This window comes from Streptomyces sp. NBC_00285, from assembly GCF_036174265.1.
GTDB lineage: Bacteria > Actinomycetota > Actinomycetes > Streptomycetales > Streptomycetaceae > Streptomyces.
In genome coordinates this window covers 7,633,907-7,690,966 of record NZ_CP108055.1, presented here as the reverse complement: position 1 = coordinate 7,690,966, position 57,060 = coordinate 7,633,907, and the positions used below count along the sequence as shown (strand labels likewise).

Here is a 57,060-nt window from a genome sequence, read left to right as displayed (position 1 = left end):
CGAGATCTGCGACAAGTACGACGTGCTGCTCGTCTCGGACGAGGTCATCTGCGCGTTCGGCCGCCTCGGCACCATGTTCGCCTGCGACAAGTTCGACTACGTCCCGGACATGATCACCTGCGCCAAGGGCATGACCTCGGGCTACTCCCCGATCGGCGCCTGCATCATCTCGGACCGCCTGGCCGAGCCGTTCTACAAGGGCGACAACACCTTCCTGCACGGCTACACCTTCGGCGGCCACCCGGTGTCCGCGGCCGTCGGCCTCGCCAACCTCGACCTGTTCGAGCGGGAGAACCTCAACCAGCACGTCCTCGACAACGAGGGCGCCTTCCGGGCCACCCTGGAGAAGCTGAACGACCTGCCGATCGTCGGTGACGTCCGCGGCAACGGCTTCTTCTACGGCATCGAGCTGGTCAAGGACAAGGCGACCAAGGAGTCCTTCGACGACGAGGAGACCGAGCGCGTCCTGTACGGCTTCCTCTCCAAGGCCCTCTTCGACAACGGCCTGTACTGCCGTGCCGACGACCGCGGAGACCCGGTCGTCCAGCTCGCCCCGCCGCTGATCTCCGACCAGGGGACCTTCGACGAGATCGAGCAGATCCTGCGCGCGACACTGACCGAGGCCTGGACGAAGCTCTAGCCTCAGGCGGTTCAGCCGATAGTACGGCCCGGGGTGCACCCGTCCGAGTGAGATGGGCACACCCCGGGCCGCGTGCTGTCCGGGGTCACCACCCCGTCTCCTTAGCGTGCCTGGTAACCGATCGGCCCTGCTTTCGTTCCCCCGCACGGGGGATTGCAAGGCACAACGGACCAGAACGAGGTGTACGCCCATGGAGGCCCCGCCGGACAACGATGTGCTCTGGGCACGGTCCCTGCACTTCACCCACCGCGACGGCTCACCCGGAATCACCGGTGTCTCGCTGGGCATCCGCGAGGGCGAGATCCTCGCCGTGAGCGGCCCTCGCGGAAGCGGCAAGACGAGCCTTCTGCGCTGTCTGTCCGGTCTGGCGCCGGCCCAGCGCGGCGAGGTCTGGTTCAACAGCGTGCCCGTGCACACGATGGGCCCGATGACCCGGGAGCGTCTGCGCCGTGACCGCTTCGGCTGGATCGACCCCGCCCCGGTGCTCGTCCCGGAGCTCAACGCCTGGGAGAACGCCGCACTCCCCCTCATGCTGCGCGGCACCAGTCGCCGCCGGGCCAAGGTCGCCGCCCTGGAGTGGCTGGAGCGCCTCGACATCGGTGACAGAACCCGCAGACGCCCGCACGAGCTGACCCAGTCCGAACGCCAGCGTGTCTGCATCGCCCGCGCCCTGGCCCCGGCCCCTTCGGTCCTGTTCGCGGACGAACCGACGGCCCCCCTGCACCGCGCGGACCAGGCGCACGTCCTGCGCACGCTCACCACGGCCGCCCGCTCCCACGGCATCACGGTGGTCCTGGCGACGCACGACGCCGACACCGCAGCCCTGGCGGACCGCACGGTCACCCTCCTGGACGGACGCCGGGTGAACACCGTGCACCTGCCCCCGATGGCCGACTCGGAAGGCCGTACCGCGTGCTCGCTCTCCGTCTGACCCGGGGCGCCCGTCCCGCCGTACAACTGCGCCGCCTCCTGGTGGCCATGGCCTCGGCGGGCACGGGCTTCCTCCTGCTGTGCGCCCTCGGATACGCCATCAGCCATCCCGAGGAGCCCCGGGCCGCAGCCCTCCGGCTGGCCTGGTGCCTCACCCCGCTGGCGGCGACGGTCTACTTCGCTCTGGCGGTGGCCCGTACCGATCCGGGCACCCGGCCCCGCCCCGGTCTGTCGGCGATCGGTCTGGGTCCGGCCCGGCTGATGGCCGTCTCCGCCACGACGACGGCCCTGTCCTGCCTCCTCGGTTCGATGCTGGCCCTGCTCTTCTTCCTCCATCTGCGGGGCGACCTGACGGGCATGCCCTTCGACGGAGCGGCGGCGGAGTTCCTGGCCGCGGACACCCCCCTGCCCCTGCCGGCGGCGCTGACCCTGCTGGGCCTGGTGCCGGCGGTCGCGTCGGTGACGGTGGCGCTGGTCCTGCGCCCGCGCGACGACAGACCGGAGTCGGCGAAGAGTGCGGCGAGGGCGTACGGCCGTTTCGGGGCGTACGGCAGGACGGCCGCGAGGGAGACCTTCGGGGCCTACGGCCGTTTCCGCGGCCGCCCTGCTGCGGGCGGCCCTGCCACCGGGGCCGGGGCAGACAGTGTGGCGCGGGTGGGCGAGGGCACCTCCACAGCGACCGTGACCGCGGAGAGCACGACTGCGGACCTCGCTCCGGACAGCCTCCCCCCGATTCCCCGGGAAGCTCCGAGGGGCCTGCCCTGGGGCATCGCCGTGCTCGCCGCCGGCCTGGCCGTCGAGGCCTACGCCAACCGCCCCGGAACCGGCCCGGCCACCCCCCTGCCCGGCGGCCTGGCGGGCACCCCGTCGGTCCTGGTCGGCTGGGTCCTCACCGCTGTCGGCCTCGCGCTGGCGGGCCCCGGCCTCACCCATCTGTGCGGCCGTCTCCTCCAGTCCACCCGCCCCGGCGCCCTGCGCCTGCTCGCGGGCCGCGTCCTCATGACGGAAGCCGCCCGCATCGGCCGCCCGCTCGGCGTCGTCTGCGCCGTGGCGTCCGGCACCTACGCCATGGTCACGCTGTACGGCCCGACCGGCCCCGAAGTCGGCCCGCTGACCACCACCGGCCTGCTCCTGGTCACCTGCTGCAGCATCGCCACACTCCTCACGGCCGCCGTGGAGGCCAAGCAGGCGAGGTCGGACACCACGGCCGCGCTGCTGCGCCTGGGCGCCCCGGCGACCATGCTGCGCAGCGCGGCGGCCCTGCGTGCCGGTGCCCTGCTGGTCCTCTTCGGCCCGCTGACCCTGGTCGTCGCCGAGCTCGCGGCCCTTCCTCTGACCGGCTGAGGAATTTCCGCCCGCGCCGATGACTTCCGCACGGCCCGCCGGTCTACCCACCGATCAGCACGCATTCCGATGGGAGAAACTCCGATGACCTCGCCGACCTACCAGCAGATGATCTTCGTGAACCTGCCCGTGAACGACCTCGACGTATCGAAGAAGTTCTTCACGGAGCTCGGGTACTCGATCAACCCGCAGTTCACCAACGACGACGCGGCCTCCGTCGTCATCAGCGACACCATCTACGCGATGCTGCTCACCAAGCCGTACTACGCGACCTTCACCAAGAAGGAGATCGCGGACACCGCGAAGACCAGCGAGGTCATGGTCGCGCTCAGCGCGGAAAGCCGCGCGCAGGTCGACGAGTTGGTCGACAAGGCACTCGCCGTGGGCGGTACCCCGTCCGGCGCGACCCAGGACCACGGCTTCATGTACGGCCGCTCCTTCGACGACCCCGACGGTCACACCTGGGAGGTCGTGTGGATGGACCCGGCCGTGATCCAGAGCTGACCCACGGGGCGGAACGCAGCGTGCGAGCATGGGCGGGTGCAGACGAGCCCCGCCCATGCGGCACACCACGACGACCATGAGATCGAGACGCTGGAGGAGTTCGACGCGGTCGTCCAGGCCCGCGGCACCCTCTGCGGATTCCGCGTCCAGTCCGTCGATCTGACGGACCGGACAAGGGAGTTGCTGGCCACCGACACCACGGGCGCGGTCTTCCTCGGCTGCCCGATGCGGGAGAACGCGGCCGGAAAGATCCGCGCGGACGGCGCCCTGGTCTTCCCGCCCGTCCCGGACCTGCCCTTCGATCCGTACCGCGGCCTGCTCTACTCCCCCGACGAGTTGTTCGACGGGCTGGAGAAGGGATACGAACAGACCCCCGACGCCCTCGCGTACGCCTGGTTCCAGCGCACCAAGGCCGACGGCGACATATACGCGTCGATGCTGCGCTCCGTCCACGACGATGCCATCTCGGACGCCCTGGACGAACTCCTGCGCGGCACACGGGTCGTGGGAGTCATGGGCGGCCACGCGATGGCCCGCGGCACCCGGGAGTACGCCGGCGCGGCCCGCCTCGGCCGCGAACTGACCCGCGCCGGGCTCACGGTGGCCACCGGCGGCGGGCCGGGCGCGATGGAGGCGGCCAACCTCGGCGCCCACGCGGCCCCCTTCGAGGACTCCATGCTCGACGAGGCGTGCGAACTCCTCGCCACGGCACCGTCGTTCACGCCCTCCATCACCGACTGGGCGCGCGCCGCCTTCGAGGTCCGCACCCGCTGGCCCCGGGGCGGTCGATCCGTCGGCATCCCCACCTGGTTCTACGGCCACGAGCCGCCGAACGCCTTCGCCTCGCACATCGCGAAGTACTTCGCCAACGCCACCCGCGAGGACGGCCTGCTGGCCCGCTCCAACGCGGGCGTGGTCTTCCTGCCGGGCGCCGCCGGGACCGTGCAGGAGATCTTCGACAACGCGACGCCCAACTACTACGAGTCGCGCGGCGAGCCCACGCCGATGGTGCTCGTGAACCGTGCGCACTGGACGGAGCGGCTGCCCACCTGGCCGCTGCTGAAGGCGCTCGCGCGGGAGCGTTCGATGGAGGCCCGAATCGCCCTGGTTGACCGGATCGAGGACGCTCCGGAGGCACTGAAACGTCTCACATCTTAATAAGCAGGCAAAGTCAACACTTGTAGGGCGCTTACACATTGACACTTCTTATGTAGCGCTTATAGACCTGTGAGACTAGTGGGAACGGTGATGTCACATCACCACCCCTTCAGCCCCCCGCATTTGCGCAACCCGTGAAGGACGAACGTGGCATTCACGCCCATATCTCGCCGCACCGCCCGCGTCTCGCGCTTCCTCGGCGTCGCCGCCGCATCGACCGCGATCGTGCTCGGTGCCTCCGGCAACGCGCTTGCCTGCAACATCAGTGAGTTCTCCGCCGAAGCCGCGTGCGACGGCACCCAGGGCGTCATCACCGTCACCGACGTCGACAAGTCCGGCGTCGAGGCGACCGTCTCCGTGTACCTGCAGAGCAACGGTGCCGACGCGAAGAAGGTCGGCGAGCAGACGGTGAAGGGCTCCAAGGGAGGCACCACCATCACCTTCAAGGAGGACTGGGCGCCCAACGCGGAGTACCGCATCCACGTCGAGGCCCTGCCCTACATCAAGGGTGAGGACATCAAGACCAACCTGACCACTCCGGCGACCGCCTGCAAGACCGAGGACACGCCGACCCCGACGCCCACGCCCACCCCGTCGGACTCCGCCAGCACCCCGGCCGAGGAGTCCCCGAGCCCGACCCCGTCGGCCTCGGAGGGCACCACCGCTCCGGCCTCCGTCGAGAGCAACGTCCCGTCGCCCGCGGCCGGCGACTCCAACCTCGCCGAGACCGGTGCGAACTCCAACACCGGCATGATCGCCGGGATCGCGATCGCCCTGGTCGCCATCGGTGGCGGCGCCGTCTTCTTCGGCCTGCGCCGTCGTGGGGCCAGCAGCACCAACTGACGCTCTTCCCGTACGCCAGTCATGGCCCGTCCCCGTATGTCGGGGCGGGCCATCGCTGTGTCAGCCGAAGCTCGCCCGCTCAAGCCAGAACTCCAGCAGCTCCCGCTCCCCCAGCACCTCCAACTCCGGGCTGTCCAAGGGCAGTCGACGGTAGAAGGCGAGCAGTACGGCGGTCAGCGGCCCCCGCAGCGCGACGGTCGCCTTCTCGTGCCCGCGCCGCCAGACGATGAGGTCGTCGGTGAACTCGATCACCCACTCCGCATCGAGTTCCGCGGTGCCGTCGGTGGCGTGCAGATGGATGCTGCGCCCCGCGCCGCGCAGTTCCCTCGACTCGTCGTCCGGAATGGTGCGCTGGGCGAACTCGACGATCTGGAGCCACTCGTCGATCGCGTCGGCGGCGATGTCCGGGGCGACCTCGTACGGCTGCCCGGCGGCGAGTGCGGCGTCGGCGCGGTGGATCGTGAGTTCGTGGGCCATCCGGCGTGCCCAGAAGCCCGAGGTGGGGATACCGGCCCAGGACCACACCGCGGTGTCCGGGCCGGCCTCCCGCAGAGCGGCGACGAGCAGGTCACCGGTCTCGGCGAGCCAGGCGTCGAGCTCACCGGCGTCCTCGGGGCCGTCCCCCGACGGCACCTGGTCCTCGGGGACCTCCTTCTCGGCCCGGGTGCGGACCATCAGCTCCACCCAGCGCAGGGCACCCCCGGTATGTCGCACCAACCGCTCCAGCGACCAGTCGGGGCAGGTCGGAACCGTCACGGAAAGATCGGCCCCGGAGGTCACCACCGCCCTCAACAGGCCGACCTGGTGGGCGATTTCATCGCAGTAGCGGTCATGTGCGAGCAGTGTCATGCTCCGCACTGTAGGTCCGCCTACGTCAGCCCAGCACCACAATTTCCTCCGGGTCGAACTCCACGCCGACCACGTCCCGGACCTCCGGCGCCGCCCGCAGCGCGCACGCGGCCTCCAACCGCGGCCCGTCGTCCGCGGGTTGCAGGTGCACGGCGACATGGGTGCCCTTGAACGTGCGCGCGGTGACCGTGCAGCGCAGGCCCTGGTCGGCGGGGAGGAGCCGGACGCCCGCAGGGCGCACCAGGAGGGTGTGGAGGCCCTGCGGGGCCTCCTCGGGGACCGGGATCTTGCCCCACGCCGTGTCGGCGGCCTCGCCCGAGACCGTCCCTTCGACCACGTTCTCGAAGCCGAGGAAGCGGGCCACGAACTCGTCCGCCGGCCGCTGCCAGACCTCAAGAGGCGTACCGGACTGGGCGATCCGCCCGTCCCGCATCACCACGACCCGGTCGGCGAGCGCGAAGGCCTCGCCCTGGTCGTGGGTGACCGCGAGCACGGTGGTGCCCAACCGCCCGAACAGCTCCCGCAGTTCGACGACGAGCCGCTCCCGCAGGGAACGGTCCAGCTGCCCGAGCGGCTCGTCCAGCATCAGCAGTCGGGGCCGGGGCGCGAGCGCGCGGGCCAGCGCGACCCGCTGCTGCTCACCACCGGAGAGCGCGCCGACGGCCCGGCGGGCGGCGCCCGGAAGGCCGACGAGGTCGAGCAACTCCCTCACCCGCTCGTCCTGTTGTGCTTTCGCGGCCCCGTGCATCCGCAGCCCGAAGGCCACGTTGGCGCCCACGTCCCGCTGCGGGAACAGCTGATGGTCCTGGAACATCAGCCCGACCCCGCGCCTGTGCGCGGGCACCCCGGCCTGGTCGATCCCGTCGAGCGACACCCGTCCCTCGTCGAGCGGCTGGAGCCCGGCCACCGCCCGCAGCAGCGTCGACTTGCCGCTGCCACTGGGCCCGAGCACGCACACGATCTCGTGCTCGGCGACATCGAGGCCGACCTCGTCCAGCACGGCCCGCCGGCCGAACCGTACGGTCGCTCCCTGAAGGCTCAGCAGCATCTAGAACTCCCCGGTCCGGTCGGTGCGCAGCCGTTCCAGCACCAGCAGAGCCACCGCACACACCACCATCAGGACGGTCGAAAGGGCCATCGCCTGGCCGTAGTTGAGGTCACCGGCACGTCCCAGCAGCCGGGCCACGGCGACCGGCAGCGTCGGGTTGTCGGGCCGGGCGATGAACACGGTCGCCCCGAACTCGCCCAGCGACACGGCGAAGGCGAAGCCCGCCGCGATCAGCAGCGCCCGCCGCACCATCGGCAGGTCGACCTCCCGCCACACCCGCCACGGCGACGCCCCGAGCACGGCCGCGGCCTCCCGCAGCCGGTGGTCCACGGCCCGCAGCACGGGCAGCATGGTGCGGACGACGAAGGGCACCCCGACCAGCGCCTGCGCGAGCGGCACCAGGAGCCAGGACTGCCTGAGGTTCAACGGCGGTTCGTCGAGGGCGATCAGGAACCCGAAGCCGACGGTCACCGCGGACACCCCGAGCGGCAGCATCAGCAGTGCGTCGAAGCCCCGTACCCAGCGCCCCGCGTCCCGTCGGGTCAGCGCGGCCGCCGCGAGTCCCCCGACCACCACGGCGATGACGGTGGCGGCGAGGGCGTACTCCAGCGAGTTCCCGATCGCCTCGATCGGCGCGACGAGGAAGACCCCGCCGTCGCTGTGGGTCAGCGCCCGGTAGTAAGCGAAGTCGGGGGCGTCGAGCGACCGCTGCACCAGTACGGCGAGCGGCAGGACGAGGAGGACGGCGATGACCGCGAGGACCCCGGCCAGCAGCCCCCACTCCCCCGCCCCGCGCGGCCGCCGGGTTGTGCCGGACGCGTCGACCAGTCGGAGTGCGCTCTCCCGGCGCCGTACGGTCCACGCGTGCAGGGCGAGGACCGCGCCCACCGCGACGAACTGGATCAGGGTGAGCACGGCGGCCGTGGCGAGGTCGAAGATGTCGGTGGTCTGCCGGTAGATCTCCACTTCGAGGGTCGAGAAGGCCGGCCCGCCGAGGATCTGCACCACGCCGAAGGAGGTGAAGGTGAAGAGGAAGACCATGAGGGCGGCGGCGGCCACGGCGGGCGCGAGCGCGGGGAGCGTGACCGTGCGCCAGGCCCTGAGCCGGGACGCGCCGAGCATCCGCGCCGCCTCCTCCTGCCGCGGGTCCAGCTGCGCCCACAGCCCGCCGACGGTCCGTACGACGACCGCGTAGTTGAAGAAGACGTGCGCGAGCAGGATCGCCCACACGGTGGTGTCCAGCCGCACGCCCCACCACTCGTCCAACAGCCCGCCCCGCCCGACGAGCGCCAGGAAGGCCGTACCGACCACGACCGTCGGCAGCACGAAGGGGACGGTGACCACGGCCCGCAGGATCTGCTTGCCGGGGAAGTCGAAGCGGGCGAAGACATAAGCGCCGGGCAGTGCGACCAGCAGCGTGAGCGCGGTGGAGGCGAGGGCCTGCCAGGTGGTGAACCACAGGACGTGGCGGATGTCCGGCTGGGTGAGGACGTCGCCGAAACGGCCGAACTGCCAGGCCCCGTCGACCTTCAGCCCGCGTGCGACGATCGCGGCGACGGGCCAGGCGAAGAAGACGGCGAAGAACGCGACGGGCACGGCCATGAGACCGAGCCGCGCCGCGCTGCCACTGCGGCGGGGCCCTACTTCAGTACGAGCGAGGTCCACGACTTGACCCAGTCGTCACGGTGGTCGGCGATCTTCGCGGGGTCCATGGTCTCGGGATCCTTGGCCTGCGGGCCGTACTCGGTGAACTCGGCGGGCACCGCGGCCCCCTCCACCACCGGGTAGACGAACATGTTGAGCGGCATGTCCTGCTGGAACTCCTTGGTGAGCAGGAAGTCCAGGAACGCCTTGCCGCCCTTGGTGTTGCCCGCGTTGCTCAGCAGCCCCGCGTACTCGATCTGCCGGAAGCAGGTGCCCTGGGCGACCCCGGTGGGAGCGGTCGTCGGCTTGGGGTCGGCGTAGATCACCTCGGCGGGCGGCGAGGAGGCGTACGACACGACGAGCGGCCGGTCCGCCTTCGCCTTCTTCCCTCCCGCGGACCCGGAGAACTCGTCGTTGTAGGCCTGCTCCCAGCCGTCGACGACCTTGACGCCGTTGGCCTTGAGCTTCTTCCAGTAGTCCTGCCAGCTGTCGTCGCCGTACTTCGCGGCGGACCCGAGGAGGAAGCCGAGGCCCGGCGAGGAGGTGGAGGCGTTCTCGGTGACGAGGAGGTTCTTGTAGGCGGGCTTGATCAGATCGTCGTACGACGTCGGCGGCTGGAGCTTGTGCTCGGTGAACCAGGCCTTGTCGTAGTTGACGCAGATGTCGCCGGTGTCGACGGGCGTGACCTTGTCCCCGTCGACCCGGTACCCGGTCTTGATCCGGTCGGCGCCCTTGGCCGCGTACGGCTGGAAGAGCCCGTTGTCGAGCGCGCGGGACAGGAGGGTGTTGTCGACGCCGAAGAAGACGTCACCCTGCGGGTTGTCCTTGGTGAGGATGGCCTTGTTGACGGCCTGCCCGGCGTCGCCGTCCTCCAGGACCTTGACCTTGTAGCCGGACTTCTTCTCGAAGTCGGCGAGGACGCTCTTGGAGACGGCCCACGAGTCGTGGCTGACGAGGGTGACGGTCTTGGAGTCGCCGCCACTGCTGTCGTCGGACGACGACCCGCACGCGGACAGCGTGACCAGGCCGAGGCCGACGAGGACAGCACAGTACTTCTTGGTGTTCACGGTGATGACCGAACTTCCTACCCAGAATGACCTGGGCGAGGTTCAGAGGGTCTGCGGCCCGATTGCCGCACTCTCAGCGCTGTCGCGCTCCCCTGTCGGATATGAAGATGTACGTATGAGTTGAAGATTACCGCTCGGTGGCCGCCAGCTGACCACAGGCCCCGTCGATCTCCTGCCCACGGGTGTCCCGGACCGTCACCGGCACCCCATGGGCGGCGATGGCCTCGACGAACGCCTTCTCGTCCTCGGGCCGGGAGGCGGTCCACTTGGACCCGGGAGTCGGGTTCAGCGGGATGAGGTTCACGTGCACGGGCTTGCCCCTGAGCAGCCGCCCGAGCCGGTCCCCGCGCCAGGCCTGGTCATTGATGTCCCGGATCAGCGCGTACTCGATGGACAGCCGACGCCCGCTCCTCTCGACGTACTCGAACCCGGCGTCGAGCACCTCGCGCACCTTCCACCGCGTGTTCACGGGGACGAGGGTGTCGCGCAGCTCGTCGTCCGGGGCGTGCAGGGAGATCGCGAGCCGGCACTTGAAGCCCTCGTCGGAGAACCGGTGAATGGCGGGTACGAGCCCCACGGTCGACACGGTGATGCCCCGCTGCGACAGCCCGAGCCCGTCGGGGGCGGGATCGGTGAGCGCGCGAATGGAGCCGACGACCCGCTTGTAGTTGGCGAGCGGCTCGCCCATCCCCATGAAGACGATGTTGGAGAGCCGCGCGGGCCCGCCCGGCACCTCCCCGTCCCGCAGCGCCCGCATCCCGTCCACGATCTGGTGGACGATCTCGGCGGTGGACAGATTGCGGTCAAGGCCCGCCTGCCCGGTGGCGCAGAAGGGACAGTTCATCCCGCACCCGGCCTGCGAGCTGATGCACATGGTCACCCGGTCCGGGTACCGCATCAGCACGGACTCCACGAGCGTCCCGTCGAACAGCCGCCACAGCGTCTTGCGCGTGGTCCCCTGGTCGGTCGACAGATGCCGTACGACGGTCATCAGCTCGGGAAGCAGCGCCTCCTGGAGCTTGCCGCGCGCACCGGCGGGGATGTCGGTCCACTCCGCCGGGTCGTGCGCGTACCGCGCGAAGTAGTGCTGCGAGAGCTGCTTGGCACGAAACGGCTTCTCCCCGATCTCGGCCACGACCTCTTTACGTTCGGCGGGCGTGAGATCGGCGAGGTGCCGCGGCGGCTTCTTGGCTCCGCGGGGGGCGACGAAAGTGAGTTCTCCGGGTGCAGGCATAACCCTCCCAGTGTCGCAGATCAACTCCCGTAGCCCAGGCCACGGTGGGGTGGGGGTGGTCACCTGTGGATGCCGTCGGTCGGCGTCGGCCGGTTTCGCGCGGCCCAGGGACGGGATGATCTCCCCGGAGGGGTGCGCGTGGACATGCTCGAACTGATGGAGTGGCTGGGCGAGCGCGGAGTCACGGCTGTCTTCAAGGTCGACGGTGACCGCATGGTCGAGCGACGGGCGGCATGGATGGTCATCGTCAGCGGTGGGCCCCTCGGCGAGGGCTCGTTCTTCCGTGCCGACCTGGCCACGCCGGACGCCTGCCTCGATTCGTTGCTCGCCCACCTGGAGGGCAAGGGCCTGTCGCCGTTCGCATGATCAGCACATCCTGTGGGGTGGTGCTGCCGCTCGATACGAACCAGGGGCGGGGCGGTCGCCGAGGTCAGGTGCCGCGTTCAGAGGATCCACAGGCCGAAGGCCGCGATCGCGGCACCCACGGTCACGAAGAAGCCGCCGGTCAGGGTGACCGGCAGCACCTGTCCTCGACGGCGCGCGGGCTCCAGGCCACGCCAGGTGCTGACCGCTGCGTACACCCCGATGAGAGCGATTGCACAGCCGATGACGAGGGCGACGAACCCGAAGAAACCGGACCAGCTGGAGGAGTGGTCCGGGTTGGGGGTGAACACGGCCGCGAGGACCGTCTCGCCGAGGGGGCTCACTTGTCGTTCTCGTCCTTCGTCAGGTTCTGGATGTCGGACTCGATACCGGACGCGGCAGCGTAGACGCCGGTGTTGAGAGTGGTGCCCAGGGTGTTCCTGAACGCTCCGTCCGCGAGCTTTCCCCGGTCGCTGAGGTGTTCCCCGCCGAGGCTGCCGTGCTCCTCCAGGGCATGGTTGACCCCGTGGTTCTGGGCGTTTCCGGCGGCCCCCGCGACCGCGTTGGTCAGAGCGTCCTGGCCCATGGTCGAAGGGTCCTGGCCGTTCTCGTAGTCGGCCGTCAGACCGCCCGTCACATTGCCGAGCGCGCCGTTCACCGCGGTGCCGAGCAGGCCCTCCCCCCTCAGAAGGTTTCCGGCCAGCCCGGTGACTCGGGCCCCCGCCACGCCGGCTCCGGCGGTGAATCCGGCCGTGCCGCCCGCGAGCAGCGCGCCGTTCCTGAGGTCGGCTCCCACAGTCACCGGCTGACCGTTGACCGCCTGGGTCACCATCAGGCTTCCCGAATCCGCCACGAAGTTCGTCGCGAAGCTCTCCAGCCCCGTCCTGGCGAAGGTCGCGCTGACCCTGGCGACCGCCGTGAGCATCCGCTCCAACGTGGCGACCGTCTCCGCGCCGAGCCCCGAGAACCGCTCCAGGAGGCTCGCGACCCGCTCCGCCGCCGACGTGAACAACCGGACCAGGTCCACGACCTTGGCGACCCGCTCCGCCACCGCCGTGTTCGCTACGAGGTCGGAGAGGAAACCGGTGAAGAACGACAGCGCGACCCCGGCGATCTCCATCTCGGCGATCTCGACACAGATATCGATGATCTCCTTGTTGATCCCGTCGATCTCGTCCGCGTAGGACCGCAGTCCGTCGGCGACGTGATGGAAGTTGGCGGCGACGTCCTGGACGACCTTCTTCTGCTCGGCCCAGTGCCTCTCGAAGGCGTCCCGCGCGGCCCCGTGCCACCCCTGCCGGTCGACCCCGGCGATCGCGGCGTCGACGGCCCGTACGACATCGGTCAGTTCCGTGCCCATGGCGTCCCAGGCGCGGGCGATGGCCCGGAGCGTGTCGCCGTCGCCGCCCGGCAGCTCCACGCCGGCCGCCTGGAGGATGTCCAGCACCTTGCCGTCGATCCAGCTGTTGATGCTCACGGACGGCCGCCCGAGGCCGCGCTGTGGACATAGCCGAGGGCGGTCAGGTCCGAGTCCTTGTAGTGGGTGACGTTCAGCCTGAGCCGGTCACCGTCGCTCCTGAGCACCTCCGGAAGACGCCCGAGCGCCTTGGCCGTGTTCTCCAGCAACTGCCGGTACTTCTCGGTCGCCCCGTCACAGATCCCCAGCAGCCCGAACGCCTGCCCGATCTCCGCCGCGCTTGCCGAGAACGCCCCGATCGGCCCGGCAAGCCCCGCCGCCTCCCGGTCGAACCTGCCCGCCAGATCCGTCAACGTCTCCGGGTCCACCCCGAACTGCCCGCTCATCCCGCTCCCCCGTTCGAAAACCCACGCGACGGTCAGCATCCCGGACGAACGCCAGCGGAAACGGCCCCTTTTACGTATGCGAAGCAAGGCCTGACACACAATTTGCGCCGACCTGGCCTCCGCTATGCCTGAGGTGACGGGCTTGGCCGTACCTACGGTGACGAAACGCAAAGGGGCGGCAGCCGTCGCTGCCGCCCCTCGCCCACCGTCCTGCGTCAGCCGCTGCCCACGAACAGCACCAGCAGCAGCCACACCACAGGCGCCGTCGGCAGCAGCGAGTCCAGGCGGTCCATGATCCCGCCGTGCCCCGGCAGCAGCGTGCCCATGTCCTTGATGCCGAGGTCCCGCTTGATCATCGACTCGCCGAGGTCACCCAGCGTCGCGCTGGCTGCGACCGCAAGGCCGACGACCAGTCCCTGCCACCACTCGCCGTCGTCGATCAGGAACTCCATGCACAGCGCGCCCGCCACCATCGCGAACGCCACCGCGCCGACCAGACCCTCACGCGTCTTGCCGGGGCTGATGCGCGGCGCGAGCTTGTGGGTGCCGAAGCGCCAGCCGACGGCGTACGCACCGGTGTCGCTGACGACGGTCAGGAGCAGGAATACCAGGACGCGGGCCGCCCCGTCCTCGGCCGTCAGCATCATCGCGACGAACGTGGCCAGGAACGGGACGTAGAACGCCGCGAAGACGGCCGCCGTGACGTCCTTCAGGTAACCCTCCGGCGGCTCCGTCATCCGCCAGACGAGCACGGCGAGCGTCGTGAGCGCCATGGCGACCCAGGCACCCTCCGCGCCCCGGACATACCCGGCGACGACCATCGCGGCCCCGCCGAGCGCCAGCGGCACGAGGGGCGCCTTGATGCCCTTGCGCTCCTGAAGCCTGCTGGTCAGCTCCCACAGACCCACGACGACGGCGACCGCTATCACGCCGACGAACGCGGCCTTGACGAAGAACAGCGACGCGATGATCACCACGCCGAGTCCGACCCCGACCCCTATGGCCGCACCCAGGTCCCGCCCCGCGCTCTTCTTCTGCGGCGCGGGCGCCGGCTGCGAGGAGTCGGACATGGGCTCCGGATTCTGCGTCTGCGGCGCTGCCGGGTAGGGCTGCGCCGACCTGGTGGGGTCGCGGTAGGACGTCGTCCCGTCGCGGAACGTCTCGTCCTGGAACGGGGGACCACTCAGCCGAGCGGCCCCCCGGTCGTCATCCTGGTCGTCGCCGTACCGGGGTACGGCCGGTCCGTCGGGCACGATGGGCATGGGGCGAGTGTGCTGCGCGTCATGCGCATCGTACGCGGGACCCGCCGGGGCAGCCCCCTGGACAGGCCCCTGGTCGGACGGCCCCCAGTACCCGGCTTGTGGCGGCGTTCCCCAGGAAGAGTCGTTCATCAGACCTCGAGAAGCTCCGCTTCCTTGTGCTTCAGGAGCTCGTCCACCTGGGCGACGTACTTGTGCGTCGCGTCGTCGAGATCCTTCTCCGCACGACGGCCGTCGTCCTCGCCGACCTCGCCGTCCTTGACGAGCTTGTCGATCGAGTCCTTGGCCTTGCGGCGGACCGCGCGAATGGACACGCGCGAGTCCTCGGCCTTGCTCTTGGCGACCTTGATGTAGTCGCGGCGGCGCTCCTCGGTGAGCTCGGGGAACACCACGCGGATGATGTTGCCGTCGTTGCTCGGGTTGACGCCCAGGTCGGAGTCACGGATGGCCTGCTCGATGTTGCGCAGGGCCGTCTTGTCGAACGGGGTCACCACCGCCATGCGCGGCTCCGGCACGGAGAACGAAGCCAGCTGGTTGATCGGCGTCAGCGCACCGTAGTAGTCCGCCACGATCTTGTTGAACATCGCCGGGTGCGCACGACCGGTACGGATCGCGGCGAAGTCCTCCTTGGCGACGACGACGGCCTTCTCCATCTTCTCCTCGGCCTCGAGGAGGGTCTCTTCGATCACCACTTGCTCCTGCGTGTCTTGAGTAGGCCCGGCTGCTGTTCCGTGTGCGTGGGGCGGCGGCCGGCTGCGTCGCGTCTCTTCCTGCACGGTTCCCGACCGGCAGGACATTGTCCATCCCCCGGTCAGGGACCGGGTGTATCTGAGGTCAGTCCCGGTTGCCCTGGTCACCCACAAGCGTGCCGATCTTCTCACCCTTGACGGCGCGCGCGATATTGCCCTCCGCCAGGAGCTCGAACACGAGGATCGGGAGCTTGTTGTCGCGGCACAGTGTGACGGCCGTGGCGTCGGCGACCTTGAGGTCGCGGGTGATGACCTCGCCGTACCCGAGGGAGTCGAACTTGACCGCGTCGGGGTTGGTCTTCGGGTCGGAGTCGTAGACCCCGTCCACGCCGTTCTTGCCCATCAGCAGCGCCTCGGCGTCGATCTCCAGGGCGCGCTGCGCGGCGGTGGTGTCGGTGGAGAAGTACGGCATGCCCATGCCGGCGCCGAAGATGACCACTCGGCCCTTCTCCAGGTGGCGCACGGCACGCAGCGGGATGTACGGCTCGGCGACCTGGCCCATGGTGATGGCGGTCTGCACCCGGCTGTCGATGCCCTCCTTCTCCAGGAAGTCCTGGAGAGCGAGGCAGTTCATCACGGTGCCGAGCATGCCCATGTAGTCCGAGCGCGCCCGGTCCATGCCGCGCTGCTGAAGCTCGGCGCCGCGGAAGAAGTTGCCGCCGCCGATGACGACGGCGATCTCGGCGCCGTCCCGGACCACGGCGGCGATCTCGCGGGCGATCTTGTGCACCACGTTGGGGTCCACACCCAGGCCCCCGCCGCCGGCGAACGCCTCTCCGGACAGCTTCAGCAGAAACCGGCCGCGTACCTTGCCGTCGTCGCTCTTGACCTTGGTGGTCATGGAGATCCCGCCTCTTTCACCTGTTGCACATACGAAGAAGGCCATTGCCGGTGGGAACTGGTTCGCATCCCATGCGCGGCAATGGCCTCCTTGTCAGATCTGCTGTCGTCCGCCACGCGCGTGCGTGCCGGCGTACCGGACGACTGCTGACGACCCTATCGGGCCCGCGCGTCGCTCGCGGTACGGACTCAGATGCCGACCTTGATACGCGTGAAGCGCTTCAGGGTGACACCGGCCTCGTCCAGAACCTTCTGGACCGACTTCTTGTTGTCGAGCGCGTACGGCTGGCCGAGCAGCGTGGCGTCCTTGAAGAAGCCGTTGAGGCGACCCTCGACGATCTTCGGCAGGGCGGCCTCGGGCTTGCCCTCGGCGCGGGTGGTCTCCTCGGCGACGCGGCGCTCGGTCTCGACGACCTCGGCCGGCACGTCCTCCTTGGAGAGGTACTTCGGCGCGAAGGCGGCGATGTGCTGGGCGACACCGCGGGCGACCTCGGCGTTCGGCTTGTCCAGCTCGACGAGGACACCGATCTGCGGGGGCAGGTCGGGCATCGTGCGGTGCATGTACGCGGTCACGAAGCCGTCACCGAACTGCGCGAAGCGGTCCAGGACGATCTTCTCGCCGAGGTTGGCGTTGGCCTCGTCCACGTACGCCTGGACGGTCTTGCCGGCCTCGATCTCGGAGGCGAGCAGGGCCTGCAGGTCGGCCGGGGAGGACTTGGCAACGTGCTCGGCGATCGCGCCCGCGACGGCCTGGAACTTCTCGCCCTTGGCGACGAAGTCCGTCTCGCACTTCAGCTCGACGAGGACGCCGGAGGAGTTGTCGTCGGCGATGATCGAGACCACGGCGCCGTTCTCGGCGGAGCGGCCCTCGCGCTTGGCGACACCCTTCTGGCCCTTGATCCGGAGCGCCTCTACTGCCTTGTCGACGTCGCCCTCGGCCTCGTCCAGCGCCTTCTTGCAGTCCATCATTCCGGCGCCCGTGAGCTCACGGAGCTTCTTGACGTCGCCGGCGGTGTAGTTCGCCATGAGTCTGTAAGTCTTTCTCGAAGTCTGGAAGATCGAAGATCTACGGGGTCTGCGGCCCCCCATACAGCCAGGGGCCGCCGACTCTCCGCTGACCTACGGGTGAACGGCGGGAGCGGACTTGACCGCGCCGATGGCGCTGTCGGATGCCGTACCGCTCCCGCCGTCACCCCTGACGCTGACGGATCAGGCCTGCTCGGCGTCCGCGGCCGGAGCCTCGGTGACCTCAGCCTCGGCGGCGGGCGCCTCGGTGACCTCGGCCTCGGCGGCCGGAGCCTCCGTGACCTCAGCCTCGGCGGCGGGAGCCTCGTCGGCCGGAGCCTCAGCAGCGGGAGCCTCGGCAGCCTCCGCGGCGGGAGCCTCCTCGGCCTTCTTCTCGCCACCGTCGAGCAGGTCGCGCTCCCACTCGGCGAGCGGCTCGCCCGCGGCCTTCTCGCCCTTGTCACCGGTGGCGACGCGCGAGCGGCTGATGAGGCCCTCGGCGACGGCGTCGGCGATCACGCGGGTGAGCAGGGTGACGGAGCGGATCGCGTCGTCGTTGCCCGGGATCTTGTAGTCGACCTCGTCCGGGTCGCAGTTGGTGTCGAGGATCGCGACCACCGGAATGTGGAGCTTCCGGGCCTCACCAACGGCGATGTGCTCCTTCTTGGTGTCCACGATCCAGACGGCGCTGGGCACCTTGGACATCTCGCGGATACCACCGAGGGTCTTCTCCAGCTTGGCCTTCTCGCGCGAGAGCACGAGAAGCTCCTTCTTGGTGAGACCCGACGCGGCGACGTCCTCGAAGTCGATGACCTCGAGCTCCTTGAGGCGCTGCAGCCGCTTGTAGACGGTCGAGAAGTTGGTGAGCATGCCGCCCAGCCAGCGCTGGTTGACGTAGGGCATGCCGACGCGGGTCGCCTGCTCGGCGATCGCCTCCTGTGCCTGCTTCTTCGTGCCGACGAACATGACCGTGCCACCGTGGGCGACGGTCTCCTTGACGAACTCGTAGGCGCGGTCGATGTACGACAGCGACTGGAGCAGGTCGATGATGTAGATGCCGTTGCGCTCCGTGAAGATGAAGCGCTTCATCTTCGGGTTCCAACGACGGGTCTGGTGACCGAAGTGGACGCCGCTTTCCAGCAGCTCCCGCATCGTGACGACGGCCATGGCCGTTCTCCTTGAGTTTCTCGGTTGTGCCGCGGGGACCGGACGGCTCCCGCGCCTGACACCCACATGCGCCGTGCCACGAAGGACCGAGGGGCGCTGACAAGGACCGTTGCCGGCCGCGTGTCGGGGCGTGCGAAGTCGACCCGGTGACCCGGATCGCCAGAAGAAGTGTACGGGACCCGCGAGGTACCGGGTGACGGCGTTGTCCACAACCGGGCGGTGGTCCACAGGCTCCGGTCATGGCAGGGGCGGGTGCGGGACGGTTCCGGCATGCGAGCGAAGCGATGCGGTACGTGGCTGGTCCTGGGACTCCTGCTGATCCTGACGCTGTCGACACCCGCGCCCGGCCCCCTTGCCCTGGCCCCGGCGGCCACCGACACCTCGGTGCCGGCGATCGCCCGGACCTGGCCCGTGGGCACCCGCCCGCCGGTCCTCCGCGGCTGGGAACCCCCGGCGACGGTGTACGGCCGCGGTCACCGCGGCGTGGACCTGGCAGCTCCTTCCGGGACCCCGGTGCGCGCGGTGGCACCGGGCCGGGTGTCCTTCGCGGGCCGGGTGGCGGGCAAGGGCGTGGTGTCCGTGGAACTGACAGGAACAGATCTCCGGACGACGTACGAACCGGTGCGCCCGTCGGTCGAGAAGGGCGACGAGGTGAAGGCGGGCGAGGTCGTCGGCACGGTGGAACCGGCGGGCTCCCACTGCACGACCATGTGCGTGCACTGGGGCCTGCGGCGGGGCGAGACGTATCTGGACCCACTGTCCCTGCTCCCACCGTGGCTGCTCCACAGAGGCCCGTCGAGGCTGCTGCCCGTACTCGACATCCCCTTGCCCTGACCATGGGAGCGGTGGGGCGGGGTGACTGGGCCCCGGGCCGACGGGGGCAACTTGCTGCCCGGGGGTGGCCTGCGGCCCCGGGGGTCTCTCTGGTAGCCGCGGGGGCTCGCGGCCGCAGGGGTGGCTCCCGGCCCACGGGGACGGTTCCGGCCACAAGCGTAGGCCCAGCCCGTGGTGACGGCTCCTGGCCCATCGACAGGAGTGCACCTCCGAGCCCACGGGGGCGGCCCCTGGCACACAGCGACCCCGGTGCGCGCAAGCCGCACCCCAATCACCGGGTGGCACAGCCCCTGCCGGACCCGATACCGGCCTGCCTCAGAGAGTTCAGTACGGCGAAACCCGCCCGGTCCTCAGCCCCGGACACCCCTCAACGCCATGGAAACCGCCGCCTCGGTGATCACCGAAGGCTCCTCCGCGGCGCCCAGCTCGATCCTGCGCACAGCCGCGTCCACGACCCCCTGCACCAGCATGGCCGCCAGCCGGGGCTGCGCGTGCCCCATCTCAGCGAGCGCCTCGACGATCATCGCCACCAGCCCGCCGTGCGCCGCGCGGATCTTCTCCCGGGCTCCCGCGTCCAGCTCGCTCGCGGAGATCGCGACGACAGCCCGATGCCGCCGGTCCCCGACCAGCGCGAGCTGCCGCCGTACATAGGCCTCGACCCTGGCCTCCGCGTCCTGTGCCGCGGCCATCGCCGCCGAGACCTCCGCGACCCACACCGGGAAGTCGACCTCGCACAGTTCCTCGACCACGGCGGCCCGCGAGCGGAAGTACTCGTACACGGAAGACCGCGCGAGCCCCGTCCGCTCGGCGAGAGCGGGGAAGGTCAGCGCCTCCGTCCCGCCCTCGGACAGCAAAGAGCGAGCCGCGTCCAGCAGAGCGGCCCGCTGCATCGTCCGGTGCTCGGCCACTGAGGCCGCTCGAATCCTTGGCACGTCAACCACTGTACGGACGCGCCACTCCCGACGGGAGTCACTCCACCGGGCCGGCCCGCGCCACGAGGTCGTCCGACCGGGTCAGCGGCCGAAACTCGCCAGCTTCGCCCGCAACTGGAGCACGGACTTGGTGTGGATCTGGCTGACCCGGCTCTCGGTGACCCCCAGCACGTTCCCGATCTCCATGAGCGTGAGCCCCTCGTAGTAGTACAGGGTCACGACGGTCTTCTCCCGCTCGGGCAGCGTGTTGATGGCCCGCGCCAGGAACCGTCTGAGCTCCCGGTCCTCGGCGACCTCCACGGGGTTGTCCGCGGCGGTGTCCTCCAGCGTGTCCATGAGGCTGAGCCGGTCGCCGCCCTCGCCGCCGACATGCAGCAGCTCCTCCAGCGCCACCACGTTGGCCAGCGACAACTGGCTGAACACCGCGTGGAGATCGTCCACCGCGATGCCGAGCTCGCCGGCGACCTCAGCCTCCGAGGGCGTCCGCCGCAGCCGCGCCTCCAGGGTCGCGTACGCCCGCTCGACGTTGCGTGCCTTCTGCCGCACTGACCGCGGGATCCAGTCCAGCGCCCGCAGTTCGTCGATCATCGCGCCCCGGATCCGGGTGATCGCGTACGTCTCGAACTTGATCTCCCGGTCGATGTCGAACTTCTCGATCGCGTCGATGAGTCCGAAGACCCCCGAGGACACGAAGTCCGCCTGCTCGACGTTGGGCGGCAGTCCGACGCTCACCCGTCCCGCGACGTACTTCACGAGCGGTGAGTAGTGCAGGATCAGCTGCTCACGCAACCGCTCGTCCGCCGTCGCCTTGTACGACCGCCACAACTCGTCGAGGGTCGAGGGAGCGGGCGGTCGCACGCTGCCACCGTCACGGGCGGCTGGCGGGATCGCCGCCCGGTCGGACCCGGAAGTGTGCTGGGGCATTCGTCGCCTTGTGCCGTTCTGCCGTGAAGTACGCGATGTATGTGAACTGCGTCGGAATCCCCGTGAGCGTAGCGTGACTGAAGTGTCGCAGTGCGCAAAGGGCGTGGCCGGGTTCCTGCGCGGACACGCTCCGCCGACCGCTCCCCGAAGGCACGACGGTCGCCCTGTGTGATCACCGGAGTACTTCAACTGCGGGAAATCCCAAGGGCTTCGGGGACTCCCTCGGACGGCCGAACACGCTCGGTCAGCACGGGCTCCGGCCGCCCCGGACCGAGATCATCGCCTGGCGTGTCAACTTCCAGCCGTCGCCGTGTCGTTCGACGTAACCAAGTGCACGGAGTTCGTACAGTCTCGCGATCGCGTCGTCCTGCGTGGTCTGCGCGCCGCGGGCGATCTCGCCCACGTCCGCCTCCCGGCGCCCGGGCAGCGCGGCCAGGACCCTCCGCGCCGCCGGGTCCAGCAGATCGCGCGGCAGGACCGGTCCGCGCCGGTCCGGCGCCAGTTCGCCCATGTCGCCGACCAGTTCGACGACTTCCGCGGCGTCCGTGACGAGCGTGGCGTTCTCGCGCAGCAGTTCGTGCACTCCGCCGGAGAGGCTGCTGGTGGCCGGCCCGGGTACCCCCATCGTGTGACGTCCCAGCCGCTGTGCTGCCCGCGCGGTGACCAGCGAGCCGCTGCGGTGGGCCGCCTCGACGACCACGGTTCCCCGAGTGAGGGCGGCGTTCTCCGGGGGTTCTGTGGCTGTGGTGTGACGCTGCAACTCCCCTTCTCGTTGGTGAGGTTGCAGCGGTACTCGGGGGGTGTGGCTCTGCGGCGGATCGTTGCGATCGTCTCGTGAAGTGGGGCTACAAGTGCGGGCCTTCCCTGTACGGATGCCGTCGGGCACCAGGTACTGGACCGTGATGGATGACGACCTGGTGGTGGTGGAGAGCGCTGATCGGTTCCTGCGGGAGCTGAGACTGGCTCGGGACCGGGCGGAGAGTACGACGAAGTCGTACGCGGAAGGGGTGTCTCTGTTCCTCCGCTGGTGCGTACGTACGGGACGCGACTGGCGGACGGCTGCCCGGGATATGGGGCTGTTCATGCTCTGGCTCAAGTGGACGCCCGGCGACGGCGGACAGCACGTGACCGTGGTGCCGGGGCCGGGCTCGAAGCCGGCCCGGGGCGAGAGCCGGATCAACAAGGTGCTGACCGCGGTCCGGATGTTCCTGGCCCACGCCGTGGTGAACAAGGCGGTCCCGGCGTGGGTGCTGGAACAGCTCTACGAACTCGGCGACGACCGGGATCTGCCATACGAGGCACGCGGTGAGAACGGCGGGCTGCGCTACCGGCTACGCGCCCGTCATCGGCTCCAGGAGCCGGAGACCGACGTCGACAGGGCCAGCGACGAGGAGATCGTCGCGATGTTCCTCGCCTGCCGCTCCGCTCGTGACCGGCTGATTCTGCTGCTGCTTGCCCGGGTCGGGCTCCGGCGCGGGCAGACTGCGGGACTGCACCGCACCGACCTCCACCTGCTGGTGGACTCGCGGTCTCTGGGCTGTGACATCGAGGGAGCCCACCTGCACGTCGTCCGGCGGCAGAACGAGAACAACGCCTGGTCCAAGCGCCGGGCCTCGGTCTGGTTCCCCGTCGACTTCCTCGTGGTCCAGGCTTTCGACCAGTACGCACTGGAGCGCTTTGAGCGGCTGGGCGCCGGCGGCAGCGACTTCGTCCTGGTCAACCTGTTCCGCCCGCCCTACGGCTCCCCCGTCACCCCGGACGCGATCGGTGAGCTCGTGGAGTCGCTGGCCGGGCGGGCCGGGCTGGACCGGCCGATCTCCCCGCACATGTGTCGCCACGCCATGGCCAGCAACGTCGCGGACGCGGGTGGCAGCCTCGACGAGGTCCAGGCCCTGCTGGGCCAGAAGAACCCCGCCTCGGCCCGGCCCTATCTGCATCCCAAGGCGGCACGGCTGCGTGAGGCGGTCGAACGGGTTCCATCACCGCGTCAGCTGAGCGAGGGAGACTCCCGATGACCCTTGCCCTTGCTCCGGCTCGCCCGATCGAAGACCCGCTCACCACTGAGCTCCTGGCGGCATTGAAGCCGGACTTCCTCAGCACGATGAGCTGGGATTCCAGTGTCCGGGTGCTGACCTTCCCGGCGGGTCACCCGCTGCTGGGAGGGCCTCAGTGCCTCGTGGCCGGCTGCGAACAGATGACCTTCACGAAGGCCCACCGCGGGATCTGCGTCGCCTGCTGGCAACAGATGGAACGGCGGGGCCAGGAGTTCGAGGACTTCGTCGCGAACACCGTGCGGTCCTGGCGCGGGATCGGGATCTCCAACTGCCGGGTCCCGCACTGCGCGAGGCCCTGGATGACGTCGACCAGACCGTTGTGCACCACTCACGGTCACCAGCAGGAGAACATCTTCTGCCTGCCGGTGGAGGAGTTCATCCGTCATCCGGACGTCCGGCCGCTGCCGGGCTTCGGGCCGTGTCAGGTCGCGGCCTGCGCGAGGGACCGGCACGGCCGGGGACCCTACTGCCATGCCCATACGAACCGGTGGAAGATCGTTCGCCGGAATGGGTACGCACACGACGAGGAGACGTGGCGGCGGACAGCGACCGGAATCGCCGAGTCGGGGAAGGTCAGCCTGCGCGGCCTTCCTGACCGGGTCGTCGCCGAACTCCTCTACGGCCTGCAACAGCGTTATGCCGAAGGAATCCGACAGCTCGACGTGGACACCCGAGGCATCGCCGATCTCGTCCGGGCCCAGCAACTCGGCTCACTGAGCGAACTCGACCCGAGCCCGCTGCCCAAGAACCTCCGGCGACTCGTGAGGGGCATCCTCAAGCACTGCGACCGCTCCCAGCTGTCGCCGGAGACCGAGCGCCACAAGGACACCTGGGACGGCGCCGCCTTCGGCTTCGCCGGGAACTTGTACTTCAACGAGATCAGCCAGCCTTGGCTGCGTGAGGCCGCCAAGAGCTGGGCCGTCGATGACGTTCCCGGACGCCGCGGCCACAAGATCCGGAACACCGTCCAGAGTCAGATCAACTCGCTGGCACACCTCTCGGCGAGCCTCCGGCTCAACCGGGCCGACGAGGGCACCGTTCCGCGGCTACTCGTCCGGGAGGACGTGCTGCACTTCCTCAACCGGCTCCGGTTCCTGCACGAACGCGAGGAGATCAGCTCGGTCCGCCGCTGCAAGATTGCCCGTGACGTCAGGCGGCTGCTGACCCGGATGAGGACGCTCGGCCTGGACCAGCCGGGGCACCCGTTGCACGGTCTGAACAGCGACTTCGTCCTGCGCTGGGAGGACATCCCCGACGATCCGGAGGACACGGAGGCCGGCCACGACCTTCCGCCGGAGGTGATGCGCCAGCTCTGCGACCACCTGAACTCGCTGGGCTCCGGCGAGGACCCGGTGATCCGCACCGTCATCGAGCTCCTTATGGACACCGGTCGACGCCCCGGCGAGATCCGCACCCTGGGCTGGGACTGCCTCGAACGCGACAGCGACGGCAAACCCGTGCTCATCTACGACAACCACAAGGCACTCAGGAACGGGCGGCGGCTGCCCATCCCCGAGGCGACCGCAACAGTGATCCTCGACCAGCAGAAACGTGCTCGGGCCCGGTTCCCGGATACCCCGGTCAAGGACCTCAAGCTGCTTCCCTCGATCCGGATGAACCCGGACGGCACGAAGCCGGTCAGTGACGGGTGGATCAGCGACGCGCATCGATCCTGGGTCGTCTCGCTGCCCGACTTCGTCGTCCCCATCGTGGTCCTGCGGGACGGCGAACGCGTCACCGAGATGCTCCCCTACGACAAGGCGAACATCTTCCCCTACGCCTACCGGCACACCTACGCACAACGACATGCCGACGCGGGCGTCCCCATCGACGTCCTCAGAGGGCTTATGGATCATCGCCAACTCGACACCACTCAACGCTATTACCGCGTTGGCGAGACCCGCCGCAGGGAGGCCGTCGACCGCGTCACCGCCATGCAGTTCGACCGGCACGGCAACCGCGTCTGGCGCCAGGCCAAGAACCTACTCGACTCCGAACACGCCCGCAGAGCCGTCGGCGAAGTCGCCGTTCCCTACGGCGTTTGCTCCGAGCCGTCGAACGTCGCGGCTGGCGGCCACGACTGCCCGGTGCGGTTCCGTTGCGTCGGCTGCGGACACTTCCGCACCGACGTGTCCTATCTGCCAGACCTGGAGGCATACCTGGCCGATCTCCTGCGCAACCGGGAACGGCTCGCGGCCTTCGCCGACGCCGATTCCTGGGCCAAGGGCGAGGCAATGCCCTCGGACGAGGAGATCACCCGAGTGAGGCGCCTGGTCCGCCGTGTCCGCGAGGACCTCGACGGACTCACCGCCGAAGACCGGACCCAGATCGAGCAGGCCGTCGGACTGGTCCGCAACAGCCGCCACGTCGTCTCACTCGGAATGCCGAAGATCCGCCAGCCCCTGCCCGACCTCCGTCCTGGAAGAGCCTCATGACCGCCCCCATGATCGAAGGAAAGCGGGCAGACTCGGCCCGCCGACGCGAACGCGTCCTCAAAGCAATCGACGCAGCCCTGCGAAGCGGCGAGGCCATCACCGTGTCCGGGCTCGCCCGCGCGGCGCGGGTCGATCGCACCTTCCTCTATCGGCACCGAGACCTGCTCGAACGAGTCCACACCGCCGCGGCCAGCCCCCCGTCTGAAGGGCGGCAGGCAGCCGTGACCAGGGCCTCGCTCCAGGCGGACCTGGCCAACGCGCTGGAGCGCAACACGCGGCTCGCCCAGCGGGTCCGGCAACTGGAGAAACGCCTCTCCGAATCGCTCGGAGAGTCCGCATGGGCCGACTCCGGCCTCGGCGCCCCCACCGACGTCGACCAGCTACAGCGGCGCATCGCGATCCTTGAGCAAGAACTCGCGGAAGTACGCGGTCAGCTCGACGAACGGACCGAGGAGCTCGCGGCGGCACGAGGCGCCAACCGCGAGCTGACCCGGGCCATTAACCAACGAAATTGATCACGCTTGCCGCTGAAGCGCCAAACGTTGGGCAGGCCGCCCCTGGCCAGCGGCTGGCGCACGCAGCGTCACTAATCGTTGTGCATCGAGGGAACCGGCAACGGCATGATGACAATGCGAGACCGGCAGCGTCCGCAGCCGGCGGGAGAGGGGACTCGAAGGACATGCCTCTGGATCTGAGCAGGCTGGGCAAGGGCGATCGTGCACCCCTCATCCGCCCGCGCGACATCTTCAACGGACTGCCGAACCGCCCCTTCCCATACCTCCGCCAGGAACAGGGCGAGGTATTCGAATCATGGTTCGACATCAGAGACAACCATGACGTCGTGATCAAGCAGAACACGGGAGGCGGCAAGACGGTCGTCGGCCTGCTGATCGCGCAGAGCACCTTGAACGAGGGCATCGGCAAGGCCGTCTATCTCACGCCCGACAAATACCTGGCATCCCAGGCCCGAGCCGAGGCCCACCGGCTGGGACTCGCGACAGCCAGCGACCCGGACGACATGGAGTTCCGCGCCGAGCGGGCAATCCTGATCACCACTTTCCACACCCTCGTCAACGGCCTGTCCCGCTTCGGAGTGATCGGCGGATCACACCCGCCCATGGATCTGGGTGTCGTGATCGTTGACGACGCCCATGCCGCGCTGGCGGCCACAGAGGCTCAGTTCACGCTCAACATCGCCCGCGGACACGACACCTATCAGCCGCTCCTGGACATGTTCGAGGGCGACTTGCGCCGACAGTCCGCGAAGGCATGGGCAGACATCAGCACAGCGGAGTACACCGCGACCATCCGTGTCCCGTTCTGGGCATGGGCGGACCGAGCCCAGGACGTCATGGAGCTGCTGCACCCGCACCGGGAAAGCAACAAAGAGTTCCGGTTCACGTGGCCCCTGATCGCGGATGTCCTTCCGCTGTGCGCCGCGACCGCGACCAGTCAAGGCTTCGAGATCCGTCCGCCGTGCCCGCCGATCCACATGATCCCGTCGTTCGCGAAGGCCCGCCGCCGCGTCTACCTCACTGCCACTCTCGCAGACGACAGTGTGCTCGTGACCTCGCTCGATGCCGACCCGGAACTTCTGGTCAAACCCGTCACTCCAGGAAGCGCGGCGGACCTCGGCGACCGGCTGATCCTTTCTCCGCTGGCACTCAACCGCAACCTCGACGCCGGGGCCATCAGACTGCTTGCCCGGCAATTCGCCAACGGTGACCGGAACGGTGACGGTGCCCCCGACGCACAGCCGATCAACGTCGTCGTCATCGTGCCCAGTGGGCCGGCCGCAGAGCCGTGGAAGCCGTTCGCGGACGCCGTGCTCAGAGTCGATGACCTCGCAGCCGGAGTAGAAACCCTCAAGTCCACACGCGGCCGCCTCGTGGTCTTGATCAACAAATACGACGGGGTCGACCTGCCCGGCGACGCCTGTCGCCTCCTGATCCTCGATGGCGTCCCCACTCCGATGAGCGGCGCCGACCGCCGCGAAGCGGATGCCCTGACCGGCAGCCCGACCGTCACAGCACGTGAGATCCAGAGGATCGAGCAGGGCATGGGCCGAGGCGTGCGTGATCGGGACGACCACTGCGCAGTTCTCCTTCTCGGAGCCAACCTCGCCCGAGCCACGACGGAGCCGAACCGCCTGTCGATGTTCTCCAACGCGACCCAGGCCCAGCTTGGGCTCAGCCAGGAACTGGCCCTCCAGATCAAAGGCGAGGGAATCAGCTCGATTCGGGAGGCTCTCTCCCTTTTCCTCAGCAGAGATCCGGCCTGGGTTGAGGAGAGCCGACGCCGCACGGCCACGGTCCGCTACGCCGAGTACACGAGAATCCGCCCCGAGGCCATCGCGAGTCGGAAGGCATTCGACCTGGCCGTCGTCGGCCAGACCAGCAATGCAGCTGAACGTTTTGTGCAGGTGATCAACCAGACGGATGATCCAGCCTTGCGGGGATGGCTGCTGGAGCAGCGGGCTGGATACGTTCACTTCACCGACTCGCACCAGGCTCAGCAGGTGCTCGTGAACGCTACGGGACTCAACCACGCGGTATTGCGACCAGCTGCCGGCATCGCCCCCGCCAAGGTCAAGGCCGGGGCCGTTCAAGCCCGAGAAGCAGCCGCGTTCCTGGCCGCAAAATACGACAATCCAACTCAATTCGTCCTCGGGGTCAAGGCCCTGCTGGAGGATGTCGCCTGGGACGAGGAGCGCACGAACCAGGCCGAAGCCGCCTGGCAGCAGCTGGGACGGCACCTCGGGTTCGCCAGCAGCCGCCCCGACAAGGAGAGCGGCGGCGAAGGTCCAGACAACCTCTGGATTCTCAGCTCGACTCGGCATGCCGTCACAGAACTCAAGACGGGCTGCACCACCAGCACCATCTCGAAGCACGATCTGAATCAGCTCGGCGGCAGCGTCCGATGGGACCGCCGCGAGTATCCGGAAGCCACTCCCCTGCCGGTCATGCTCCACCCCAGCAATATTTGCGACTCGCTGGGCACCCCGGAGCCGGGCATGGTCGTCATCACGCCTGACAAGCTCGACGCCCTCAAAGCTGCCGTGACCAGGTACACGGTTGCCCTGGCCGACGGACTGGGTCTATGGCGGGACGAGGGCAGCGTCGCCACGCATCTCGCGGCAAATCGCCTAAATGGCGATCAACTTTTCAATACCTACGCCATCCCGGCGCGCAAGGTCTGAGTCGATCTCGACTGGGGGCCGCCGACCTACGGTCGGCGGCCCCCAGTCGCGAGCCTTCTAACTCACCCTATCCAGCGATAGCGCCACACCTGTTGCACTCGCTATCGTCGTCGTCACCGGCTCTGAGCTGCGCGAAGTGCCCTGGACAAGCTTCACGACGCATGTCACCCCCAGAGAAGGTCGGATCACTCTGTTGCGCAACACGAATCTGCTGGGTGTCGGATGGTCACCGGGCGGCAACTCCCCGATCACCAGGCCCTGTTCCGCGATCCTGGTGATCAACTGGGTGTGTCCGCGCGGGTAGGGCCGGTCGACCCCGCAGGCCAGCACCGCGACGGTGGCACCGCCGGCGCCGAGGGCGCCACGGTGGGCGGCGCCGTCGACCCCGTAGGCGCCGCCGGACACGACGACCCATCCGCGTTCGGCGAGCCCGGTGCCGAGGGTGGCCGCCATGTGGGCCCCGTACTCGGTACAGGCACGGGCCCCCACCACGGCGACCGACCTGAGCGCCCACATCCGCAGGTTGGGCCGCCCGCGCACCCACAGCCCGAGCGGGCGAGCGTCCCCGAGGTCGTCGAGCTGCCCCGGCCACTCGCCGGCTCCGGGAACGACGAACCGCGCGCCGGCCGCGTACGCGACGGCCAGATCCCGGTCCGGCTCGGCCACCCGCGCCCGGGCCCGCAGTCCTTCCCACCGCTTCTCCCCCACCCCCGGCAACGGCTTCCCGGCGCCCCGCAACCGCGAGGCGACCTCCCGCACGCCCCATTCCCGGACCCACCGTCCCCCGGTCTCGTCCCCGGGCTCGACGACCCGAGCGAGAAAGACCCGCTCGAGCATCTCGTCGTCGGGTCCGTCGGCGCTCACGTCAGTGCCCCGAGGGCCATGGGCACGCCCCGCGGTACCCCGGTGCGCAGTTGCAGCGCCAGGGCGACGTCCGTCGCATCCGGACGGTCGTGTCCGACGAGGTCCGCGACCGTCCAGGCGACCCGTAGGACGCGGTCGAGTCCGCGGGCGGTCAGCACGCCTCTTTCCAGATTGCGCTCGGCGTCGTCCATCGCCCCGGACACGGCGTGCCAGCGGCTTCGCAGCTCGCGACCGGGCACCTCGCCGTTGATCCGCCATGGAGTTCCGGCCAACCGTGTCGCCGCCCGTTCCCTGGCCGCCCGCACCCGGTCTGCGACCACCTGGGTCGACTCACCCCGGGCGCCCCGCCCGGCAAGCTGGTCGCGCGTGACGCGGTCCACCTGCACCCGCAGGTCGACCCGGTCGAGCAGCGGACCGGAGAGCCTCGCCTGGTAGCGGCGGATCGCCGAGGGCGGGCACTCGCAGAAGTCGTCGGTCTGCGAGAACCGACCGCAGGGGCACGGATTCGCGGCGAGCACCATCAGGAACTTCGCCGGAAACCGTACGACGCCCGCGCTGCGCGCGATCACCACGTGCCCCGCCTCCAGCGGCTGCCGCAGCGCGTCGAGGGCCCGGGTGGCGAACTCGGGTGTCTCGTCGAGGAACAGCACGCCTCGATGCGAGAGCGAGACGGCACCGGGGCGGGCGACACCGGCCCCGCCGCCGACGAGGGCCTGCATGGTGGCCGAGTGGTGCGGGGCGCAGTAGGGGGCGACGTCGATCAGGGGCTTGCCCGGCGGCAGCAGGCCCGCCACCGAGTGCACCGCCGTCACCTCGAGCGACTCCTCCCGGAGCAGCCGGGGCAGCACCGCGGGCAGCCGCTCGGCGAGCATCGTCTTGCCCGCGCCGGGCGGCCCCTCCAGAAATAGGTGATGGCCGCCGGCCGCCGCGACCTCCACCGCCGTCCGCGCCGAGAGCTGACCGATGACGTCCGCCAGGTCGTGCCCGTGGTCCTGGTGAGCGGCTCCTGCGGTGTGCATTCCGGTGGCGGCGCCGGTGCCCGGAACGCGCAGGCCCGCCAGCAGCGGATCGGGGCGGCCCGGCTCATGTGGTTCCTCGTCGGGCACCGGTTCGTCCGTGAGGACCGCGATCAGCTGCCGGAGACTGCGCACGCCCAGGACGGAGACCCCGGGTACCAGCGAGGCCTCGGCGGCGGCGCACTCCGGCACGACGACCTGTTCGTAGCCGGAGTCGGCGGCGGCCAGTACCGCAGGCAGGATGCCCCGGACAGGACGGACCCGGCCGTCCAGGCCCAGTTCCCCGATCATCACGATGTCGGCGAGCGCGCGCGGGTCGATCCGTTCGGAGGCGCCCAGCACGGCGCACGCGATGGCGAGGTCGAACCCCGAACCGGCTTTGGGCACCGATGCCGGGCTGAGCCCCACTGTGAGTTTCTTCTGGGGCCATTCACCACCCGAGTTCACGACGGCGGCCCTGACCCGGTCACGGCTCTCCGTCAGGCTCTTGTCGGGCAGTCCCACCAGGGTGAAGGCGGCGACTCCGGGCTCCAGGTCCGCCTGGACCTCGACCACGACCCCTTCGACGCCCACCAGGGCCACCGAGCATGTGCGAGCGAAACCCATCTCAGGCCACCCCCCGCGCGTGCTCGACCACGGGTGCGCCGCGCTGCGGCAGGACCACACCCACGAGGTCGATGCGCACGCCTCCCGGCGGTGCCCCTCCGTGGGCGTGGATCCAGCATGCGGCGAGGCCCCGCAGGCGTTCCGCCTTCTGGGGGGTCACCGCGGCCATGGGGTGCTCGAAGGCACCCACCCGCCGCGTCTTGACCTCGCAGACGACCAGGACCTCCCCGTCCTGCGCCACGATGTCGATCTCGCCGGTCCTGCCACAGCGCCAGTTGCGCTCCAGGACCGTCATCCCCGCCTCGGTCAGCCGCCTCGCGGCCAGACTCTCGCCGTACTTGCCGAGTGCACTGCGTGCGTTCATGTCGGCACCACCTCCGGCGCCAACGATCACGCAGGCCCGTCCACCGTGTTGATCTTGGTGGACTACTCACCGGTTGTGGAAAACCCCGTCACCCACAAGGGTGCCGACGCGAGCACCCGTCACCCGCCCGGCAGCTCCAGATCACTCTTGTTCAGCTCCTCGATGTTCACGTCCTTGAACGTCAACACCCGGACCTGCTTCACGAAGCGAGCCGGCCGATACATGTCCCACACCCATGCATCTGCCATGGACACCTCGAAGAACACCTCACCCTGGACCGAGTGCACCTGCATCTCGTAGTCGTTGGTCAGGTAGAAGCGCCGTTCGGTCTCGATCACGTATTTGAACAGACCGACGACATCGCGGTACTCCCGGTAGAGCTTGAGCTCCATCTCGGTCTCGTACTTCTCGAGGTCCTCGGCGCTCATGGCATGTTCCCCTTCACCCGTGCGATCCCACTATTGTGCGTCAGCCCCGACAGCCCCTAGACGATTTCGGTGTCGAGGGTCACGGGCCCGGCCGGGGGACCTTCGTCGAGCAGCCTGCGCAGCAGCTCGGCGAGTCTGGTCGGATACACCGTCTCATGTGCCCGGGTCAGTTCCTGACACGTCCACCAGCGCGCTCCGGCGACACTTCGCCGCTCCAGCTCGGTGAGGGCCGTCGCCTCGATGGCCGTCTGCGTCGTACGGGCCAGGTAGTACCACTCGTCCTGGTCCCAGCGGCGGCCCGCGAACGGGAAGGAGCACGTCCGGCGCCACAGCACCGGCCCCAGCTCCACCTCGGTGATGCCGGTCTCCTCAAGGAGTTCCCTCAGCGCGGCCTCTTCACGGGTCTCGTCGCCCTCCAGTCCACCGCCGGGCGTGAACCACCAGTCGTCGGCCGGGTCGTCCGGTTCGTGCCCGTGCAGGAGCAGGATGCGGTCCTCGGGGTCGAGCAGGACCACCCGGGACACCTTGCGCAGTTCGCCGTCGAACGCGTGCTCGGAAGGGGCCGGCACCTCAGCGGGCACCGGCGGGCTCCGTCCGGGCGGCGGGGCGCCGCCTGGTGAAGAGCTTGGCGACCGGCCCGTACGCCCCGCCGCCCAGTACCAGCACCGCGCCGGCGACGATCATCGCGACGATGATGCGCAGCGGACCGGGTGAGGAGAGTGCGCCGAGCGGTTCGAAGCCGGTCGGGCTCTCCAGCATGCCCTTCATGGGCCAGACGACGGCGTCCACGCGGGCGCTCACGGCCGAGCGGGCGACGGTGCCCTGGGCGGCGTCGGTGAGGTGGGCGGAGGAGTCCAGTGAGCCCTGGCGCTCGTCGCCGAGAAGAAAGAGGCGGTTTTGGGGCACCTTCACGGTCGGGATGGACTTGTCCTCGACCACGCTGCCCTTGAGATACGTCTCGTCGATCTTCTTGCCGTTGACGGTCAGCTTCCCGTCGGTGCAGCAGGAGACCGTGTCGCCGCCGATCGCGACGACGCGCTTGACCACGGGGGCGTTGCTCACCCAGTTCTGGTCGGTGAAGACGACGACGTCGCCCCGGCGTATCTCGTCGCCGTCGACGCGCTGCGCGAGCACCCGGTCACCCGCGTCGATCGTGGGCGTCATCGAGCCGGTGGGCACGGTGTACGGCCGGTACAGGACCGCGCCCCAGGCGAATCCCCCGAGGAACAGCACAATGCCCAGTGCGACGGCCAGGCCGGACAGTCGCTGTCCGGTCCGGCTGCCCACCGGGCCCGTGCTGGTGCCGCCGCGGTGCGGGGCCGTACGTGTAGTGCTCTCGCCACCCATGGACCCGCACCCTACCGGGCGGTACCGGAGCGGGTCAGCCCCTCCCGCCCGGCCGTGGGGACAAGCTCCGCAAAGCTTTCACCAGGTCGCGTGGCATCCCACAGGACCTTGCTGCGATCAGCGGGTGGGCTCCGTCGCGGCCTTCCTGCGGCGCCACAGCGCCACCGGCAGCACACCGACGAGGGCGATCCCCTGCGGCGCGACCGTCAGGGCGGCGGACGCCGACGCCTGGTCGTTGATACCGGCCTGGTCGAAGGTGTCCGGCTTCGGCAGGGTGTCCCAGCGGTTGATCGGCCAGGCCTTCACGACGGCGCGACCGACGACCTCCTTGACCGGGACCATGCCGTGGTGCGCGTCCGACTGGTTGTACCGGGAGTCCCGGGAGTTCTGGCGGTGGTCGCCCATCACCCAGATGTAGCCCTTGGGAACCTTCACGGTGAACTGGCCACCCTGGTCGTCCTGGCTGCACGGGGTGTTGCCCGCGTAGACGTACGACGACTCGCTGAGCGCATGGCCGTTGACCTTCAGCGGACCGGTGCCCTCGCAGGAGACGGTGTCGCCGCCCACGCCGATGACGCGCTTGATGAGGTCCTTCTCCTCGGCGGAGGGCATCAGACCGATCCAGGAGAGGAACGTCTGTACGGCGTTCGGGTCCGCCGTCGGCTCGCCCGCCAGCCAGTTGTCGGGGTCGTGGAAGACGACGACCTCGCCGCGCTCGGGCTTGGACCCGAACCACGGGGTGAGCTTGTCGACCAGAACGCGGTCGCCCTGCTGGAGGGTGTTCTGCATCGAGTCCGACGGGATCGAGAAGGCCTGCACCAGGAACGTCTTGATCAGCAGCGCCAGCACGAGCGCGATGCCGATCAGGATGGGCAGCTCCTTCCAGAAGGAGCGTGGCTTCTTCGCCCGGGGTGCCTCGCCGCCCGGCCCGTGTTCGTCCGTCCTGGGAGCCTCTCCAGCCGTCGTATCGTCCTCGGTCGCCCCGGAGTCACTCCCGGAGGTCACGGCGCTGTCCGCGGCCGGGTCGGCTGCTTCCACGGGGTGTCCGCGGTGCTCCTCGCCGTCGTGCCCGGATCGTGCGCCAACCGCCACATCCCCCACGCCAACTCCTTACTCTGTGCCGCCGCCTGCCCCAAGTACGGCGCAGGCCCACCACTCCCATAACGAGCGGGAGTTCCGCAGGGCTCGGGAGTTGGATCGCTTCGTTCGGATCGTCGGGTGCAACCCTAAGCGACGCCTGGGAGGCTGCGGTCGCCGCGGCCGTCGAGTCGGCAATGGAAGAGTAAGTTTTCGGCTCTTTCAGCGAGGTCCAGTGCCCGAAGGGCCAGGCGATGACCATGGCCCGCCCCACGACGGAGTTCAGGGAGACGGTTCCGCCGTAGTCGGTGTTCTGGTGGAAGCGGGAGTCCGCGGAGTTGGCGCGGTGGTCGCCCATCACCCACAGCCGCCCCTGGGGGACGGTGATGTCGAACTCCTGGATGGATGGGGCGTTTCCGGGATACAGGTAGTCGGTCTCGCTCAGGGGAACGCCGTTGACGGTCACCCGTCCCTCTGTGTCACAGCACTTGACGCGGTCGCCACCGACGCCGACAACCCGCTTGATCAGGTCCTTCTCGTTGTCGGACGGCAGCAGGCCGATGAAGGTGAGCCCTTCCTTGACCTGCTTGACGACGACGGGGTCGTTCTTCTTCGTCGTGGTCTGCTCGTCCTGGAGCCAGCCGCCGGGGTCCTTGAAGACGACGACGTCCCCGCGCTGAGGCTCGGAGCCGAACCACGGGGTGAACTTGTCGACCAGGACCCGGTCGCCGATCCGGATCGTCTGCTCCATGGAGCCGGACGGGATCACGAACGCCTGCACGAGGAACGTCTTGAGGACCAGGGCAATGAGGACCGCGACGCCGACGAGGAGGGGTATCTCCTTGACGGCACCACGCCGTCGGCGGCGCTTGACCTTGCGCTGGAGATGGCGCCGCTCCGCGCGTGAGCGGCCGCTGCCGGCGGAACTGGAGGAGCGCCGGACACCGGTGGGCAGCGGATTGTCAGCGGCGTCGCTCGACACACCGCGCGGTCGGCCGCGGTTACCCATGCGCTCCCTCCGCTTCGGGCACGCGCGCGTAGGCGGCGGAACGGTGCAGGCGGGTGGCGTGGCCGGCGGGCCAGACGATCCAGTCGGCCCGGCCGAGGACGTCCTCGACGGGGATCATGCCGCCGCCCGGTGAGCCCAGGTGGTCCCGGGAGTCGCTGGAGATGCTGCGGTGGTCACCGAGGAGGAACAGGGCGCCGTCGGGCACCTCCACGTCGAAGGGCACAGAGGAGGGGCTGTCGTCCGGGTACAGGAAGCCCGACTCGTCGACCGACCGGCCGTTCACCTCGATCCTCCCCTTCTTGTCGCAGCACACCACGTGGTCTCCCCCCACACCCACAACGCGTTTGACGTAGTCCCCGTCCCCGAAATACCCGGTTCCGTCGAACACCACCACATCACCGCGCTGCGGATCGGAACCGAAACGGTACGCCAACCTATTTACGAGAACCCGGTCCCCGATCCTCAATCCGTTTTCCATGGATCCGCTAGGAATCTGGAAAGGTCTGACCACGAACGTGCTGAGGAGCAGAAGAAAGACCAGGCAGAGCAGCAGAGTCAGGGAGACCCAGCCGCCGGGCATCCACTCGGTGATCCGCGCTGCCCGCCTGGGCACCAACGCGAAACGCGACCGTCCCTCCGCGGCCCCTGGTTCAGGGCGGGAGGAGCGGTCGCGCTCCGTAGGCTGTGCTTCGGTGTCCATCGGGGCCAGATGCTATCCGGCCCCGCTGTGACGCCCGAAAAGCGCTTACCTGTCGCGCTTCTCCTTGATCTTCGCGGCCTTGCCGCGGAGCTCGCGCAGGTAGTACAGCTTGGCGCGACGCACGTCACCGCGGCTGACCAGCTCGATCTTCTCGACGATCGGGGTGTGCACCGGGAAGGTGCGCTCGACGCCGACGGAGAACGAGACCTTGCGGACCGTGAAGGTCTCACGGACACCGGCGCCCTGGCGACGGATGACTACGCCCTTGAACTGCTGCACACGGGAGCGGTTGCCCTCGATGACGCGGACGTGGACGTTGACGGTGTCACCCGGGCGGAACGCGGGGACGTCGCTGCGCAGCGACGCGGCGTCGACGGAGTCGAGCAGGTGGGACATTTCATCTGCTTTCTTCACCCATGCCACAGGTCATAGGCGGTAGTTAGGTGTTTCGTGAGGATGCTGTCCGTGTCGGGGCGGGCGTCGTGTCCCCCTGTGGCAGGGGCGCACGCCGGACGACGCACGACAGCGTCCTAGTCTCCCATGCCTTCCGGCCTGCGCCAAAATCGGCCGTACGGCTCCCCCGCCGGGTCCGGCGCCCAGCCAAGGATGGAGAGCATCTCGCGGTCCTTCTTGTCGAAGCCCTTGGGATCGCAGCGCTCGATCAGGTCGGGCCGGTGGGCCGCCGTACGCCTGAGGGCCTCGTCACGGCGCCAGCGGGCGATCTTGCCGTGGTGCCCGCTGAGCAGCACGTCCGGGATGCCGCGGCCGCGCCACTCGGGCGGCTTGGTGTAGACGGGCCCCTCCAGGAGGTTGGCCATGGCGCCGGGCGCGAAGGAGTCGTCCTGGTGCGACTCGGCGTTGCCGAGGACTCCGGGCAGCAGTCGGGCCACCGCCTCCGTGATCACCAGTACGGCCGCCTCGCCGCCGGCGAGGACGTAGTCACCGATGGACACCTCGAAGACGGGCATCCTGGTGGCGTACTCGTCGATGACCCGGCGGTCGATGCCCTCGTAGCGCGCGGGCGCGAAGACCAGCCAGGGAAGCTCGGAGAGCTCGACGGCGAGTTCCTGGGTGAAGGGGCGGCCGCTCGGGGTGGGGACGACGAGGGCGGGTGTGTGGGAGCCCGACTCGTATCCGTCCGCGAGCGCCGAGTCCAGCGCCTCGCCCCAGGGGCCGGTCTTCATGACCATGCCGGGGCCGCCGCCGTACGGGGTGTCGTCGACGGTGTTGTGGCGGTCGTACGTCCACGCGCGCAGGTCGTGGATCCGCACGTTCAGCTGTCCACGCGCGCGTGCCTTGCCGACGAGGGAGACGTTCAGGGGGTCGAGGTACTCCGGGAAGATGGTGACGACGTCGAGCCTCATGCGTCGTCTTCCCTGGTCGACGCGATCTCCGCCTGGTCGTCGATCAACCCGGGCGGGGGCGTGATGACCGCACGCTGCGCCTCCAGGTCGATCTCGCTGACGATCTCCTCCACGAAGGGGATGAGCACCTCGCTGCCGTCGGGCCGCTCGACGATGAAGAGGTCCTGGGAGGGCAGATGCGAGATCTCGGTGATCCGTCCGACCTCGACGCCGTCCGCGGTGACCACGTCCAGGTCCATCAGCTGGTGGTCGTAGTACTCGCCCTCCTCCTCGGGGAGCTCCTCCGGGTCCACCTCGGCGATCAGGAGGGTGTTGCGCAGCGCCTCGGCGCCGGTGCGGTCCTTCACGCCCTCGAAGCGCAGAAGGAGGCGACCACTGTGGACGCGGCCCGTCTCGATGGTGAGGGGGCCCGTGGCGGCGGGGTCCGTGAGCAGTACGGCACCGGGCCCGAGCCGCAGCTCCGGCTCGTCGGTGCGGACCTCAACGGTGACCTCGCCCTTGATCCCGTGGGCGCGGCCGATGCGAGCGACTACCAGCTGCACTGTGCTTGATCTCCTGTAGGTACGACTACGGGCCGGGGACGGCCCATCGGCCCTCCCCGGCCCGAGCCGGTGCTGCGTTGCGTCAGCGGACGTGGTCGACGTCGACGAGGTCGACGCGGACACCACGGCCGCCGATGGCGCCCACGACGGTGCGCAGGGCGCGTGCGGTGCGGCCGTTGCGGCCGATCACCTTGCCGAGGTCGTCCGGGTGGACCCGGACCTCCAGCACCCGTCCGCGGCGCAGGTCGCGCGAGGCGACCTGCACATCGTCAGGGTTGTCGACGATGCCCTTCACGAGGTGCTCGAGAGCCTCCTCGAGCATGCTCAGGCCTCGGTCGACTCGGACTCGGCGGCAGCCTCGTCCTTCTTCTCAGCCTTCTTCTTCTGGGTGATGGCCTCACCCTTGCCCTCGTCCTCGCCGCCGAGGGCGTCGAACACGGGGCGCGCGGCCTTCGGAGCGGCCACGAGCAGCGGAGCAGGGGCGGGCAGGCCCTTGAACTTCTGCCAGTCGCCGGTCAGCTTGAGGATGGCGAGAACCGGCTCGGTCGGCTGCGCGCCGACACCCAGCCAGTACTGCGCACGCTCGGTGTCGACCTCGATGCGCGAGGGGTTCTGCACCGGGTGGTACAGGCCGATCTCCTCGATCGCACGACCGTCACGACGGGTGCGGGAGTCGGCGACGACGATGCGGTAGTGAGGCGAACGGATCTTGCCCAGACGCTTCAGCTTGATCTTGACTGCCACGGGAGTGGGTTCTCCTGGTTTTGACGTGGTTGGGCACGGCGAGACTGCCGCGTGGGGTTGCGGTACCCGAGTGCCCGATGGACGCGTCAGCCGGAGGCGAGAGGGTTCCTGTGCGGCTGTCGAGTACAGCTAGCCATTGTGCCACACCCTGCGGCTCGCTCCCGACCGAGGCCGGGTACGCGCATGCCTGAAGGGCACCCGGCGCTCCGGGTGCCCCCGGGCAGGGAACGCGACTGCCACGAGCAGCCGCGGTCTCAGCTCGCCGCCGCGCCCACGATCTCGGGGATCCGGAACGGTTTCCCGCAGCCCCCGCAGACGATCGGCGCCTGGGCCAGGACGGAGGGGACGACTCGTACGTTGCGGCCGCAGTCGCAGACCGCCTTGACCCGGACTCCGCCTCCGGAGGAGCCGTGACGGGCCGCCGGACCCCGGAAGGAGCGGGCGGTGTCGGCGGAGGTCGCCGCCGTGTGGGCCTTGAGGGCGCGCTGGAGCCGCTCGATGGTCGGGCGGTAGCGGCGCTTTGCCTCGGGGGTGAGCGAGACCAGCGAGAAGCCACTGCTGGGGTGCGGCTCCTCGGGGTGGTCCAGGCCCATCTCCTCGGCGATCGCGAGGAATCTGCGGTTGTGGTAGCGGCCGGCGCGGGAGGTGTCGCGAATGCCTCGCGCGGCGGCGATGCCGTGGACTGCCTCGTGAAGCAGTCGCTCGAAGGAGAGCTCGTGACCGCACGCGGACGACGACTCCCCGATCAGGGACTCTGGCGCGGCAAGGTCCGGCAGCTCGGGGTGGTACCGCTGAATGTCGGCCCACGCCTCTGCCAGCTCTGCGGCGAGAACAGGTGGTGTCTGTGTCGTGCTCACGTAATGACAACGAGCCAGAGTGCCCCTGTGTTCCTATTCCGGGCCATCCCAAATAATTTGCACGTACCCGTCAGTTGCCGCTGATGCGTGGAGACGAGGGCGGGTGCGCTGATCTGCGGAGAAGCCTCACAGCTCATACCAAGCCGGTGCGTAGTGTGAGGTACGCCCCGGCACGTAGATCGCGTCCACGCGCCGGGGCCGCTGGGATCGGCGGGTGCGCAAGGGGCGTTTCGGTCGCTCTCGCGACGGAGCGCGCTGCCTCAGTAGGAGCGTGCCACCACTGCGACGTTACCGGGGGCGTCGTCGGTTCCCGGCACCGACCCGTCGTCCGCGACCAGACACCGTACGGTCACCGCGTGCGCGGCCAGCCTGGCCTCGCCTTCTGTGCCGAGGGTGGCCCACGGGATCCGCGCCCAGCCGCCGGCGACGGCGACCTCGACGGCTTCCTCGTAGGTCGACACGTCGGCCGTACGGGACTCGCGGCGCTCGCGGGACTGGGCCAGCAGCAGCGCCTGGTCCTCCTCGAGGGCGGCGGGGAGCAGGCGTACGAGATCGTCGACGGCGACCGCCTCCTTGCCTCCCGGAATCCGGCGCACCACCATCGCGGTGCCGTTCTCCAGGTCACGGGGCCCGACCTCGACGCGGACCGGTACACCCTTGAGCTCCCAGTCGACCGCGCGGCGGCCGAAGGGGGTGTCGGTGCGGTCGTCGACGTGGACGCGCAGGCCCGCCGCCTTCAGCCGGGCGGCGATGTCGCGGACCTTGGCCAGAACCGGTTCGTCGCCCTTGATGGCCAGAACCACCACCTGGATCTGCGCCAGCCGCGGCGGGACCCGGAGGCCGTTGTCGTCGCCGTGCATCATCACGAGGGCGCCGATCATGCGGGTGGTCGAACCCCAGGAGGTCTGCCAGACGAGTTCCTGGGTGCCCTCCTTCGACAGGTACGAGGTGTTGAAGGCCTTGGCGAAGTTCTGGCCCAGCTCATGGCTGGTGGCCATCTGGAGGGCCTTGCCGTCGCCCATCATGCCTTCGAGCGTGAGGGTGTTGACGGCTCCGGCGAAGCGCTCCTTGACGGTCTTGCGGCCGGCGACGACGTCCATGGCGAGGACGTCTCTCATGAAGTCCTCGTAGACCTGCCGGTGGATGCGGGAGGCGAACGCGCGGGCGTCCTCCCTGGTGGCGTGCGCGGTGTGGCCCTCCTGCCACAGGAACTCCGACGTCCTCAGGAAGAGCCGGGGCCGGAGCTCCCAACGCACCACGTTCGCCCACTGGTTGATCAACAGGGGCAGATCGCGGTAGCTCTGCACCCACTTCGCGAAATAGTCGTTGATGATCATCTCGGAGGTGGGGCGGACGACGGCGGGCTCCTCGAGTTCCTTGCCGCCGCCGTGGGTGACCACCGCGAGTTCGGGCGCGAAGCCCTCGACGTGGTCGGCCTCACGGGTGAGGTACGACTGAGGGATCAGCAGCGGGAAGTACGCGTTCTGGGCACCCGTCTCCTTGATGCGGGCGTCCATCTCGGCCTGCATCCGCTCCCACAGCCCGTACCCGTACGGTCGGATGACCATGGTGCCGCGCACCGGACCGTTGTCGGCCAGTTCGGCCTTGCCGACCAGGTCCTGGTACCAGCGCGGAAAGTCGTCCGCCCGGGGCGTGAGAACAGGTGCTTTTGCCATGACGGGATGCTACGGGCCCACGTTGCCGACATGTGAATTCTTTTCTGTCGCACAGCCAACCCACAAGCCGGGCCCTTCAGCCTCTGGACGAGCGGTCGAGTGCGGAGTTACCTGACATACGGGGGAAGTGCGAGCGCACGTCACGGGGTCTACGTAATCGGGCACAGAGACAACTCTCGGATTGGGGCGCTTATCCATGACACCTACGCTCGTGCGGCAGCACCTGTCCCGGACGGCAGATGCGTCCCGTACGGACCTCGGTGCACGCGCGCGTGACTGGTCGGAGATCCAGGAGCGGATGCTGGTTCCGCTGTACGAGGCCGCCTACGAGCGACTCGAAGTGGGCCCGGCGACCCGGCTGTTGGGCCTCGGCTGCGGCAGCGGCCTCGCCCTGCTGATGGCCGCCGCTCGGGGCGCGACAGTCGCCGGCGTCGAGTCTTCCCGTCCCGAGCGGCTGGCTCTCGCGCGGGAGCGGCTGCAGCCGGAGACCCGGGCCACGCGCACGCGTACCGGCACCCGGCTCGTCGACGGACCGGTCGAGAACGCCGCGTTAGCGGCACCCCCGTACACCCTCGTGACCGCCTTCGAGCCGATCGGCTGTCTCGCGGGCGACTCGGAGGGGCTCGGGGAGCTGCTCACCTCGGCGACACCGCTCGCCGGACGAGGGGCGCCCGTGGTGCTCGCCGGCTGGGGTCCGCCGGAGCGGTGCGCCACGTCCACCGTCCTGCGGGTGGCCACCAAGCTGGCGGATCCGCTGCGCAGCAACGGCAGTTGGCGCCCGGCCCGGCGCGACGACCTGGAGGAGGTCGCCCAGCGGGCCGGCCTCAGGCCCGACGGCTCGGGACGGGTGGCCTGTCCCTTCGGGTACTCCGGTCTCGACAGCGCCCTCAAGGGGCTGCTGTCGACGGGGCTGTTCGACGCGGCGATCGCGGCGACCGACCAGGCCCAGGTGGACAAGGAGGTGGCGGAAGCCCTGCATCCGTATCAGCGCCGGGACGGCACGGTGTGGATGCCGAACGTCTTCCGCTATCTGATCGCGCGCGTCCCCTAGGACTCCGTGTCCTTCCTCAGCCGCGTGACCCCGGCGATGCGGTACGCGTCCGCCTCCTCCAGCGTCTCGTTCGCCAGCAGGGCCTGCGCGAGCGCGTCCAGTTGGCCCCGGTGCTCGGTGAGCCGGCGGCACGCCTCCTCGTAGCACTCGTCGACGATCCGTCGCATCTCGCCGTCGATCACGTCGAGGGTCTGGGGCGCGGCGGCGAGGCCGTACGCCTGTTGCGCGTCGCCCGGGAGGGCGGACAGCCGTCCCACCCGCTCGCTCATCCCCCAGCGGGCGACCATCCCGCGCGCGATGTTGGTGACCTGTTCGAGGTCGCTCTCCGCGCCGGTCGTGATGACGCCGTAGACGACCTGCTCGGCCGCCATACCGCCGAGCGCGCCGATGATCCGGCCGCGCAGGTACTCCTCGGTGTACGCGTACTTGTCCGCGTCCGGTGTCGAGAGCGTGACGCCGAGCGCCCTCCCGCGCGGGACGATGGTGATCTTGCGGACGGGGTCGGCGCCGGGCTGGAGCATGCCGAGGAGGGCGTGTCCGCTCTCGTGGTACGCCGTCCTGCGCCGCTCCTCCTCGGGCATCACCAGGGGCCGTTCGGCGCCCAGTTGGACCTTCTCCAGGGCTTCCGAGAGGTCGGCCTGGGTAACCCTCTCCTGCTGGCGCTTGACGGCGAGCAGGGCGGCCTCGTTGGCGAGGTTGGCCAGTTCGGCGCCGGTCATGCCCGGGGTCGTACGGGCGACCTGGGCGAGGTCGACGTCGTCGGCGAGCGGGATCTCGCGGGTGTGGATCTCCAGGATCGCCTCGCGGCCACCGCGGTCCGGGGGCGAGACCATGACCACCCGGTCGAAGCGGCCGGGGCGGGTCAGGGCCGGGTCCAGGACGTCGGCGCGGTTGGTGGCCGCGATGACGATGACGCCCTCCGAGCCCGAGAAGCCGTCCATCTCGGTCAGGATCTGGTTGAGGGTCTGTTCGCGCTCGTCGTGGCCGCCCATGCCGGAGCCGCCGCCGCGGGCTCGGCCGATGGTGTCGATCTCGTCGATGAAGATGATCGACGGTGCCACCTTGCGGGCCTCGGCGAAGAGCTCACGCACGCGTGAGGCTCCGACGCCGACGATCATCTCGATGAACTCGGACGCGGAGGCCGAGAAGAAGGGCACGCCCGCCTCACCGGCCACGGCCCGCGCGAGCAGGGTCTTTCCGGTGCCGGGCGGGCCCGCGAGGAGCACGCCGCGCGGCATCTTGGCGCCCATCCTGCGGTACGCGTCCGGGTTCTTCAGGAAGTCGACGACGTCGTTGAGCTCGCCCTCGACCTCGTCGATGCCGGCCACGTCCTCGAAGGTGGTGCGCTTCGTGCCTTCCTCCAGCTCGACCGGCTTGGGCGGCGCCTTGCGGCCGAGCATGCCGCCCGCGCCGCCCATCCCCGCGCTCATCCGCCGCGCGATGAAGATCCACAGCACGACCAGCAGCAGCATGGGGGCCAGGGAGATCAGCAGGTTGGCCAGGAAACTGCGGTGCTGGACGACCGGCTCGGCGGTGACCGTGACGCCGTGCTTGGTCAGGTCCTGCCAGAGCTGGTCGTCCGCGAAGGTCGGCCGCTCGGTGCTGAACTTGGTGTAGCTGCCGTCGCCCTCGGGGTTGTCCTGCTTCTTCCTGAGCTGGCCCTGGATCGCGTCGCCCTTGGCGTAGATCTTGCTGACGTTGCCGGCGTCGACCTGCTTGCTGAACTCCGTGTAGGAGATCGTCGGCTCGTCGCCCTCGTTGAAGAAGGACAGCACGAGGTTGGCGATCAGGTACACGACCAGCGCGGTGACGATCAGGCTCCACCAGCCGCCGCGCGGCCGGCGCCCGCCCGACGGCGGCTTCGGCGGCTCCTCGGGGGTCCCCTCGGTGCGCCAGGGCTGTTCGGGAGACTTGCGCGGCGGGGCGGGGTTGGTCATATCCGGACGTTACGACATGGACCAACCCCCGGCACACGCAGAGATGAACGCGGTCCTGCTCAGCCCATGAACTTCTTGAACTCGTCGGGCAGCTCGAAGTCCTGCGGCGCCTGCTGGCCGGGCACACCGAAGGCCCCGCCCTGGGCACCGGCGGCCTTGCGTGCGGCCTCCTCCTGCTCCTGCTGCCTGCGCTTCATCGGGTTGCCGGAACGCTGCTTGCCCTTGGCCTGCTTGGGCTGCTTCTTGGAGCGGCCGGGACCGCCACCCATGCCCGGCATCCCCGGCATCCCCGGCATTCCGCCGCCCTGGGCCATGCGGGACATCATCTTGCGGGCCTCGAAGAACCGCTCGACCAGGCCCTTCACGGCACTGACCTCGACGCCGGAACCCTTGGCGATACGGGCGCGGCGGGAGCCGTTGATGATCGTCGCGTCCTGGCGCTCGGCCGGGGTCATCGACTTGATGATGGCGGCCGTACGGTCGACGTCCCGCTCGTCGATGTTGGCGATCTGTTCCTTGATCTGGCCCATGCCGGGCATCATGCCGAGCAGCTTGCTGATGCTGCCCATCTTCCTGACCTGCTCCATCTGGGCCAGGAAGTCGTCGAGCGTGAAGTCCTGGCCCTTCTTGGAGGCGAGCTTGGAGGCCATCTTGGCGGCCTCTTCCTCGCTGAACTCCTTCTGCGCCTTCTCGAACAGGGTGGCCAGGTCACCCAGGTCGAGGATGCGGGACGCCATCCGGTCCGGGTGGAAGACGTCGAAGTCCTCCAGCTTCTCGCCGTTCGACGCGAACATGATCGGCTTGCCGGTGACCGAGGCGATCGACAGGGCCGCACCACCGCGGGCGTCACCGTCGAGCTTGGAGAGGACCACGCCGTCGAAGCCGACGCCGTCACGGAAGGCCTCCGCCGTGTTGACGGCGTCCTGGCCGATCATCGCGTCGACGACGAAGAGGATCTCGTCGGGCGAGACCGCGTCCCGGATGTCCGCGGCCTGCCGCATCATGTCCTGGTCGATGCCGAGGCGGCCGGCGGTGTCCACGATGACGATGTCGTGGACCTTGGTCCTGGCGTGCTGGACGGAGTCCTTGGCGACCTTGACCGGGTCGCCCACGCCGTTGCCCGGCTCCGGGGCGAAGACGGCCACGCCCGCACGCTCGGCGACGACGCTCAGCTGGGTGACCGCGTTCGGGCGCTGGAGGTCGGCGGCGACCAGAAGCGGCGAGTGGCCCTCGTCCTTGAGGTGCTTGGCGAGCTTGCCCGCGAGGGTGGTCTTACCGGCGCCCTGCAGACCCGCGAGCATGATCACGGTCGGGGGCTGCTTGGCGAAGCGCAGGCGGCGGGTCTGGCCGCCCAGGATGGTGACCAGCTCTTCGTTGACGATGTCGAGGACCCGCTGGGCGGGGTACTGCGAACCGGAGACCTCGGCGCCGAGGGCACGCTCCTTGACGTTCTTGATGAACGCGCGAACTACGGGAAGGGCCACGTCCGCTTCGAGCAGGGCGATACGGATCTCGCGCGCGGTGGCGTCGATATCCGCCTCGGAGAGCCGTCCCTTGCCGCGCAGGTTCTTGAAAGTCGCTGAGAGGCGATCGGAAAGAGTATCGAACACGGCGCTCGCGGTCCTCGGGGTCGGTGGCAGCTGGGAATCGCCCTCCAGGGTATCCCGGCGACCCACGTCGCCGGGATCCCCCGGGTCAGGGCCCTTCTGACGGATCTCCGCGGCACCGCGACGCCCGGCACGCGCGCTCGCCGCACGGGGATCCGTCGGGAGGGCCCTAGGCCCGCAGCGTCTCTTCCAGCTTCCGGGCCACGGAAGCCGCCTCACCGGCTGCGAGCGGCACGCCCTTGCCGTCGGTGACGTAGAAGGCGTCCACGGCGTTGGCGCCCAGCGTCGACACGTGCGCGCTGCGCATCCGCAGGCCCGCGTCCTCCAGGGCGCTCCCGATGTGGAACAGCAGTCCCGGGGCGTCCTGGGCGCGGACCTCGATCACCGTGGCGTGCCGGGACGCCGCCGGGGCGACCGTCACGCGCGCCGCGGGCGCGACGACACCGCGGCGCCTCGGATACGCCGCGTCGCGCTCGGCCAGCCGCCCGGCGATATCCAGGGACCCGTCCAGGGCCCGTACGAGATCGGCCCGCAGCCGGGCGGCCTGGGGCAGCGAGCCGTACTGGGCGGCGACCCGCCAGTTCAGCAGGAGCACCGAGCCCTCGACGCCGTCGGGCAGGTTCAGGGCGCTCAGTTCCGCGGTGCGGACGGTCAGGCGGTGCACGGCCAGCACTCCCGCGACCGCCGGCAGCACGCCGGGCTGGTCCGGTACGGCGATCACGAGTTCGACGCCGAGAGGTTCCGGGTCGCCCGCGGGCTGCTCGTCCACGGGCGACTCGGTCTGCGCGCGCAGGGACAGCACCGGGCCTCCGGTGGCGATCGCCTCGATGGCGAGCCGTTCCTGCTCGGCGGTGGTCGCGGCGGCCTCGGGCTCGTCGAGGTCGTCCCCGGCGAGCACCGCAGCCACCCTCTTCACCAGGTCGGCGACGAGCGAGCCCCGCCAGGACGACCAGGCGGCGGGGCCGGTGGCCAGGGCGTCCGCCTCGGTCAGGGCGTGCAGCAGTTCCAGGGTGCCCTGCGACCCGACGGCCTCAGCGACCGAGCGCACGGTGGCCGGGTCCTCCAGGTCACGCCGGGTGGCGGTGTCCACGAGCAGCAGGTGGTGCCGTACGAGAGCGGCGAGTACGGCGACGTCGTCGCGGTCGAAACCGATCCGCGCGGCCACGTCCTTCGCGATGATCTCGCCGGCCACCGAGTGGTCGCCGGGCCAGCCCTTGCCGATGTCGTGCAGCAGTGCGGCGACGAGCAGCAGGTCGGGGCGGTGGACGCGCCGTGTGAACTCCGAGGCACGGACGGCCGTCTCGATCAGGTGCCGGTCGACGGTCCAGATGTGCACGGCGTTGCGCTGCGGGCGGCACCGCACGCGCTCCCAGTCGGGCAGCAGCTGGGTGATCAGGCCTTCCGCCTCCAGTGCCTCCCAGACATCGATCGTCGGGCTGCCCGAGCCGAGCAGCGTGACCAGTTGTTCACGCGCCTCCACGGGCCACGGCGTGGGCAGGGGGCGCACGTTGGCGGCCATGCGCCGTACGGCGTGCAGGGAGAGCGGGAGTCCGGCCTGCGCGGCTGCGGCCGCGGCGCGCAGCGGAAGCACGGGGTCGCGGTCGGGGCGGGCGGCGCGGGCGAGGACCACCTCGCCGTCCTGCTCGACGACACCCTCCGCCAGCGGAGAGCGTTCGACGACCGGCTTTCCGCCGCCGAGCATGGCCCGCAGCCGTGGCCGCACGGCACGCGATCTGAGCACGCGTCCCACCTCGCGCCAGGTGACGTCACTGGCGTACGAGATGACCCGCGCGGCCTCGTAGACCTGCCGCAGCAGGACGTCGGCGTCGAGCAGGCCGAGTTCGGCGGCGACCTGGTCCTGTTCCTGGAGCGCGAGTCGGTCGGTGGCCCGGCCCGTCGTCAGATGCAGGGCGTCCCGGACGTCGAGCAGCCGGCGCCGGGCGTCGTCGAGGCCCTCGCGCGGGGCGTCGGCCAGCCAGGAGGCGGCGACGGCTCGCAGGGCGGTGGCGTCCCGGAGTCCGCCGCGGGCCTCTTTCAGGTCGGGTTCGAGCAGGTACTGCAGTTCGCCCTGGCGCTCGGCGCGCTCGGCGCACAGCTCCTGGAGCTCGGGGAGGCGCTTGGGCGCCTGGTTGCGCCAGTCGGCGAGGACGGACGTCCGCAGGCCTGCCGTCATCCCCAGGTCACCGGCGATGTGGCGGGCGTCCAGGAGACCGAGTTGGACCTTCAGATCCTCTGCGGCCGTCTTGCGGGCCTCCGCGGGCGTGCGCACGGAGTGGTCGAGGGCGAGACCGAGGTCCCACACGGGGTACCAGATGCGGTCGGCCAGGGCGGCGACGGCGCCCGAGTCGCTGCCGTCGTGCAGCAGGACCAGGTCCAGGTCGCTGCGGGGGGACAGCTCGCCGCGGCCGTAGCCGCCGACGGCGATCAGGGAGACTCCGCGCAGCTGCTCGGCGCCCGCGCTGAACAGACCGGAGAGCCAGTCGTCCGTCAGTTCGGCGAGGGCGGAACGGCGCGGCGGCCCGGACCGCGCCCCCTCTTGGAGGAGGCGCAGCCGGGCCGCCGCATAGCCGCTGGGTCCCGAGTCCTCTGCATCCTTGCGCACATCCGTGCTCGTCACCCAGCAGCTCCTGTTCTGTTCTACGGTCAGAGCGCGTCCGGGCCGCGCTCGCCCGTCCGGACCCGTACGGCGGTCTCGACCGGCAGGGACCAGACCTTGCCGTCACCGATCTTGCCGGTGCGGGCCGCCTTGACGATGACGTCGATCAGCTGCTCGGCGTCGTCGTCCTCGGCAAGAACCTCGATACGGATCTTCGGCACCAGGTCGACGGTGTACTCGGCACCGCGGTAGACCTCGGTGTGGCCCCGCTGACGACCGTAGCCGCTCGCCTCGGTGACCGTCAGACCGTGGACCCCGAAGGCCTGGAGGGCTTCCTTGATCTCGTCGAGCCGGTGAGGCTTGACGACGGCGGTGATGAGCTTCATGCGTCCACCTTCTTGGACTCGGCACCGGAGCCGACGGAGACCTTGGCGGAACCGCCGCCCGCACCGCTGAAGTCGTATGCGGTCTCGGCGTGTTCGGCCTGGTCGATGCCCGAGATCTCCTCGTCCTCCTCGACCCGCATGCCGATCGTCTTGTCGAGCAGGAAGGCGAGGACCGCGGAGGCGATCAGCGAGTAGAAGAGGACCGCGAAGACACCGGCGCACTGCTTCCAGAACTGGTCCAGGCCGCCGCCGTAGAAGAGGCCCTTGACCTCGGACTGGCCCTTGCCGCTGGCGAAGAAGCCGATCAGCAGGGAGCCGATGACACCGCCGACCATGTGGACGCCGACGACGTCCAGGGAGTCGTCGTAGCCGAACTTGTACTTCAGGCCGACCGCCATGGCGCACAGGACACCGGCGATGGCACCGATGCAGATCGCGCCGATCGGGGTGATCGCGCCACCGGACGGGGTGATGGCGACGAGACCGGCGACCGCGCCGGAGGCGGCACCGAGGGTGGTGAACGCGCCGTGGCGGATCTTCTCGTAGGCGAGCCAGGCGAGCATGGCGGCGGCGGTGGCGATCTGCGTGTTGACGAACATCAGCGAGCCGACGCCGTCGTCGTTGCCGAGCCACGAGCCGGCGTTGAAGCCGAACCAGCCGAACCACAGGAGACCGGCGCCGAGCATGACCAACGGGAGGCTGTGCGGGCGCATCGGGTCACGCTTGAAGCCGACGCGCTTGCCGATGACCAGGATCACGCCGAGTGCCGCGGCACCCGCGTTGATGTGGACCGCCGTACCACCGGCGAAGTCGATCACACCGAGTTCGAAGGCCCAGCCTCCGGTGCCCCAGACCCAGTGCGCGACCGGGAAGTAGACGACCGTCGCCCACAGGACGACGAACAGCGACCAGGCGCTGAACTTCACCCGGTCGGCGAGGGCACCGCTTATCAGGGCGGGCGTGATGATGGCGAACATCATCTGGAAGATGGCGAAGGCGAAGACCGGGATCGTGTACCCGGACCAGATGTCGCCCTTGTCGATGCCGGTCCAGCCGAAGAAGTCGTTCTCCCAGCCGATGAGCGAGCCGTGGTCCGTACCGAACGCCATGGAGAAGCCGTAGAGCACCCACAGGATGGTGACGATACCCATGCTGATGAAGCTCATCATCAGCATGTTCAGGGTGCTCTTGACGCGAACCATGCCTCCGTAGAAGAAGGCAAGACCCGGGGTCATGATCAGCACCAGGGCGGAACAGATCAACATGAAGCCTGTGTTCGCCACAGACAGCTTGTCTGCGGCGAGCGTGATGGCTGGTGCCATCGGCGTCTCCTCGTCGTAGGTACGGCCCCGTGCGGGAAGCCAGAGTGGATTTGAGGGGTGGGCCGGTTATGCGCCATGAGATTCGCGCAGCGCGGTTTCGGTGGACGCCCCTCGTTGTTTCGCCGCCGTGACGAAGATGCCCTGCGTGTTACGCGTCGATGAACTGGCAGATACGGGCCGCGTCGATCGTTATCGTGGCGCAACCTTCGGGGACGCGACAAAACCGGCCGCGGTCGGCCTTCCGATGGCCTGGCGCGGGGGAGCCGAGTCGGGCTGTTCGGGAGGGCCGGCCGCGGCCGGGGTTCAAGGGATTCAGACCGCTTCGGCGGTCTCCGGAAGCTCGACGGCGAGCTTCTCGGTGAGATCCACGACCTCGGCGAGATCACCGAAATCGCGTACGGCCGTGTAGACCGTCTTTCGAATACGAGTGTTGACGCGCTCCGAGCGGACCTTCTTGGCGATCTGTATGGCTTGTTCCGCCAGTGCCGTGCTCTGCTCGGGCTCACGCCGCAGCAGGTGCACGGTGGCCATGCCGATGAGGTTGAGTGCGTACGACCGCTGGTGCTCGCCGTCCTCGGAGAAGAGCTCCACGGCCCGCTGCATGACGGGCTCGGCCAGCGAGGCGTAGGTCGGGCTGCGGCCGGCCACATAGGCCAGGTCGCGGTAGGAGTGGGAGTTCTCGCCGTGCAGCTCGGCCTCGGAGAAGAAGCGGATCCAGTCGGGGTCCGGCTCGTCCCAGTCGTCGGCGTCGGCGAAGGTGTCCTCGGCCATCCGGACGGCCCGCTTGCACTTGCCCGGCTGTCCCATGTTGGCGTAGGCGCGGGCCTCCATCGCATACAGCATCGACTGGGTGCGCGGGCTCGCGCAGTCCCGGCTGCCGTACTGCGCGAGGTGGATCAGCTCAAGGGCGTCCTCGGGCCGCCCGAGATGGATCATCTGGCGGCTCATGCTGGACAGGACGTAGGAACCGAGCGGCTTGTCGCCGGCCTCCTTGGCCGCGTGCACGGCGAGGACGAAGTACTTCTGGGCGGTGGGCTGCAGCCCCACGTCGTACGACATCCAGCCCGCGAGCTCCGCCAGCTCGGCGGCGACCTTGAACAGCCTGCGGGTGGTGGTCTCGGGTTGGGGCTCCTGGAGGAGGTCGGTCACCTCGTGCAGCTGGCCGACGACCGCCTTTCGGCGCAGGCCGCCGCCGCACTGGGCGTCCCACTTGCGGAACATCACGGTCGTCGACTCGAGGAGGTCGAGCTCGGGCCTGGACAGCCGGCCGATCCGACGGGACGAGTCCGGCTCGGGCTCCCGGTGCGGGGTGACGGACCCGGGGACGAGCCAGCGCTGCATGGGCTCGATGAGGGACGGGCCCGCGGACAGGGCCAGCGAAGTCCCGAGGAAGCCGCGCCGCGCCAGCATCAGGTCGCTGCGCGAGAACTCGCTGAGCAGGGCCACGGTCTGCGGACCCGTCCAGGGCAGGTCGACTCCGGTCGCGGAGGGCGACGGGCGGGCGGCGCGCAGTCCGAGGTCCTCGACGGAGACGACACATCCGAACCGCTCGGAGAACAGCTCGGACAGGATCCTGGGGATGGGTTCGCGGGGGTTCTCGCCGTCCAGCCAGCGACGCACCCGCGAGGTGTCGGTGGAGATGTGGTTGGCCCCCAACTGGCGTGCCCTGCGGTTGACCTGGCGGGCGAGCTCGCCCTTCGACCAGCCGCTGCGCACGAACCAGGAGGTGAGCAGCTCATTGGGGCGCTTGTCGGACTGCGCACCGCTTCCGGCGCCCGTCCCACTTCCGCTGTTGCCGCCCACTGGAACGCCCCCATCCCTGAGACCACTTGTCGCCGAGTGCGCCAAGCCTTATCAGAATGCCGGTAAATAGGGCCCTCTGTCCGGCAGTTGTCAGCCTTCGAACGGGGAGCCGACTTGCCTCCGGCATACCCACAAGTGCATGTGCCCCCAGGACTTGTGTACTCAACGTAATCCTACGATCACGCGTCCAGCCACGGCGATCCCGGAAACGCCACCATTCGCCACCCCTTCGAATGAACTCATGGTCGCCTTCGCAGGATTCACTTGACATAGACCGAACGGCGGTGGGCGGAGCGGTGCATTCAGGGGCGCGCACATCCCGGCACACCACCCGGGGTACTTCTTGGCGCCACCACCGCCCGGAAGAGGAAACGGAGAGTGACGGACCGCGTTCGTCTCGTAACCACCGGCACGGTGGACCCGTTGGAGGGGGCATGGGCTTCACGATCGGCGGCATTCGGGAGATTCGTTCCGGCACACGCAGGCGCGGCCGCTCCTCGGAGTGCACCACCGTCGCCGAGTTCACCGGACTCTGGGGCTGGGACGTGGTCCCGGGCGCGCGGGCCGCGGCAGGTGCCTGCTCCTGCGGCCGCGCGGACTGTCTGTGGCCCGGTGCCCACCCCCTCGACTTCGCGTCCCAGGTGCCGGCCGGTGCCACTCTCGACGAAGTGACCAAGGCGTGGGCGGAGTTCCCCGGCGCCTCGGTGATGCTGCCCGTCGGTCGCGCCTTCGACATCGTCGAGGTCGCCGAGCCCGCCGGCCGCCGTGCCCTGGTCCGCCTGGAGCGCATGGGTCTCCCCCTCGGCCCCGTGACGGCGACCCCCGAGGGCCGCGCCCAGTTCTTCGTCGCACCCGGCGCCGCGGCCGACCTGACCGAACTCCTCTACCGCATGGGCTGGGACGACGCGGCCTCCCTGGACCTGCGCGGGCTGGGCGCCGGCACCTACATCACGGCTCCGCCGTCGGACCGGGGCGGCCTGGGGCCGGTGCAGTGGCTGCGGCCACCGTCCCTGGACTCGGCGACGAAGCCGCCGGCGGCGAGGCTGCTGCTGGGGACGCTGGCCTACGTGGCGCATCGGTCACGGGCGTAGGCCGCAGAACGTACACAGCGAAGGGCCCTGCCACATCTGCACCATGGGGCGGGGCCCTTCTCCTCGCCCCGGCCGACGCGACCGCCGGAGCAGGGCACCACGGCGGCGGGCGAGCACGTCCGCGGGAGCGACGGGGACCACGCGCCGGGCAACCAGGTCCGCGGGAGCGGCGAGGACCACGGCGGCGCGCGACCACAGCGGGAACCACGGCCACGGGCAGCCACGCCCGCTGGAGCGGCGCCGGATTCACGCGCAAGGAGACGCCCGCTCCCCCTGCACCGCGGGAACGGGCGTCTCTTCGCGCGGATACCGATGCGCGTGACCAAGCGGGCAGCGATCCGGGGAGCTGCTCACTCGCCGATAAGTGCATCCACGAACGCCTCCGGCTCGAACGGCGCCAGGTCGTCGGCACCCTCGCCCAGCCCGATCAGCTTGACCGGCACCCCCAGCTCACGCTGGACCGCGATCACGATGCCGCCCTTGGCCGTGCCGTCGAGCTTGGTGAGGACGATGCCGGTGATCTGGACGACCTCGGCGAAGACCCGGGCCTGCACCAGGCCGTTCTGCCCGGTGGTGGCGTCCAGGACCAGCAGGACCTCGTCGAGCGGGGCGTGCTTCTCCACTACCCGCTTGACCTTGCTGAGCTCGTCCATGAGACCGGTCTTGGTGTGCAGCCGGCCCGCGGTGTCGATGAGGACCACGTCGACCCCCATCTCCTTGCCCTCCTTCACCGCGTCGAAGGCGACGGAGGCGGGGTCACCGCCCTCGGGCCCGCGCACGGTGTGGGCACCCACCCGCTCGCCCCAGGTCTGGAGCTGGTCGGCGGCGGCGGCACGGAAGGTGTCGGCGGCGCCGAGGACGACGGTCCGCCCGTCGGCGACGAGCACGCGCGCGAGCTTGCCGGTGGTGGTGGTCTTGCCGGTGCCGTTGACGCCGACGACCATCACGATGCCCGGCTTGCGCTCCTCGGGCTCGGTCTTCACGGCGCGGTCGACGTCGGTGCCGACCAGCTTGAGCAGTTCCTCGCGGAGCAGACCCCGCAGTTCGTCGGGTGTGCGGGTGCCGAGCACCTTCACGCGCGCGCGAAGGCCGTCGACCAGTTCCTGGGTGGGGGCCACGCCGACGTCGGCGGTGAGGAGGGTCTCCTCGATCTCCTCCCAGGTGTCGTCGTCGAGATGCTCGCGCGACAGGAGCGTGAGCAGCCCCTTGCCGAGCGCGTTCTGGGAGCGGGAAAGCCGGGCCCGCAGCCGGATCAGGCGTCCGGCGGTGGGGTCCGGGACGTCGATCTCGGTCGGCGGGAGCTCTTCTGCGACGGGCGGCGCCGAGCCGTCCGGGAGGTCCACCTCCTCTATGGTCCGGCGCGGTTCGTCGCGCGGCGTCTCGGCCTCGTCTCCGACGTGCGGCTCGGCCGGAGGGGCGGTGATGTCGGGCGCGGCGGGGGGCGGCGGGGGCAGCGGCTTCTTGCGCCGGCTGCCGACGACGAGACCGCCGAGCACACCGAGCACGACGACGGCGATGACTACAGCAAGGATGACGGTTTCCATAACGCACCCAGTATGCGTGACCTCCCAGCAGACCGTTCGATACCAGCTCAGGGGTGTATGCCCCTGCGGGCCGGGCCGGCCCGTCGCTCGACTTCACGTCGACGAGAAGCCCCACGGGGCGGAGTCACAACCCGTCCAGTATCCGGACCGGTACCGTGCGTGAAGCGCACACAGGGGTTGTGGCAGCTCATGACCTGAGTTGCCACAACCCCTGGAAACAAGAAGTCATCCCCCTGGCCACCTGACGTACCGTCAGCTACCGTCCCCCTCCACCGTCACCGTGTGAAGGGGGACCTCCCATGCCCGTCACGGTCGTCCGTTTCAACCTCGTCGAGCCCGACGCGACGCCCGCCTCCCTCAGCGCCCGCTACCGGGCCGCCCTGGACATGGCCGCGTACGCCGACGAGCACGGGATCACCACCGTGCAGACCGAGGAGCACCACGGCGTCGACAACAACTGGCTGCCCTCGCCGTTCGCCTTCGCGGGGGCGGTGTTCGGAGCGACGCGGCGGATCGCGGTCACCGTCTCCGCCGTCATCGGCCCCCTGCACGACCCGCTCCGCCTGGCCGAGGAGATCGCCGTACTGGACCTGCTGAGCGGCGGCCGGCTGGTGACGGTCGCCGGGATCGGGTACCGCCCCGAGGAGTACGCGCTGTTCGACGTGGAGTGGCGGCGGCGGGGCCGGATCCAGGACGAGGTCCTGGAGACCCTGCTGAAGGCGTGGACCGGCGAGGAGTTCGAGTACCGGGGCCGTACGGTACGGGTCACCCCGCGCCCCTTCACCGACCCGCACCCCCTCCTCCTGGTCGGCGGCTCGTCCAAGGCCGCCGCCCGCCGCGCCGCCCGCCTGGGGCTCCCGTTCTTCCCCAGCGCACATCTGCCGGAGCTGGAGGCGTACTACAAGGAGCGGCTCGTCGAGTACGGCACCGAGGGCTGGACCATGATGCCGACTGCCGAGACCCCGCTGCTGCACATCGCCGAGAACCCGGACGAGTCGTGGGCCCGGCACGGCCGGTACTTCCTGCACGAGGCCCGGACGTACGCCTCCTGGCAGTCCGGCGACATCGCGTCGGCGGTGCGGTCGGCCGCGACGACCGTGGACGAACTGCGCGCGGAGGGTGTCTACCGGATCCTGACACCGCAGGAGTGCGTGGAGCAGGGGCTCGACAACCTCGTTCTGCATCCGCTGGCGGGCGGGATGCCGGTGGCGGAGGGATGGCGGAGCCTGCGGCTGTTCGCGGAGCGGGTGCTTCCGGAGCTGGGCGGCTGAGGCGCGCCATATCCGGTGGCCGAGGGGGATTCGACGGTGATCCACTGAGCCCATGAGTCTGTCGGTGGAGGTGTTCGTCCGGGACCCGGACGGCGAGCTGCGGATACTCGACGTATCGGACGACGTGTACCGGTCCGGCGGCTTCGAATCCTGGCGTACGACGGTGTGGGGATCGGAGTTCGTGCGCTCGCTCGGTGCGCGCTTCCTGCCCGTGCTCGCCGCCCGCGACCTGTATGTCGAGGCCGAGGACGTGCCGGAGTTCCGGCGCGAGGTGGCGCTGCTGCGCTCCCGTATCGACGAGGTCGCCACGGACGGTCGAGGGGCACCGGGACCAGATCGAGACTCGGCTGCGGATCATCGAGGAGAGCATCGGCGAGGCCCTGGAGATCGGCGGCGGGGTTCTCATCTGGTGACCCACATGGACAACTCCGCCGCCCCCGGTCCAGGCGGTTGCCGGGCCGGGGGCGGCGGACGGTACGGGGAGAGGGCAGCGGGGTCTTGACCCGTCTCCCCGGGACTGCGGGGAGGGCCCTCAGCCCATCTCCTCCAGGGTCTTGCCCTTCGTCTCCTTGACGTACTTGAGGACGAACGGGATGGAGAGGGCCGCGAAGACCGTGTAGATCACGTAGGTGAAGGAGAGGTTCCAGTCGGCCAGCGACGGGAAGCTCGCGGTGATGGCCCAGTTGGCGATCCACTGCGCGGAGGCGGCCACACCGAGCGCGGCGGCACGGAGCCGGTTCGGGAACATCTCGCCGAGGAAGACCCACACGACCACACCCCAGGACAGGGCGAAGAACAGGACGAACACATGGGCGGCGATCAGCGCGGTCCAGCCCTGCGCGGCCGGCAGCTTGCCGTCGACCAGGTCGTAGGAGAACGCCCAGGCCTCCAGAGCGAGACCGACCACCATGCCGACCGAACCGATCAGGGCGAGCGGGCGGCGGCCGACGCGGTCCACGAAGATCATCGCGATCACGGTGCCGACGATGTTGATGATCGACGTCGTGAAGGAGTAGAGGAACGAGTCGGTCGG

The 57,060-nt window shown here is 69.7% G+C and carries 54 protein-coding genes and 2 pseudogenes (2 of these 56 only partly in view); 16 read left to right on the top strand and 40 right to left on the bottom strand.

What is annotated here, in order from left to right:
• The 6 genes from OHT57_RS35600 to OHT57_RS35575 all read left to right on the top strand — a co-directional run.
• Positions 1–640, top strand: partial view of an aspartate aminotransferase family protein gene (locus tag OHT57_RS35600; RefSeq protein ID WP_328750867.1) — the final stretch only. 725 nt of this gene lie to the left of the window's left edge; only the last 640 of its 1,365 coding nucleotides appear in the window; its start codon lies beyond the left edge, outside the window; it ends in the stop codon at positions 638–640.
• Between the two features lie 190 nt (positions 641–830).
• Complete coding sequence (locus OHT57_RS35595; protein WP_328750866.1) at positions 831–1,571, top strand: ABC transporter ATP-binding protein; 741 nt, start codon at positions 831–833, stop codon at positions 1,569–1,571.
• A complete protein-coding gene (locus OHT57_RS35590) occupies positions 1,553–2,914 on the top strand; it encodes a hypothetical protein (protein ID WP_328750865.1) in 1,362 nt (453 codons plus the stop codon). The genes OHT57_RS35595 and OHT57_RS35590 overlap by 19 nt, the downstream gene beginning before the upstream one ends.
• An 84-nt stretch (positions 2,915–2,998) precedes the next feature.
• Positions 2,999–3,418, top strand: a complete 420-nt coding sequence (locus tag OHT57_RS35585; protein ID WP_328750864.1) for a VOC family protein — start codon at positions 2,999–3,001, stop codon at positions 3,416–3,418.
• A gap of 36 nt (positions 3,419–3,454) precedes the next feature.
• Positions 3,455–4,576 carry an LOG family protein gene (locus tag OHT57_RS35580; RefSeq protein ID WP_328750863.1) on the top strand — a complete coding sequence of 374 codons (1,122 nt, stop codon included), beginning with the start codon at positions 3,455–3,457 and terminating at the stop codon, positions 4,574–4,576.
• A 147-nt stretch (positions 4,577–4,723) separates the two neighbouring features.
• Positions 4,724–5,419 carry an LAETG motif-containing sortase-dependent surface protein gene (locus tag OHT57_RS35575; protein ID WP_328750862.1) on the top strand — a complete coding sequence of 232 codons (696 nt, stop codon included), beginning with the start codon at positions 4,724–4,726 and terminating at the stop codon, positions 5,417–5,419.
• A gap of 60 nt (positions 5,420–5,479) precedes the next feature.
• Here the strand turns inward: OHT57_RS35575 and OHT57_RS35570 are convergent, their stop codons facing one another.
• From OHT57_RS35570 to rlmN, 5 genes are all read right to left on the bottom strand, one after another.
• A complete protein-coding gene (locus tag OHT57_RS35570; RefSeq protein ID WP_328750861.1) occupies positions 5,480–6,268 on the bottom strand; it encodes a maleylpyruvate isomerase family mycothiol-dependent enzyme in 789 nt (262 codons plus the stop codon).
• A gap of 25 nt (positions 6,269–6,293) precedes the next feature.
• On the bottom strand, positions 6,294–7,316 hold the full coding sequence (locus tag OHT57_RS35565) for an ABC transporter ATP-binding protein (protein ID WP_328750860.1): 1,023 nt from the start codon (positions 7,314–7,316) through the stop codon (positions 6,294–6,296).
• The gene (locus OHT57_RS35560; protein WP_328750859.1) at positions 7,317–8,918 is read right to left on the bottom strand and encodes an ABC transporter permease; all 1,602 of its coding nucleotides are present in this window, start codon (positions 8,916–8,918) and stop codon (positions 7,317–7,319) included.
• Between the two features lie 38 nt (positions 8,919–8,956).
• The gene (locus OHT57_RS35555) at positions 8,957–10,027 is read right to left on the bottom strand and encodes a thiamine ABC transporter substrate-binding protein (RefSeq protein WP_328750858.1); all 1,071 of its coding nucleotides are present in this window, start codon (positions 10,025–10,027) and stop codon (positions 8,957–8,959) included.
• A gap of 127 nt (positions 10,028–10,154) precedes the next feature.
• Complete coding sequence (rlmN, locus tag OHT57_RS35550; protein WP_328750857.1) at positions 10,155–11,261, bottom strand: 23S rRNA (adenine(2503)-C(2))-methyltransferase RlmN; 1,107 nt, start codon at positions 11,259–11,261, stop codon at positions 10,155–10,157.
• Between the two features lie 144 nt (positions 11,262–11,405).
• Here rlmN and OHT57_RS35545 point away from each other — a divergent pair, with 144 nt between their 5' ends.
• Positions 11,406–11,627 carry a hypothetical protein gene (locus OHT57_RS35545; RefSeq protein ID WP_328753416.1) on the top strand — a complete coding sequence of 74 codons (222 nt, stop codon included), beginning with the start codon at positions 11,406–11,408 and terminating at the stop codon, positions 11,625–11,627.
• Between the two features lie 77 nt (positions 11,628–11,704).
• On the opposite strand, the gene OHT57_RS35540 is transcribed toward OHT57_RS35545, so the two are convergent.
• The 8 genes from OHT57_RS35540 to rpsB all read right to left on the bottom strand — a co-directional run bounded on the left by OHT57_RS35540 (position 11,705) and on the right by rpsB (position 18,447).
• A complete protein-coding gene (locus OHT57_RS35540; RefSeq protein WP_328750856.1) occupies positions 11,705–11,968 on the bottom strand; it encodes a hypothetical protein in 264 nt (87 codons plus the stop codon).
• Positions 11,965–13,101 (bottom strand): WXG100 family type VII secretion target, encoded by a 1,137-nt coding sequence (locus tag OHT57_RS35535; protein WP_328750855.1) that lies wholly within the window; start codon positions 13,099–13,101, stop codon positions 11,965–11,967. Before OHT57_RS35535 ends, OHT57_RS35540 begins: the two co-directional genes overlap by 4 nt.
• A complete protein-coding gene (locus OHT57_RS35530) occupies positions 13,098–13,427 on the bottom strand; it encodes a WXG100 family type VII secretion target (RefSeq protein ID WP_328750854.1) in 330 nt (109 codons plus the stop codon). Before OHT57_RS35530 ends, OHT57_RS35535 begins: the two co-directional genes overlap by 4 nt.
• Before the next feature lie 215 nt (positions 13,428–13,642).
• Entirely contained in the window at positions 13,643–14,818 is a 1,176-nt protein-coding gene (locus OHT57_RS35525) for a phosphatidate cytidylyltransferase (protein WP_328750853.1), read from the bottom strand.
• Positions 14,818–15,375 (bottom strand): ribosome recycling factor, encoded by a 558-nt coding sequence (gene frr, locus OHT57_RS35520; protein WP_328750852.1) that lies wholly within the window; start codon positions 15,373–15,375, stop codon positions 14,818–14,820. The genes OHT57_RS35525 and frr overlap by 1 nt, the downstream gene beginning before the upstream one ends.
• A 145-nt stretch (positions 15,376–15,520) precedes the next feature.
• The gene (gene pyrH / locus OHT57_RS35515; RefSeq protein WP_328750851.1) at positions 15,521–16,276 is read right to left on the bottom strand and encodes a UMP kinase; all 756 of its coding nucleotides are present in this window, start codon (positions 16,274–16,276) and stop codon (positions 15,521–15,523) included.
• Between the two features lie 188 nt (positions 16,277–16,464).
• Positions 16,465–17,301: a translation elongation factor Ts gene (gene tsf / locus OHT57_RS35510; RefSeq protein ID WP_328750849.1), complete on the bottom strand. Its 837-nt coding sequence runs from the start codon at positions 17,299–17,301 to the stop codon at positions 16,465–16,467.
• A gap of 183 nt (positions 17,302–17,484) precedes the next feature.
• Positions 17,485–18,447, bottom strand: a complete 963-nt coding sequence (gene rpsB / locus OHT57_RS35505; RefSeq protein ID WP_328750848.1) for a 30S ribosomal protein S2 — start codon at positions 18,445–18,447, stop codon at positions 17,485–17,487.
• 270 nt (positions 18,448–18,717) lie between these two features.
• Between rpsB and OHT57_RS35500 the strand changes: the two genes are divergently transcribed.
• Entirely contained in the window at positions 18,718–19,281 is a 564-nt protein-coding gene (locus OHT57_RS35500; RefSeq protein ID WP_328750847.1) for a M23 family metallopeptidase, read from the top strand.
• Positions 19,282–19,631: 350 nt separating this feature from the next.
• Here the strand turns inward: OHT57_RS35500 and OHT57_RS35495 are convergent, their stop codons facing one another.
• From OHT57_RS35495 to OHT57_RS35485, 3 genes and pseudogenes are all read right to left on the bottom strand, one after another.
• A complete protein-coding gene (locus OHT57_RS35495) occupies positions 19,632–20,189 on the bottom strand; it encodes a TetR/AcrR family transcriptional regulator (protein ID WP_328753414.1) in 558 nt (185 codons plus the stop codon).
• Between the two features lie 105 nt (positions 20,190–20,294).
• Positions 20,295–21,137, bottom strand: a complete 843-nt coding sequence (gene whiG / locus OHT57_RS35490) for an RNA polymerase sigma factor WhiG (RefSeq protein ID WP_328750846.1) — start codon at positions 21,135–21,137, stop codon at positions 20,295–20,297.
• Between the two features lie 244 nt (positions 21,138–21,381).
• A pseudogene (locus OHT57_RS35485) lies at positions 21,382–21,858 on the bottom strand (DNA-processing protein DprA); the annotation flags it as partial.
• Between the two features lie 181 nt (positions 21,859–22,039).
• Here OHT57_RS35485 and OHT57_RS35480 point away from each other — a divergent pair.
• The 4 genes from OHT57_RS35480 (at position 22,040) to OHT57_RS35465 (ending at position 28,825) form a co-directional block, all read left to right on the top strand.
• Positions 22,040–23,152 carry a tyrosine-type recombinase/integrase gene (locus OHT57_RS35480; RefSeq protein WP_328750845.1) on the top strand — a complete coding sequence of 371 codons (1,113 nt, stop codon included), beginning with the start codon at positions 22,040–22,042 and terminating at the stop codon, positions 23,150–23,152.
• On the top strand, positions 23,149–25,626 hold the full coding sequence (locus OHT57_RS35475; protein ID WP_328750844.1) for a tyrosine-type recombinase/integrase: 2,478 nt from the start codon (positions 23,149–23,151) through the stop codon (positions 25,624–25,626). Before OHT57_RS35480 ends, OHT57_RS35475 begins: the two co-directional genes overlap by 4 nt.
• A complete protein-coding gene (locus OHT57_RS35470) occupies positions 25,623–26,141 on the top strand; it encodes a DUF6262 family protein (RefSeq protein WP_328750843.1) in 519 nt (172 codons plus the stop codon). Before OHT57_RS35475 ends, OHT57_RS35470 begins: the two co-directional genes overlap by 4 nt.
• Positions 26,142–26,305: 164 nt before the next feature.
• Positions 26,306–28,825: a DEAD/DEAH box helicase gene (locus OHT57_RS35465; RefSeq protein ID WP_328750842.1), complete on the top strand. Its 2,520-nt coding sequence runs from the start codon at positions 26,306–26,308 to the stop codon at positions 28,823–28,825.
• Between the two features lie 87 nt (positions 28,826–28,912).
• Here the strand turns inward: OHT57_RS35465 and OHT57_RS35460 are convergent.
• The 16 genes and pseudogenes from OHT57_RS35460 to proS form a co-directional block, all read right to left on the bottom strand.
• Positions 28,913–29,662, bottom strand: a pseudogene (locus OHT57_RS35460) (DNA-processing protein DprA); the annotation flags it as partial.
• A gap of 23 nt (positions 29,663–29,685) precedes the next feature.
• Positions 29,686–31,311 carry a YifB family Mg chelatase-like AAA ATPase gene (locus OHT57_RS35455; protein ID WP_328750841.1) on the bottom strand — a complete coding sequence of 542 codons (1,626 nt, stop codon included), beginning with the start codon at positions 31,309–31,311 and terminating at the stop codon, positions 29,686–29,688.
• 1 nt (position 31,312) lies between these two features.
• The gene (locus OHT57_RS35450) at positions 31,313–31,675 is read right to left on the bottom strand and encodes a YraN family protein (protein WP_328750840.1); all 363 of its coding nucleotides are present in this window, start codon (positions 31,673–31,675) and stop codon (positions 31,313–31,315) included.
• Positions 31,676–31,794: 119 nt separating this feature from the next.
• Positions 31,795–32,103 (bottom strand): DUF2469 domain-containing protein, encoded by a 309-nt coding sequence (locus OHT57_RS35445; RefSeq protein ID WP_003965949.1) that lies wholly within the window; start codon positions 32,101–32,103, stop codon positions 31,795–31,797.
• A gap of 56 nt (positions 32,104–32,159) precedes the next feature.
• Positions 32,160–32,684, bottom strand: coding sequence for an NUDIX hydrolase (locus OHT57_RS35440; protein ID WP_328750839.1), 525 nt, complete (start codon positions 32,682–32,684; stop codon positions 32,160–32,162).
• Positions 32,674–33,450, bottom strand: coding sequence for a signal peptidase I (gene lepB, locus OHT57_RS35435; RefSeq protein WP_328750838.1), 777 nt, complete (start codon positions 33,448–33,450; stop codon positions 32,674–32,676). The genes OHT57_RS35440 and lepB (OHT57_RS35435) overlap by 11 nt, the downstream gene beginning before the upstream one ends.
• Positions 33,451–33,567: 117 nt before the next feature.
• Positions 33,568–34,551 (bottom strand): signal peptidase I, encoded by a 984-nt coding sequence (lepB, locus tag OHT57_RS35430; RefSeq protein ID WP_328750836.1) that lies wholly within the window; start codon positions 34,549–34,551, stop codon positions 33,568–33,570.
• Positions 34,439–35,536, bottom strand: coding sequence for a signal peptidase I (gene lepB / locus OHT57_RS35425; protein WP_328750835.1), 1,098 nt, complete (start codon positions 35,534–35,536; stop codon positions 34,439–34,441). Before lepB (OHT57_RS35425) ends, lepB (OHT57_RS35430) begins: the two co-directional genes overlap by 113 nt.
• Positions 35,529–36,236: a signal peptidase I gene (gene lepB / locus OHT57_RS35420; protein WP_328750834.1), complete on the bottom strand. Its 708-nt coding sequence runs from the start codon at positions 36,234–36,236 to the stop codon at positions 35,529–35,531. Before lepB (OHT57_RS35420) ends, lepB (OHT57_RS35425) begins: the two co-directional genes overlap by 8 nt.
• Before the next feature lie 45 nt (positions 36,237–36,281).
• A complete protein-coding gene (gene rplS, locus OHT57_RS35415; protein WP_328750833.1) occupies positions 36,282–36,632 on the bottom strand; it encodes a 50S ribosomal protein L19 in 351 nt (116 codons plus the stop codon).
• A gap of 134 nt (positions 36,633–36,766) precedes the next feature.
• The gene (gene trmD / locus OHT57_RS35410) at positions 36,767–37,600 is read right to left on the bottom strand and encodes a tRNA (guanosine(37)-N1)-methyltransferase TrmD (protein ID WP_328750832.1); all 834 of its coding nucleotides are present in this window, start codon (positions 37,598–37,600) and stop codon (positions 36,767–36,769) included.
• A complete protein-coding gene (rimM, locus tag OHT57_RS35405) occupies positions 37,597–38,142 on the bottom strand; it encodes a ribosome maturation factor RimM (protein WP_328750831.1) in 546 nt (181 codons plus the stop codon). The genes trmD and rimM overlap by 4 nt, the downstream gene beginning before the upstream one ends.
• Positions 38,143–38,224: 82 nt before the next feature.
• A complete protein-coding gene (locus tag OHT57_RS35400; RefSeq protein WP_005479813.1) occupies positions 38,225–38,464 on the bottom strand; it encodes an RNA-binding protein in 240 nt (79 codons plus the stop codon).
• Between the two features lie 2 nt (positions 38,465–38,466).
• Complete coding sequence (gene rpsP / locus OHT57_RS35395; protein ID WP_328750830.1) at positions 38,467–38,886, bottom strand: 30S ribosomal protein S16; 420 nt, start codon at positions 38,884–38,886, stop codon at positions 38,467–38,469.
• Positions 38,887–39,140: 254 nt separating this feature from the next.
• Positions 39,141–39,743 (bottom strand): hypothetical protein, encoded by a 603-nt coding sequence (locus OHT57_RS35390; protein ID WP_007384963.1) that lies wholly within the window; start codon positions 39,741–39,743, stop codon positions 39,141–39,143.
• Between the two features lie 260 nt (positions 39,744–40,003).
• Entirely contained in the window at positions 40,004–41,419 is a 1,416-nt protein-coding gene (gene proS / locus OHT57_RS35385; protein ID WP_328750829.1) for a proline--tRNA ligase, read from the bottom strand.
• A 196-nt stretch (positions 41,420–41,615) separates the two neighbouring features.
• Between proS and OHT57_RS35380 the strand changes: the two genes are divergently transcribed.
• Entirely contained in the window at positions 41,616–42,470 is an 855-nt protein-coding gene (locus OHT57_RS35380; protein ID WP_328750828.1) for an SAM-dependent methyltransferase, read from the top strand.
• Here OHT57_RS35380 and ftsH read toward each other — a convergent pair.
• The 6 genes from ftsH to nsdA all read right to left on the bottom strand — a co-directional run bounded on the left by ftsH (position 42,467) and on the right by nsdA (position 52,121).
• Positions 42,467–44,407 (bottom strand): ATP-dependent zinc metalloprotease FtsH, encoded by a 1,941-nt coding sequence (ftsH, locus tag OHT57_RS35375; protein ID WP_328750827.1) that lies wholly within the window; start codon positions 44,405–44,407, stop codon positions 42,467–42,469. The genes OHT57_RS35380 and ftsH overlap by 4 nt on opposite strands.
• 59 nt (positions 44,408–44,466) lie before the next feature.
• On the bottom strand, positions 44,467–46,017 hold the full coding sequence (gene ffh, locus OHT57_RS35370; protein ID WP_328750826.1) for a signal recognition particle protein: 1,551 nt from the start codon (positions 46,015–46,017) through the stop codon (positions 44,467–44,469).
• Between the two features lie 166 nt (positions 46,018–46,183).
• The gene (locus OHT57_RS35365) at positions 46,184–48,631 is read right to left on the bottom strand and encodes a [protein-PII] uridylyltransferase (RefSeq protein WP_328750825.1); all 2,448 of its coding nucleotides are present in this window, start codon (positions 48,629–48,631) and stop codon (positions 46,184–46,186) included.
• Between the two features lie 26 nt (positions 48,632–48,657).
• On the bottom strand, positions 48,658–48,996 hold the full coding sequence (locus OHT57_RS35360; RefSeq protein ID WP_003997576.1) for a P-II family nitrogen regulator: 339 nt from the start codon (positions 48,994–48,996) through the stop codon (positions 48,658–48,660).
• Positions 48,993–50,318 (bottom strand): ammonium transporter, encoded by a 1,326-nt coding sequence (locus OHT57_RS35355; protein WP_328750824.1) that lies wholly within the window; start codon positions 50,316–50,318, stop codon positions 48,993–48,995. The genes OHT57_RS35360 and OHT57_RS35355 overlap by 4 nt, the downstream gene beginning before the upstream one ends.
• 312 nt (positions 50,319–50,630) lie before the next feature.
• Positions 50,631–52,121 carry a transcriptional repressor NsdA gene (gene nsdA, locus OHT57_RS35350; RefSeq protein ID WP_328750823.1) on the bottom strand — a complete coding sequence of 497 codons (1,491 nt, stop codon included), beginning with the start codon at positions 52,119–52,121 and terminating at the stop codon, positions 50,631–50,633.
• 434 nt (positions 52,122–52,555) lie between these two features.
• On the opposite strand from nsdA, the gene OHT57_RS35345 reads away from it, so the two are divergent.
• On the top strand, positions 52,556–53,212 hold the full coding sequence (locus tag OHT57_RS35345) for a bifunctional DNA primase/polymerase (protein ID WP_328750822.1): 657 nt from the start codon (positions 52,556–52,558) through the stop codon (positions 53,210–53,212).
• Between the two features lie 350 nt (positions 53,213–53,562).
• Here the strand turns inward: OHT57_RS35345 and ftsY are convergent, their stop codons facing one another.
• Complete coding sequence (ftsY, locus tag OHT57_RS35340; protein WP_328750821.1) at positions 53,563–54,756, bottom strand: signal recognition particle-docking protein FtsY; 1,194 nt, start codon at positions 54,754–54,756, stop codon at positions 53,563–53,565.
• A 299-nt stretch (positions 54,757–55,055) separates the two neighbouring features.
• Between ftsY and OHT57_RS35335 the strand changes: the two genes are divergently transcribed.
• Both OHT57_RS35335 and OHT57_RS35330 read left to right on the top strand, forming a co-directional pair.
• Positions 55,056–56,027, top strand: a complete 972-nt coding sequence (locus OHT57_RS35335; protein ID WP_328750820.1) for an LLM class flavin-dependent oxidoreductase — start codon at positions 55,056–55,058, stop codon at positions 56,025–56,027.
• Between the two features lie 52 nt (positions 56,028–56,079).
• Complete coding sequence (locus tag OHT57_RS35330; RefSeq protein WP_328750819.1) at positions 56,080–56,529, top strand: hypothetical protein; 450 nt, start codon at positions 56,080–56,082, stop codon at positions 56,527–56,529.
• Positions 56,530–56,559: 30 nt separating this feature from the next.
• Here the strand turns inward: OHT57_RS35330 and OHT57_RS35325 are convergent, their stop codons facing one another.
• Positions 56,560–57,060: the final stretch of a sugar porter family MFS transporter gene (locus OHT57_RS35325; protein WP_328750818.1), read on the bottom strand. Its footprint extends 918 nt past the window's final position; the window shows 501 of its 1,419 coding nt (coding positions 919–1,419); its start codon lies off the right edge, out of view; its stop codon occupies positions 56,560–56,562.

Bases quoted from the DNA above. Each gene is read 5' to 3' on its own strand.
- OHT57_RS35545 (WP_328753416.1), top strand. From the start codon at position 11,406: ATGCTCGAACTGATGGAGTGGCTGGGCGAGCGCGGAGTCACGGCTGTC.
- OHT57_RS35345 (WP_328750822.1), top strand. From the start codon at position 52,556: ATGGGCTTCACGATCGGCGGCATTCGGGAGATTCGTTCCGGCACACGC.
- OHT57_RS35570 (WP_328750861.1), bottom strand. From the start codon at position 6,268: ATGACACTGCTCGCACATGACCGCTACTGCGATGAAATCGCCCACCAG.
- OHT57_RS35565 (WP_328750860.1), bottom strand. From the start codon at position 7,316: ATGCTGCTGAGCCTTCAGGGAGCGACCGTACGGTTCGGCCGGCGGGCC.
- pyrH (WP_328750851.1), bottom strand. From the start codon at position 16,276: ATGACCACCAAGGTCAAGAGCGACGACGGCAAGGTACGCGGCCGGTTT.
- OHT57_RS35360 (WP_003997576.1), bottom strand. From the start codon at position 48,996: ATGAAGCTCATCACCGCCGTCGTCAAGCCTCACCGGCTCGACGAGATC.
- lepB (WP_328750834.1), bottom strand. From the start codon at position 36,236: ATGGACACCGAAGCACAGCCTACGGAGCGCGACCGCTCCTCCCGCCCT.
- OHT57_RS35400 (WP_005479813.1), bottom strand. From the start codon at position 38,464: ATGCTCGAGGAGGCTCTCGAGCACCTCGTGAAGGGCATCGTCGACAAC.
- trmD (WP_328750832.1), bottom strand. From the start codon at position 37,600: ATGAGGCTCGACGTCGTCACCATCTTCCCGGAGTACCTCGACCCCCTG.
- OHT57_RS35465 (WP_328750842.1), top strand. From the start codon at position 26,306: ATGCCTCTGGATCTGAGCAGGCTGGGCAAGGGCGATCGTGCACCCCTC.
- OHT57_RS35530 (WP_328750854.1), bottom strand. From the start codon at position 13,427: ATGAGCGGGCAGTTCGGGGTGGACCCGGAGACGTTGACGGATCTGGCG.
- ftsY (WP_328750821.1), bottom strand. From the start codon at position 54,756: ATGGAAACCGTCATCCTTGCTGTAGTCATCGCCGTCGTCGTGCTCGGT.
- OHT57_RS35380 (WP_328750828.1), top strand. From the start codon at position 41,616: ATGACACCTACGCTCGTGCGGCAGCACCTGTCCCGGACGGCAGATGCG.
- whiG (WP_328750846.1), bottom strand. From the start codon at position 21,137: ATGCCCCAGCACACTTCCGGGTCCGACCGGGCGGCGATCCCGCCAGCC.
- OHT57_RS35445 (WP_003965949.1), bottom strand. From the start codon at position 32,103: ATGAGCGCCGAGGACCTCGAGAAGTACGAGACCGAGATGGAGCTCAAG.
- lepB (WP_328750835.1), bottom strand. From the start codon at position 35,536: ATGGGTAACCGCGGCCGACCGCGCGGTGTGTCGAGCGACGCCGCTGAC.
- rlmN (WP_328750857.1), bottom strand. From the start codon at position 11,261: ATGCCTGCACCCGGAGAACTCACTTTCGTCGCCCCCCGCGGAGCCAAG.
- lepB (WP_328750838.1), bottom strand. From the start codon at position 33,450: ATGGGTGGCGAGAGCACTACACGTACGGCCCCGCACCGCGGCGGCACC.
- rpsB (WP_328750848.1), bottom strand. From the start codon at position 18,447: ATGGCCGTCGTCACGATGCGGGAGCTGCTGGAAAGCGGCGTCCACTTC.
- OHT57_RS35330 (WP_328750819.1), top strand. From the start codon at position 56,080: ATGAGTCTGTCGGTGGAGGTGTTCGTCCGGGACCCGGACGGCGAGCTG.
- OHT57_RS35500 (WP_328750847.1), top strand. From the start codon at position 18,718: ATGCGAGCGAAGCGATGCGGTACGTGGCTGGTCCTGGGACTCCTGCTG.
- rplS (WP_328750833.1), bottom strand. From the start codon at position 36,632: ATGTCCCACCTGCTCGACTCCGTCGACGCCGCGTCGCTGCGCAGCGAC.
- OHT57_RS35355 (WP_328750824.1), bottom strand. From the start codon at position 50,318: ATGGCACCAGCCATCACGCTCGCCGCAGACAAGCTGTCTGTGGCGAAC.
- proS (WP_328750829.1), bottom strand. From the start codon at position 41,419: ATGGCAAAAGCACCTGTTCTCACGCCCCGGGCGGACGACTTTCCGCGC.
- OHT57_RS35455 (WP_328750841.1), bottom strand. From the start codon at position 31,311: ATGGGTTTCGCTCGCACATGCTCGGTGGCCCTGGTGGGCGTCGAAGGG.
- OHT57_RS35560 (WP_328750859.1), bottom strand. From the start codon at position 8,918: ATGGCCGTGCCCGTCGCGTTCTTCGCCGTCTTCTTCGCCTGGCCCGTC.
- OHT57_RS35595 (WP_328750866.1), top strand. From the start codon at position 831: ATGGAGGCCCCGCCGGACAACGATGTGCTCTGGGCACGGTCCCTGCAC.
- OHT57_RS35470 (WP_328750843.1), top strand. From the start codon at position 25,623: ATGACCGCCCCCATGATCGAAGGAAAGCGGGCAGACTCGGCCCGCCGA.
- OHT57_RS35585 (WP_328750864.1), top strand. From the start codon at position 2,999: ATGACCTCGCCGACCTACCAGCAGATGATCTTCGTGAACCTGCCCGTG.
- ftsH (WP_328750827.1), bottom strand. From the start codon at position 44,407: ATGACCAACCCCGCCCCGCCGCGCAAGTCTCCCGAACAGCCCTGGCGC.
- OHT57_RS35480 (WP_328750845.1), top strand. From the start codon at position 22,040: ATGGATGACGACCTGGTGGTGGTGGAGAGCGCTGATCGGTTCCTGCGG.
- OHT57_RS35450 (WP_328750840.1), bottom strand. From the start codon at position 31,675: ATGAACGCACGCAGTGCACTCGGCAAGTACGGCGAGAGTCTGGCCGCG.
- OHT57_RS35525 (WP_328750853.1), bottom strand. From the start codon at position 14,818: ATGAACGACTCTTCCTGGGGAACGCCGCCACAAGCCGGGTACTGGGGG.
- tsf (WP_328750849.1), bottom strand. From the start codon at position 17,301: ATGGCGAACTACACCGCCGGCGACGTCAAGAAGCTCCGTGAGCTCACG.
- OHT57_RS35475 (WP_328750844.1), top strand. From the start codon at position 23,149: ATGACCCTTGCCCTTGCTCCGGCTCGCCCGATCGAAGACCCGCTCACC.
- OHT57_RS35335 (WP_328750820.1), top strand. From the start codon at position 55,056: ATGCCCGTCACGGTCGTCCGTTTCAACCTCGTCGAGCCCGACGCGACG.